The sequence below is a fragment of the Kitasatospora sp. NPDC096147 genome (genome assembly GCF_044763225.1).
GTDB lineage: Bacteria > Actinomycetota > Actinomycetes > Streptomycetales > Streptomycetaceae > Kitasatospora.
In genome coordinates this window covers 24616-80978 of sequence record NZ_JBIWFX010000015.1, presented here as the reverse complement: position 1 = coordinate 80978, position 56363 = coordinate 24616, and the positions used below count along the sequence as shown (strand labels likewise).

51 protein-coding genes and 1 pseudogene (1 of these 52 running past the window's edge) are annotated in these 56363 nt (G+C 75.2%); 33 read left to right on the top strand and 19 right to left on the bottom strand.

Annotated elements, in window-relative coordinates; all coding sequences use genetic code 11:
• Both ACIRBX_RS32380 and ACIRBX_RS32375 read left to right on the top strand, forming a co-directional pair.
• Positions 1–713, top strand: partial view of an ABC transporter ATP-binding protein gene (locus ACIRBX_RS32380; protein WP_402302596.1) — the 3' portion only. Its footprint begins 496 nt before the window's first position; the window shows 713 of its 1209 coding nt (coding positions 497–1209); its start codon lies beyond the left edge, outside the window; its stop codon occupies positions 711–713.
• Between the two features lie 4 nt (positions 714–717).
• Positions 718–1917 carry a glycosyltransferase family 4 protein gene (locus ACIRBX_RS32375; RefSeq protein WP_402302593.1) on the top strand — a complete coding sequence of 400 codons (1200 nt, stop codon included), beginning with the start codon at positions 718–720 and terminating at the stop codon, positions 1915–1917.
• A 66-nt stretch (positions 1918–1983) separates the two neighbouring features.
• Here ACIRBX_RS32375 and ACIRBX_RS32370 read toward each other — a convergent pair whose 3' ends face one another.
• The 4 genes from ACIRBX_RS32370 to ACIRBX_RS32355 all read right to left on the bottom strand — a co-directional run bounded on the left by ACIRBX_RS32370 (position 1984) and on the right by ACIRBX_RS32355 (position 5669).
• Complete coding sequence (locus ACIRBX_RS32370) at positions 1984–2727, bottom strand: SAM-dependent methyltransferase (protein ID WP_402302590.1); 744 nt, start codon at positions 2725–2727, stop codon at positions 1984–1986.
• A 4-nt stretch (positions 2728–2731) separates the two neighbouring features.
• On the bottom strand, positions 2732–3907 hold the full coding sequence (locus tag ACIRBX_RS32365) for a glycosyltransferase (protein WP_402302587.1): 1176 nt from the start codon (positions 3905–3907) through the stop codon (positions 2732–2734).
• A gap of 498 nt (positions 3908–4405) precedes the next feature.
• Complete coding sequence (locus tag ACIRBX_RS32360; protein WP_402302585.1) at positions 4406–4717, bottom strand: hypothetical protein; 312 nt, start codon at positions 4715–4717, stop codon at positions 4406–4408.
• A 94-nt stretch (positions 4718–4811) separates the two neighbouring features.
• On the bottom strand, positions 4812–5669 hold the full coding sequence (locus ACIRBX_RS32355; protein ID WP_402302583.1) for an alpha/beta fold hydrolase: 858 nt from the start codon (positions 5667–5669) through the stop codon (positions 4812–4814).
• 110 nt (positions 5670–5779) lie between these two features.
• Between ACIRBX_RS32355 and ACIRBX_RS32350 the strand changes: the two genes are divergently transcribed.
• A complete protein-coding gene (locus ACIRBX_RS32350) occupies positions 5780–6553 on the top strand; it encodes a glutamate racemase (RefSeq protein WP_402302581.1) in 774 nt (257 codons plus the stop codon).
• Between the two features lie 374 nt (positions 6554–6927).
• The gene (aspS, locus tag ACIRBX_RS32345) at positions 6928–8256 is read left to right on the top strand and encodes an aspartate--tRNA(Asn) ligase (RefSeq protein WP_402302578.1); all 1329 of its coding nucleotides are present in this window, start codon (positions 6928–6930) and stop codon (positions 8254–8256) included.
• An 81-nt stretch (positions 8257–8337) separates the two neighbouring features.
• On the opposite strand, the gene ACIRBX_RS32340 is transcribed toward aspS, so the two are convergent.
• Positions 8338–9126: a pentapeptide repeat-containing protein gene (locus tag ACIRBX_RS32340; RefSeq protein ID WP_402302774.1), complete on the bottom strand. Its 789-nt coding sequence runs from the start codon at positions 9124–9126 to the stop codon at positions 8338–8340.
• A gap of 394 nt (positions 9127–9520) precedes the next feature.
• Complete coding sequence (locus ACIRBX_RS32335) at positions 9521–10537, bottom strand: polysaccharide deacetylase family protein (RefSeq protein WP_402302576.1); 1017 nt, start codon at positions 10535–10537, stop codon at positions 9521–9523.
• 472 nt (positions 10538–11009) lie between these two features.
• On the opposite strand from ACIRBX_RS32335, the gene ACIRBX_RS32330 reads away from it, so the two are divergent.
• From ACIRBX_RS32330 to ACIRBX_RS32310, 5 genes are all read left to right on the top strand, one after another.
• Positions 11010–11267: a hypothetical protein gene (locus tag ACIRBX_RS32330; RefSeq protein WP_402302574.1), complete on the top strand. Its 258-nt coding sequence runs from the start codon at positions 11010–11012 to the stop codon at positions 11265–11267.
• Between the two features lie 408 nt (positions 11268–11675).
• A complete protein-coding gene (locus tag ACIRBX_RS32325) occupies positions 11676–12407 on the top strand; it encodes a polysaccharide deacetylase family protein (protein WP_402302572.1) in 732 nt (243 codons plus the stop codon).
• On the top strand, positions 12400–13572 hold the full coding sequence (locus tag ACIRBX_RS32320) for a glycosyltransferase family 4 protein (protein WP_402302570.1): 1173 nt from the start codon (positions 12400–12402) through the stop codon (positions 13570–13572). Before ACIRBX_RS32325 ends, ACIRBX_RS32320 begins: the two co-directional genes overlap by 8 nt.
• Before the next feature lie 37 nt (positions 13573–13609).
• Positions 13610–14293, top strand: a complete 684-nt coding sequence (locus ACIRBX_RS32315; RefSeq protein WP_402302569.1) for a sugar transferase — start codon at positions 13610–13612, stop codon at positions 14291–14293.
• A 110-nt stretch (positions 14294–14403) separates the two neighbouring features.
• On the top strand, positions 14404–15009 hold the full coding sequence (locus ACIRBX_RS32310) for a NeuD/PglB/VioB family sugar acetyltransferase (protein ID WP_402302567.1): 606 nt from the start codon (positions 14404–14406) through the stop codon (positions 15007–15009).
• Between the two features lie 201 nt (positions 15010–15210).
• Here ACIRBX_RS32310 and ACIRBX_RS32305 read toward each other — a convergent pair whose 3' ends face one another.
• Positions 15211–18111: an ATP-binding protein gene (locus ACIRBX_RS32305; protein ID WP_402302565.1), complete on the bottom strand. Its 2901-nt coding sequence runs from the start codon at positions 18109–18111 to the stop codon at positions 15211–15213.
• Positions 18112–18141: 30 nt separating this feature from the next.
• On the opposite strand from ACIRBX_RS32305, the gene ACIRBX_RS32300 reads away from it, so the two are divergent.
• On the top strand, positions 18142–18642 hold the full coding sequence (locus tag ACIRBX_RS32300; protein WP_402302563.1) for an NUDIX hydrolase: 501 nt from the start codon (positions 18142–18144) through the stop codon (positions 18640–18642).
• A gap of 36 nt (positions 18643–18678) precedes the next feature.
• Here ACIRBX_RS32300 and ACIRBX_RS32295 read toward each other — a convergent pair whose 3' ends face one another.
• Together ACIRBX_RS32295 and ACIRBX_RS32290 are read right to left on the bottom strand one after the other, a co-directional pair.
• Positions 18679–19608 (bottom strand): NAD-dependent epimerase/dehydratase family protein, encoded by a 930-nt coding sequence (locus ACIRBX_RS32295; RefSeq protein WP_402302561.1) that lies wholly within the window; start codon positions 19606–19608, stop codon positions 18679–18681.
• 148 nt (positions 19609–19756) lie between these two features.
• Positions 19757–20278, bottom strand: coding sequence for a PTS-dependent dihydroxyacetone kinase phosphotransferase subunit DhaM (locus ACIRBX_RS32290; RefSeq protein WP_402302558.1), 522 nt, complete (start codon positions 20276–20278; stop codon positions 19757–19759).
• A 258-nt stretch (positions 20279–20536) separates the two neighbouring features.
• Between ACIRBX_RS32290 and ACIRBX_RS32285 the strand changes: the two genes are divergently transcribed.
• From ACIRBX_RS32285 to ACIRBX_RS32275, 3 genes are all read left to right on the top strand, one after another.
• Positions 20537–20755: a DUF397 domain-containing protein gene (locus ACIRBX_RS32285; RefSeq protein ID WP_402302557.1), complete on the top strand. Its 219-nt coding sequence runs from the start codon at positions 20537–20539 to the stop codon at positions 20753–20755.
• 703 nt (positions 20756–21458) lie between these two features.
• Complete coding sequence (locus tag ACIRBX_RS32280; protein WP_402302554.1) at positions 21459–21953, top strand: hypothetical protein; 495 nt, start codon at positions 21459–21461, stop codon at positions 21951–21953.
• A gap of 304 nt (positions 21954–22257) precedes the next feature.
• A complete protein-coding gene (locus tag ACIRBX_RS32275; protein ID WP_402302552.1) occupies positions 22258–23406 on the top strand; it encodes an acyl-CoA dehydrogenase family protein in 1149 nt (382 codons plus the stop codon).
• A 313-nt stretch (positions 23407–23719) separates the two neighbouring features.
• On the opposite strand, the gene ACIRBX_RS32270 is transcribed toward ACIRBX_RS32275, so the two are convergent.
• On the bottom strand, positions 23720–24859 hold the full coding sequence (locus ACIRBX_RS32270; protein WP_402302551.1) for an aminoglycoside phosphotransferase family protein: 1140 nt from the start codon (positions 24857–24859) through the stop codon (positions 23720–23722).
• 441 nt (positions 24860–25300) lie between these two features.
• On the opposite strand from ACIRBX_RS32270, the gene ACIRBX_RS32265 reads away from it, so the two are divergent.
• The 3 genes from ACIRBX_RS32265 to ACIRBX_RS32255 all read left to right on the top strand — a co-directional run bounded on the left by ACIRBX_RS32265 (position 25301) and on the right by ACIRBX_RS32255 (position 29688).
• Positions 25301–26776: a hypothetical protein gene (locus tag ACIRBX_RS32265; protein ID WP_402302548.1), complete on the top strand. Its 1476-nt coding sequence runs from the start codon at positions 25301–25303 to the stop codon at positions 26774–26776.
• A gap of 358 nt (positions 26777–27134) precedes the next feature.
• Complete coding sequence (locus tag ACIRBX_RS32260) at positions 27135–28553, top strand: HEAT repeat domain-containing protein (RefSeq protein ID WP_402302547.1); 1419 nt, start codon at positions 27135–27137, stop codon at positions 28551–28553.
• Positions 28554–28941: 388 nt separating this feature from the next.
• The gene (locus ACIRBX_RS32255) at positions 28942–29688 is read left to right on the top strand and encodes a DUF1775 domain-containing protein (protein ID WP_402302545.1); all 747 of its coding nucleotides are present in this window, start codon (positions 28942–28944) and stop codon (positions 29686–29688) included.
• Between the two features lie 24 nt (positions 29689–29712).
• Here ACIRBX_RS32255 and ACIRBX_RS32250 read toward each other — a convergent pair whose 3' ends face one another.
• Both ACIRBX_RS32250 and ACIRBX_RS32245 read right to left on the bottom strand, forming a co-directional pair.
• On the bottom strand, positions 29713–30561 hold the full coding sequence (locus ACIRBX_RS32250) for an undecaprenyl-diphosphate phosphatase (RefSeq protein ID WP_402302773.1): 849 nt from the start codon (positions 30559–30561) through the stop codon (positions 29713–29715).
• 141 nt (positions 30562–30702) lie between these two features.
• Positions 30703–32340 carry a CocE/NonD family hydrolase gene (locus tag ACIRBX_RS32245; protein WP_402302542.1) on the bottom strand — a complete coding sequence of 546 codons (1638 nt, stop codon included), beginning with the start codon at positions 32338–32340 and terminating at the stop codon, positions 30703–30705.
• Between the two features lie 101 nt (positions 32341–32441).
• Between ACIRBX_RS32245 and ACIRBX_RS32240 the strand changes: the two genes are divergently transcribed.
• From ACIRBX_RS32240 to ACIRBX_RS32205, 8 genes are all read left to right on the top strand, one after another.
• Positions 32442–33140 carry a TetR/AcrR family transcriptional regulator gene (locus ACIRBX_RS32240; protein WP_402302541.1) on the top strand — a complete coding sequence of 233 codons (699 nt, stop codon included), beginning with the start codon at positions 32442–32444 and terminating at the stop codon, positions 33138–33140.
• A 138-nt stretch (positions 33141–33278) separates the two neighbouring features.
• Positions 33279–34163, top strand: coding sequence for an aldo/keto reductase (locus ACIRBX_RS32235; RefSeq protein ID WP_402302540.1), 885 nt, complete (start codon positions 33279–33281; stop codon positions 34161–34163).
• Positions 34160–34993, top strand: coding sequence for a DUF3626 domain-containing protein (locus ACIRBX_RS32230; protein ID WP_402302537.1), 834 nt, complete (start codon positions 34160–34162; stop codon positions 34991–34993). The genes ACIRBX_RS32235 and ACIRBX_RS32230 overlap by 4 nt, the downstream gene beginning before the upstream one ends.
• Before the next feature lie 111 nt (positions 34994–35104).
• Positions 35105–35698 carry a TetR/AcrR family transcriptional regulator gene (locus tag ACIRBX_RS32225; RefSeq protein ID WP_402302535.1) on the top strand — a complete coding sequence of 198 codons (594 nt, stop codon included), beginning with the start codon at positions 35105–35107 and terminating at the stop codon, positions 35696–35698.
• Positions 35695–37077: an alpha/beta fold hydrolase gene (locus ACIRBX_RS32220; protein ID WP_402302533.1), complete on the top strand. Its 1383-nt coding sequence runs from the start codon at positions 35695–35697 to the stop codon at positions 37075–37077. Before ACIRBX_RS32225 ends, ACIRBX_RS32220 begins: the two co-directional genes overlap by 4 nt.
• A 109-nt stretch (positions 37078–37186) precedes the next feature.
• Positions 37187–38137 carry a hypothetical protein gene (locus ACIRBX_RS32215; RefSeq protein ID WP_402302531.1) on the top strand — a complete coding sequence of 317 codons (951 nt, stop codon included), beginning with the start codon at positions 37187–37189 and terminating at the stop codon, positions 38135–38137.
• A gap of 99 nt (positions 38138–38236) precedes the next feature.
• On the top strand, positions 38237–38638 hold the full coding sequence (locus ACIRBX_RS32210) for a hypothetical protein (protein ID WP_402302530.1): 402 nt from the start codon (positions 38237–38239) through the stop codon (positions 38636–38638).
• Between the two features lie 56 nt (positions 38639–38694).
• Positions 38695–40002: an amidase gene (locus tag ACIRBX_RS32205; RefSeq protein ID WP_402302528.1), complete on the top strand. Its 1308-nt coding sequence runs from the start codon at positions 38695–38697 to the stop codon at positions 40000–40002.
• Here the strand turns inward: ACIRBX_RS32205 and ACIRBX_RS32200 are convergent.
• Positions 39947–40600 carry a GNAT family N-acetyltransferase gene (locus ACIRBX_RS32200; RefSeq protein WP_402302525.1) on the bottom strand — a complete coding sequence of 218 codons (654 nt, stop codon included), beginning with the start codon at positions 40598–40600 and terminating at the stop codon, positions 39947–39949. The genes ACIRBX_RS32205 and ACIRBX_RS32200 overlap by 56 nt on opposite strands.
• Positions 40601–40789: 189 nt before the next feature.
• Between ACIRBX_RS32200 and ACIRBX_RS32195 the strand changes: the two are divergent.
• Together ACIRBX_RS32195 and ACIRBX_RS32190 are read left to right on the top strand one after the other, a co-directional pair.
• A pseudogene (locus tag ACIRBX_RS32195) lies at positions 40790–41218 on the top strand (DUF5753 domain-containing protein); the annotation flags it as partial.
• Positions 41215–41430, top strand: coding sequence for a DUF397 domain-containing protein (locus ACIRBX_RS32190; protein WP_402302524.1), 216 nt, complete (start codon positions 41215–41217; stop codon positions 41428–41430). The pseudogene ACIRBX_RS32195 and the gene ACIRBX_RS32190, both read left to right, overlap by 4 nt.
• Before the next feature lie 80 nt (positions 41431–41510).
• Here ACIRBX_RS32190 and ACIRBX_RS32185 read toward each other — a convergent pair whose 3' ends face one another.
• Together ACIRBX_RS32185 and ACIRBX_RS32180 are read right to left on the bottom strand one after the other, a co-directional pair.
• Entirely contained in the window at positions 41511–42362 is an 852-nt protein-coding gene (locus ACIRBX_RS32185; protein ID WP_402302522.1) for a biotin-dependent carboxyltransferase family protein, read from the bottom strand.
• Positions 42363–42654: 292 nt separating this feature from the next.
• A complete protein-coding gene (locus ACIRBX_RS32180) occupies positions 42655–43242 on the bottom strand; it encodes a 2'-5' RNA ligase family protein (protein WP_402302521.1) in 588 nt (195 codons plus the stop codon).
• 155 nt (positions 43243–43397) lie between these two features.
• Here ACIRBX_RS32180 and ACIRBX_RS32175 point away from each other — a divergent pair, with 155 nt between their 5' ends.
• Complete coding sequence (locus ACIRBX_RS32175; RefSeq protein WP_402302519.1) at positions 43398–43883, top strand: hypothetical protein; 486 nt, start codon at positions 43398–43400, stop codon at positions 43881–43883.
• 74 nt (positions 43884–43957) lie between these two features.
• Here ACIRBX_RS32175 and pxpB read toward each other — a convergent pair whose 3' ends face one another.
• From pxpB to ACIRBX_RS32160, 3 genes are all read right to left on the bottom strand, one after another.
• Positions 43958–44602: a 5-oxoprolinase subunit PxpB gene (gene pxpB, locus ACIRBX_RS32170; RefSeq protein WP_402302517.1), complete on the bottom strand. Its 645-nt coding sequence runs from the start codon at positions 44600–44602 to the stop codon at positions 43958–43960.
• Positions 44602–45378 carry a LamB/YcsF family protein gene (locus tag ACIRBX_RS32165; RefSeq protein WP_402302516.1) on the bottom strand — a complete coding sequence of 259 codons (777 nt, stop codon included), beginning with the start codon at positions 45376–45378 and terminating at the stop codon, positions 44602–44604. The genes pxpB and ACIRBX_RS32165 overlap by 1 nt, the downstream gene beginning before the upstream one ends.
• Positions 45379–45550: 172 nt before the next feature.
• On the bottom strand, positions 45551–46105 hold the full coding sequence (locus ACIRBX_RS32160; RefSeq protein WP_402302513.1) for a hypothetical protein: 555 nt from the start codon (positions 46103–46105) through the stop codon (positions 45551–45553).
• Positions 46106–46275: 170 nt separating this feature from the next.
• Between ACIRBX_RS32160 and ACIRBX_RS32155 the strand changes: the two genes are divergently transcribed.
• The 5 genes from ACIRBX_RS32155 (at position 46276) to ACIRBX_RS32135 (ending at position 54672) form a co-directional block, all read left to right on the top strand.
• Positions 46276–47808 carry a hypothetical protein gene (locus ACIRBX_RS32155; protein WP_402302510.1) on the top strand — a complete coding sequence of 511 codons (1533 nt, stop codon included), beginning with the start codon at positions 46276–46278 and terminating at the stop codon, positions 47806–47808.
• A 379-nt stretch (positions 47809–48187) separates the two neighbouring features.
• On the top strand, positions 48188–49063 hold the full coding sequence (locus ACIRBX_RS32150; protein ID WP_402302507.1) for a hypothetical protein: 876 nt from the start codon (positions 48188–48190) through the stop codon (positions 49061–49063).
• A 66-nt stretch (positions 49064–49129) separates the two neighbouring features.
• The gene (locus ACIRBX_RS32145) at positions 49130–53674 is read left to right on the top strand and encodes a hypothetical protein (RefSeq protein WP_402302505.1); all 4545 of its coding nucleotides are present in this window, start codon (positions 49130–49132) and stop codon (positions 53672–53674) included.
• Positions 53675–53745: 71 nt separating this feature from the next.
• Entirely contained in the window at positions 53746–53925 is a 180-nt protein-coding gene (locus ACIRBX_RS32140) for a hypothetical protein (protein WP_402302502.1), read from the top strand.
• 60 nt (positions 53926–53985) lie between these two features.
• A complete protein-coding gene (locus ACIRBX_RS32135; protein ID WP_402302499.1) occupies positions 53986–54672 on the top strand; it encodes a DUF6215 domain-containing protein in 687 nt (228 codons plus the stop codon).
• Between the two features lie 7 nt (positions 54673–54679).
• On the opposite strand, the gene ACIRBX_RS32130 is transcribed toward ACIRBX_RS32135, so the two are convergent.
• Entirely contained in the window at positions 54680–55045 is a 366-nt protein-coding gene (locus ACIRBX_RS32130) for an ArsR/SmtB family transcription factor (RefSeq protein WP_402302496.1), read from the bottom strand.
• 92 nt (positions 55046–55137) lie between these two features.
• Between ACIRBX_RS32130 and ACIRBX_RS32125 the strand changes: the two genes are divergently transcribed.
• Positions 55138–56232 carry an NADH:flavin oxidoreductase/NADH oxidase gene (locus ACIRBX_RS32125; protein ID WP_402302494.1) on the top strand — a complete coding sequence of 365 codons (1095 nt, stop codon included), beginning with the start codon at positions 55138–55140 and terminating at the stop codon, positions 56230–56232.
• The last annotated feature ends 131 nt before the right edge of the window (positions 56233–56363 follow it).

Below are 56363 nucleotides of genomic sequence, written 5' to 3'. Positions count from 1 at the left end.
AGATGCGCCTGGGCTTCGCGGTCGCCGCGTACCTGGAGCCGCACGTGCTGCTGGTGGACGAGGTGCTGGCGGTCGGCGACGCGGTCTTCCAGCAGCGCTGCCTGGACCGGATGCGCGAGGTGGCCGAGCAGGGCACCACCATCGTCTTCGTCTCGCACGACCTGCCGGCCGTGGAGTCGATCTGCCGCCGGGGCATCTGGCTGGAGCAGGGCACCGTCCGGGTGGACGCCGGGATCAAGGACGCGCTGGCCGGGTACCGGGACTCCATCGAGGCCCAGTCCGACTCCACCGCCCGGGTCGGCGAGCCGCTCCAGCTGCTCAAGCACTCCATGGTCGGCGAGGGCCGGGAGAACCTCACCACCGACGAGCCGATGACCGTCGAGCTCACCCTCGGCGGCGACTACCGGGGCGACGCCACCCTGCACCTCGGGGTCAGCGAGGGCACCTCCTCGCCGATCTTCCAGATCAGCCACGAGATCCGGCTGACCGGGGAGGACCACCAGGTCGCCTGCGTGATCCCCAACCTGCCGCTCCCGCGCGGCCGTTACACCCTCTGGGCGGGCGTGTACAGCATCGGCAAGACCGACGGCGGGACGCTCATGAGCTGGCACTCGGTCGGCCAGTTCGACGTCTTCGGACCGATGCTCGACACCCCGCCGCGCGCCGTGGTGCTGGCCGCGCCGGTCTTCGTCCCGCACCGTTGGGAGGAGTGAGCCGGTGACCGGTCTCCGGGTCCTGGTCCACCTCAACAACCTGGCGCTGGGTGGCGCCCAGTTGAACGCCGTGGACATCGCCCGCACCATGCGCGACCGCGGGCACCACCCGGTGCTGTTCGCCCAGGGCATCGACGGCCCCGCCCCGCTGGTGGAGCTGGCCGCCTCGCACGGTCTGGACCTGGTCGTCGAGGGCGGCCCGGACACCCCGCACCGGGTGGTCCGCCAGCGCCTCACCCGGCTGGCCGAGGAGCACGGCAGCCAGCTCCTGCACGCCTGGGAGGTCCGGGCCGCCCGGAACTCCTTCTTCGGCCCCGGCCGGCTCGGCCGGCTCCCGGTGGTCACCACCTTCTACGGCATCCGGATGCTGCGCGGCCTGCCCCGGCACCAGCCCCTGGTGCTCGGCCTGGGCGCGATGATGGGGGAGGGCCGGGCCTTCGGCCACCGCGACGTCCGGCTGATCGAGCCGCCCGTCAACACCCTCACCGACGCCCCCGGGGTGGTGGACGGCGCGGACTTCCGCAAGGAACACGGCATCTCCGACGACGAGTTGCTGCTCGCGGTGGTCACCCGGCTGGTGCCCGACCTGGAGAAGGACGAGGGCTCCTTCCTGACCGCCCGCGCGGTCCGCGAGCTGGCCGACCCCCGGGTCCGGCTGATTGTGGTCGGGGCCGGCCCCAGCCTGGACCGGATGCGCGCGGTGGCCGCCGAGGTGAACGGCGACCTCGGCCGTCAGGCGGTGCTGGTGCCGGGGCAGTTGGCCGACCCCAGACCCGCGTACGAGGCCGCCGACGTGGTGCTCGGCATGGGCGGCTCGGCGCTGCGCGGTCTCGCCTTCGGCAAGCCGGTGGTGGTGCACGGCGCGGACGGCTACACCGCCCTGCACGAGCCCGGCCCGCTGGTCGAGCCGCACGCCTCCCGCTGCATGTACGGCTTCGGCGACGGCAGCCGCCGCCCCGAGGCCCTGGCCGCGCAGCTGAGGCCGCTGCTCGACGATCCCGGACTCCGGGCCTCGCTGGGCGGTTGGGGCCGGGAGTGGGTGGTCGGGCGCTTCTCGCTGGACAACATCACCACCGCCTTCGAGGAGCTCTACCGCGAGGTGCTGACCGTCCCCCCGGGGCCGTCCAGCTGGTTCCGCGACCTGGAGCAGATGACCCGCTTCGAGTACAGCAAGCCGACCGCGCTCAAGCTGATCGGCCGCTGACACCCCGGCATCCGGGCCCGGTACGGGGACTGACCACCGGTCAGCCTCCGTACCGGGCCCGCGTCATCACGCCCGGCGTAGCAGCAGGGTGACGAAGCCCAGGGTGCTCCGGTAGCCGTTCAGCCAGCCGTCGCGGTGCTCGGTGGCGGTGCGCAGCGCCTCGGCGGCGTCCGGGTGGCCGGGGTGGTCGAGGGCCCACTCCGTCAGCGAGCCGGTCCAGGACCACTCGTAGGCGTCCCACTCCGCGAGGGAGGAGACGTGGGCGTCGACCGGGGCCCAGCCGGCCGCCGCGATCCGGGCGAGCAGCCCGGGCAGGTCGGTATACGCCCCGGCCGGGACACCCAGTGCGGCCAGCGCGGCGGGCCCGGGCGCCCGCTCCCAGAAGCCGACGCCGAGCACCGCGACCCCGTCCGGACCCAGGTGCCCGCTGACCGCCTCCAGGGTGGGCAACACCCCGCCGAAGGCGTGCTCCGCGCCGACGCTCAGCACCACGTCGAAGGGCTGCTCCGCCACCTGCTTGCGCACGTCCCGGTGGTGCAGCCCGATCCGCCGGGCCACCCCGAGTGCCTCGGCCCGCTCCCGGACCCGGCCGAGCGCGGTGGCGTCCAGGTCGACCCCGACCGCCCGCAGACCCGGAGTGCCCGTCAGGGCCCGCAGCAGCCAGGCTCCCTCACCGCAGCCGAGGTCCAGCAGCCGCCCGGCCCGGCCGTCGAGGGCCCGGGCCAGCAGGCGCTCGACGCTCCCGTCGGAGAGCGGCGCGGCGATCGGATGGTGGGTGTGGGCGATCCGGAAGCGCAGGCGAGGGTCCATCGGATCAGTCTGTCCGCGCGGGCTCGTCCGCCGCCAGGGGGCTGCCGTAGGTACGGCCCTTCCAGGCGGCGCCCCGGCCGCGCCAGTGCTGGACCGCCGAGTCCACCGTCATCAGCAGGTAGAGCAGCGCGGTGAACGGCAGCAGCGCCGCCGCCCCGCCCGGCTGCCCGTAGTACCGCAGCATCGGCAGGTACGTCCCCGCCATCAGCGCCCAGGCCGCACCCCCGCAGGCGGCGAGCGCCCACTCCCCGGTCACCAGCCCGGCCACCAGGGCCACCGGCGGCACCAGGTAGACCAGCGCCAGCCCCGCCACCGTCCCGGCCAACAGCCAGACGGAGTGCCGCAGTTGGGCGTACGCACTGCGCGAGACCATCCGCCACAGCGGCCCCAGCCCCGGGTACGGGCGGACGCTGTCCACCTGCTCGGCCAGCCCCAGCCAGATCCGCCCGCCGGTCCGCTTCACCGCCCGGGCCAGCGAGACGTCGTCGATCACCGCCCCCCGGATCGCGGCGACGCCGCCGGCCCGCTCCAGCGCCTCCCGTCGCACCAGCGAGCAGCCGCCCGCCGCGGCGGCGGTCCGGGCACCCGGGCGGTTGCTCCACCGGAAGGGGTAGAGCTGGGCGAAGAAGTAGACGAAGGCGGGCACCACCAGCCGCTCCCACCCGCTCGCCACCCGCAGCCGGGCCATCTGCGAGACCAGGTCCAGCCGGTGGCCCTCGGCGGCGGCGACCAGCGCGGCCAGCGAATCCGGCCCGTGCGCGATGTCGGCGTCGGTGAGCAGCAGGTACTCGGCCCCGCCCGCCTGCTCCACCCCGTGCCGCAGCGCCCAGAGCTTCCCCGTCCAGCCGGGCGGCAGCGGGGGCGGGGTGGTCACGGTCAGCGGCAGGCCGCCCGCCGCGCCGAGGCGCTGCGCCAACGCCCCCGTCCCGTCCGTACTGTGATCGTCGATCAGCACCACCCGGGCGCTCCCCGGGTACCGCTGGGCCAGCACGCTCGGCAGCGACCGCGGCAGCACCTCGGCCTCGTCCCGGGCCGGCACCAGCACCACCACCGAGGGCCACCGCCCCGGCGCCACCCGCCGGGGCAGTCGCTGGTCGGTCCGCCAGAAGAACCCCTGACCGACCGTCAGCCACACCCAGGCGGCCAGGGACACCACCGACACCCACAGCAGCACCGTCACCCTCGGCAGTCTGCCACCGGACCGCACGGCCGGACCGGCACCGCACCGGGCGGCGGGGAGGGAGAGAACGCCTCGCGCCGGACGGAGGGGTGGCCGGTGAGCAGTCAGACGGTGGAGACCGCAGTGCGCTGGGGACGCGGTGCGGTGGGTGGACCGGTTCGTGCACCGGGACGAGGTGCGGCGGGACGCCGAGCTCGCCCGCACCGGCTGCGGCGCCCACCGGTGCGAGCACGTCGGGCCGGGGGAACCGCCGTCGTCCTCCTGGCGGGCGGCGTTGCCGGCCGCGAACGGGCCCTCCGTGCTGCGGGCGACCGGTCCGGTGCCCGGCCGGGCCGGGGCCACGATGGTGCTCCGCGAGGCCCGGGGCGTCTCGCCGGCCGAGGCCGGGGGCCTGGTCGACCGGCTCGGCGGAGACGGGCTGGTAGCCACCCTGGCGGAGCTGGAGCTCCTGCGGACCCGGCTGCTGGGGCAGGGGATACGGACCGGGCTGACGGGCCCTCAGGGCTGGGGCGCCGGACGGGCCCGGGCGGCCTGCGGTCGGCGCCGCTCCTCCCGGTGGAGCGCGGCCAGGGCCGCCAGCAGGCCGGCGATCACGGTGCCGATCATCGCCCGGGGGAGCCCGAAGGCTTCGGCGACGGTCCGGCACAGCGGGGTGCTGAGGGCCGGCAGCAGCGGCATGGCGATCAGCCTCACGTACCAGGGCAGTCGGCGGGTCAGCAGCACCGCGAGCCACCCGGCCACGACGGCCGGCGCCAGGAAGTACAGCGCCGGGAGCACCACGACGACCAGCACCCAGAAGACCGATCCCACCACGCCACCCCCGTGTCCGCGACGGTCCCCACCGCCGATACCGACAAGCCTGGCAGATGAATTGAACGCGTTCAAGTCTGCCGGGGTGTCGGGGTCAGGAGAGGAACCCGGCGACCAGCTCGGTGAACCGCTCCGGCTCCTCCACCCACGGCCGGTGGCCCGAACGGTCCATCAGCTCCAGCCGGGCGTCCGGGTAGAGGGCCGCCGCCAGCCGGGCCGGTGCCGTCCCGATCAGTCCGTCCGAGGCCCCGGCCAGGACCAGGACCGGCACGCCGACCGCCGCCAGGCGGGCCAGCCGCTGCTCCCGGTCGGCCGGGGCGGGGGCGCCGGCGTAGTAGGCGGCGCGCAGCCAGGGGTGCGGGGAGCCGTGCTCGGGCCGGTGCTCGACGTGGCGGTCGTCGTCCCAGTGGTGCCAGGAGAACGGGGTGACCAGCCGCCCCAGTGCGGCCAGTTCGGCTCCGGAGAGGTCGCCACCTCCGGCGAGCAGCCGGTGCGCCTCGGCCGCGTCCGGGTACCAGGGCTCGCCGGAGCGGGCCTCCCGCAGCCGGGTCAGCTCCGCCTCGTCCGGCTCCCGGGTGACCCGACCGACCGGGGTGACCAGCACCAGCCGCCGCACCCGGCCCGGGTGGGCGGCGGCGTACTCCTGGGCGGTCAGGCAGCCCGCCGAGTGGCCCAGCAGGTCGATCCGTTCCAGCCCGAGCAGCTCGCGCAGTGCCTCCACGTCCCGGGCCTGCTCGGTGAAGGAGACCGTCCCCCGGTCGGCCGGGACCGCCGAGCGGCCGGTGGCGCGCGGGTCCAGCACGACCAGCTGCCGACGGTCCGTCAGCCCGCCCAGGTCGCCCAGGTAGCGCAGGTCCATCCCCGGGCCGCCGGGGAGCACCACCAGCGGCGGCCCCTCGCCGAGGAGTTCGTACCAGAGCGAGGTCCCGTCGTACGTCTCGAAAGCAGGCATGGCAGGCACCCTCACACACCGTCCGCCCCCGCACCAATGCCTTTCCGACCGGTGGAACGGCGGCCGGCGCCGCCCGCCCGGGCGGGGGCGGTCCAGTAGAGTCATGTGCTGTGAAGATCGCACTGGTGGACTCCGGAATCGGCCTGCTCGCCGCGGCCGCGGCCCTGCGACGGCTGCGCCCCGACGCCGATCTGGTGCTCTCCTCCGACCCGGACGGGATGCCCTGGGGCCCCCGGACCCCGGACGACCTCAGCGAGCACGCGCTCGCCTGTGCCCGGGCCGCTGCCGCGCTGGCGCCGGACGCGCTGGTGATCGCCTGCAACACCGCCACCGTGCACGCGCTGGACGCCGTCCGGGCCGAGCTGGAGCCGGCGCTGCCGGTGATCGGCACCGTCCCGGCGATCAAGCCGGCCTCCGCCGGCGGAGGCCGGGTGGCGATCTGGGCCACCCCCGCCACCACCGGCAGCCCGTACCAGCGCGGCCTGATCCGGGAGTTCGGCGGCTCGGCCGAGATCACCGAGGTGGCCTGCCCCGGCCTGGCCGACGCGGTCGAGCGGGCGGACGCCACCGCGACCGCCGCCGCCGTCGCGGACGCCGCCGCCCGGACCCCGGCCGGCACCGAGGTGCTGGTGCTCGGCTGCACCCACTACGAGCTGGTGGTGGAGCAGATCCGCGCCGCCGTCTCCGAGCGGGGCTCCGCGCCGGTCTTCCTCGGCTCGGCCGACGCGGTCGCCGCCCAGGCGCTGCGCCGGATCGCGCCCGGCACCCCGGAGGGCTCCGGCACCCTGACGGTGCTGCACACCGGCCGCGCCGCCGCGCTGCCGGCGGCCGCGCTGAGCTACCCGGAGGGCCGCCTGCTGGCCGGGCTCGTCCGGGCCCGCTGAGCCGTCACGGGCCTCCTCGCCCCGGAGCACCAGCGGGAGGATCCCCGTCCCCGCGTCAGCACCGGAAAGGTCCTTGCACGTCCGGAGCCTGCTGCCTATCCTCGTCGCAACGCGTCGACGGAGACGAGTAGCCGAGGACCCACGCGAGCAGAGAGAGCCGCCGGAAGCTGTGAAGGCGGCCTCGCGTCCGAGGTGAAGACCCTCCCGAGTGCGGGGAGGAACGGTCCGCCAGGATCCGATGCCCCGCCGGCCCGCCCCCGTCACCGGGCGACTCGAGGCCACCTCCGCGTGAGGCGGCGAAAGTGCGGTGGTACCGCGAGCACCCTTCTCGCCCGCACTCCCAAGGGATCATGACGACAGCCACGGAGGCTGCGATGATCCACCCCACGAGCCCCACGACGGGCCGTGTCCTCTGTACCGACCTCCCGCTGCACCTCGAAGGCCCGGTCACGGTCTCCGGCTGGGTGCACGCGCTCCGGCTCCAGCGCGCCCTGCAGTTCCTGGTGCTGCGCGACCACACCGGCCAGGTCCAGGTCACCCACCGCCGCGACGGCGGCGAGCTGGAGGCCCTGCTGGACTCCCTCACCCCCGAGTCCGCCGTGCGGATCACCGGCCGGGTGGTGACGGCCCCGCAGGTGAAGCTGGGCGGCCTGGAGATCGTCCCCGAGCGGGTCGAGGTGCTCAACCGGGCCGAGACCCCGCTGCCGATCGACGACCGGACCGGCCCCGAGCAGCGGCTCGACCACCGCTTCCTGGACGTCCGCCGCCGGGCCGCCGCCCAGCTGCTGTTCGCCGTGCAGACCACCTTCGAGCAGGCCGTGCGGGAGTACGCGGTGGCCGAGGGCTGCACCGAGATGCACACCCCCAAGTTGATGGGCTCGGCCTCCGAGTCCGGTGCCGAGGTCTTCCGGGTCGGCTACTTCGACCGCTCCGCCTACCTGGCCCAGTCGCCGCAGTTCTACAAGCAGATGGCGGTGGCCGCCGGGATCGACCGGGTGCTGGAGATCGGACCGGTCTTCCGGGCCGAGCCCTCGTACACCTCCCGGCACGCCACCGAGTTCACCGGCCTGGACGTCGAGCTGGCCTGGACGGACGGCGTCGAGGACGTGATGGCCTTCGAGGAGGCGATGCTGGCCCACGCGGTCGGGAAGGTCGCCGAGGCGCACGGGGCGGCGGTCCGCGAGGTGTTCGGCGTGGAGGTGGTGGTGCCCGCGCTGCCGTTCCCCCGGATGACCATGGCCGAGGCCCAGGAGGTGCTGCGGGCCGACGGCTGGGACCCGGAGGGCCAGAAGCAGGACCTCGACCCGGACGGCGAACGGCGGATCGCGGCGTACGCGCGGGAGCGGTTCGGCCACGAGTTCCTGTTCGTCACCCACTACCCGGCTGCCATCCGGCCGTTCTACCACCGCCGACCGGAGGGCCGGCCGGACCTGACGCTCAGCTTCGACCTGCTCTGGAAGGGACTGGAGGTCACCACCGGGGCCCAGCGCGAGCACCGCTCCGAGGTGCTGCTGGCGCAGGCGGCGGAGAAGGGGATGGAGACTGGCCCGATGCGGGAGTACCTGGACGTCTTCCGCTTCGGCTGCCCGCCGCACGGCGGCTTCGGTGCCGGGCTGGCCCGGCTGCTGATGGTGATGCTCGGGCTGGAGTCGATCCGCGAGGCGGTCTTCCTGTTCCGGGGCCCGAACCGGCTGACGCCCTGACGTCCGGTCACCCGGGGCAGCCGGTGGGTCGGGCCTGACCGCCGGGGACACCCCTCGGCTCCCGTGCGGGGGCGAGGGGTGTCAGCTCCAGTGGGCCGGCCGCTCCAGGCCGACCGGCAGGCGGGTGGCGGCGTCGCCCCGGGCGGCGGTCAGCTGGGACGGGGTGAGGAACAGAGCACCCGTCAGGTCCGCCCCCGCGAGGTTCGCGTCCCGCAGGTCGGCGCCGATCAGGTCCGCCTCCCGCAGGTCCGCCTTCCGCAGGTCGGCCGCGATCAGGTACGCACCGCGCAGGTTGGCCGCCCGCAGCTTCGCCCCGGCGAGGCGGGCGCCGATCAGGTCGGCACCCCGGTGGCTGCGCTTCTTGCCGGGCACGGCGGCCCGGTACAGCTCGCTGGCGCACAGCAGCAGTTCGCTGACCCGCTGACGCACCGTCGGGAGGTCCACCGCGAGCAGCTCCGCCGGGCTGCCGAGGGTCAGCGCGCGGACATCGGCCAGTTCGGCCGTCAGCTCCGCGCGGACGGCGCCCACCTGGGGGAGGGCGGCGGCCTCGGTCAGGTACCGGAGCAGCTCGTGCAGCTGCCGCACCACCGGGAAGACCTCGAACATCTCGGCGGCGGAGGACGGCTCGGCGCGCCAGCTCCGGCCGCCGTAGGTGTGCTGGGACACCTTCTGGCCGGCGCCGAGGCAGTCGAAGACGGTGCAGCCGGTGAAGCCCGAGGTGCGCAGCTGGGTGTGGATGCCGCACCGGAAGTCGTCCTTGAGGTTCCGGCACGGCGTCCCGGCGGACTTGTTCACCGCGAAGTCGGCCGACTTGGCGAACGGCAGGGCGACGCAGCACAGCCCGAAACAGTTCGCACAGTCGGACACCAGCTCAAGGCTCTCGGCCACCACGGACGCACTCCAGCAGAGAAGAAGGACGGGGACGACCGTCCCATCCTCCCAGGTCGCCCGCCGAACTCCGCCGGTCACCGATCACGCGAGGCCCGCAAGGCAAGGCGCTCAGGCGGGCGGCGAACACGCGAGGTCCGCACGGCAGGCGCTCAGGGGCGCGAGACTGTGCTGCTGTGCGGCTCCGCCACGGGGCGCGAGTCGGAAGGCGGCCCGCCTGCCCCTGACCCGCCGTCAGCCGGTTGCCCGTACTGCCTTCCCGCCCCGCGCGCACGCGGCGGAGCCGCACACCAGCGGAGCCGCACACCAGCAGGGCCTTGCGCCTCCAGGTCGCTGCAAGGGGACCTCGCGCGCCCAGGACTCCGCCGGCCGTCGGTCAGTCGGCCAGGGCCGGTCTCCCGCGCAGGCGCTGCACGGCGGGCTCCAGGCCGGAGAGGATGGTGTCGAAGCGGCGGGCGCTGGTGGTGCAGTCGACCTGGAGGCGGCTGATCCGGAGCGGGTGCTCGGGGATGCGCGGGCCGAGCCGGTGGTCGGAGAGGAAGCCCAGCCGGTAGCCGAGCTGCCGGAGCAGGGTGTCCGCGCGCGGGTCGTAGCCGCCGTTGGGGTAGGCGAAGGCGGTCGGGGCCTCGCCGAGCCAGTCGGTGAGGGCCCGGTGGGCGCCGGTGATCTCGGCGTCGACGGTGGCGTCGTCGCACTTGCTCAGGCAGGGGTGCCCCAGCGTGTGGTTGCCGATCGCCACCTGACCGTCCCTCAGCTCCCGCAGGTCGGCGGGGGAGAGCTGCTGCTGCCCCGGCGGACGCCGGTGCGCGCTGACCCGCAGCTCGGCCAGGCTGCGGCGCCGGTCCGGGTCGGGCAGGGTCTTCAGCCGGGCGAGCAGCTGGTCGGGCCGGGCCAGGCTGCGCAGCGAGCGGGCCTGCCCGCCGTTGCGGGCCAGGAAGGCGGCCTCGTGCCACCAGAACGGCCGCTCGGTCCCGATCAGCTCGGCGATCACGAAGGCGGCGGCCGGGATGCCCCGGGCCGTCAGCTCGGGGAGGGCGTGGGTGAGGACGGTCCGGTCGGCGTCGTCGAAGGTGATCAGCACCGAGCGCGGCGGCAGCGGGCGGCCCTCGGCGATCGAGCGCTCGACGTCCTGGAGCGAGACCGGCGTGGCCAGGCGGCGCAGCCGGTCCAGCTGGGCGCCGAAGGAGCCGGGGTCGGTGACCCCGTGGTACGCCAGGACGGCCAGGCGCTGAGCGGCCCGGGCCCGGAACAGCGGCTGGGCGGGTGAGAAGCGCAGCCAGCCGCCCCGGTCCCGGTCGGTGGCCGGGCCCTCGGTGCCGTCGGGGCCGGTGGCGGTGGCCGGGACGGCGTGGGCGGTGACGGACGGTGAGGTGTCGCTGGGACGGCTGGTCATGGTGGTGACGGTGGTGTCTGACTGCGGCACTGGGCCCCCCTCGGTCGCCGGTGCGGCGTGGCGGTACCACCGGGACGCCCTGACCGTGCCCCGGCTGCCTCGGGACGGCGGCGCCGCCTTCGGCGGGCCGACCGTGGCTGGGGACTCCCAACCCGTGCCACGGACGGCCTGCACTGCTGAACCGGACGGGCCGGCAACCGGGGGGAACGTCTCGGACGCTGCTCCTGCGCGCGCCCCGCCGGTTGCCGGCCTGCCCGGCGTGCCCGCCGGAGCGGGCCTGGATCTGGATCGTTCAATGTAGTGGAGACCGCCGAAGGGTGCCGATGGTTGTACGGCCTTCGGCGAGTTTTCGCGGCGGCGTGCGGGGGCCGGGGAGTGGCGTGCGGGGGCGCGCGGGAGTGCGCCGGGAGCGCGGCGACCCGGGCCCTTCTTCACATCTCGTCAGCCCCGCTCCGGTTGTACCGTGGGTGGCATGAGCCAGACGGAACGTGATCATGGTGGCCCCCGGATCGGACCCTTCGGCGGGGCCGGTCTGCACCGGTACCAGCTGCCGCTGACCGCCGTCGGCGCGGCCTGCATCGCGATGGGCATCGTGACCGCGGTCCTGGTGCCCGAGAGCGACGGTCCGGCCTGGGTGATGGCGGTCGCCGGCTGCCTGGCCACCGGCGTCCTGCTGCTCGCCCGGGTCGCCTTCGCCCGTCTGCGCCCCGGCGGCGGCACCGCGCACTGAGCCCGCCCGGCCGGGCCCGGGGCACCCACCGGACCCGCTGCCGGGCCGGGCCGCGGCCCCGCTCCGGCGCCGTTCCGGCCCCGCTCCGTTCCCCTCGGGAGCCCGGCCTCCGGTGACTCGCCGTGACACTCCGGGGGTCGCAGCGTGCCCGGTTCCGATCGGACCGGCCGATTTTCGGCCTATCTGCGCTTTTCTTTCACAAGTTCCCGGCACCGGCCCCACGCATCCCCCTAGTCTGGGCTCGCCCGGCCGCCGACCGCTGCCGGGGGCAAGGCCACTTGCGCCGCCGGGGAGGGTGGCGCCGAGGGGGGAACGATCGTGGGCAGTGCTGCGTCCGGTGGCATCCGGGGCAGGGTCAAACAGCAGTTGGCGCGGGCTGCCGGGAGCGTCCCCGGCGAAGGCGCCACCGTGCTGATCTACCACCGGGTGGGTGGTGGCTCCAGCGACGAACTCGACGTCTCGACGGCCGACTTCACCGCCCAGATGGACCTGCTGGCAGAGCTGCCGCCCGGCCGGGTGAGCAGCCTCGACGAGGCGGCCGACCGCCTCGCGTCCGGCCGCCGCACCCCGAGCACGGTGATCACCTTCGACGACGGCTTCGCCGACGTCTACGAGAACGCCTGGCCGCTCCTGAAGGAGCGCGGCCTGCCCTTCACCATCTACCTGGCGAGCGGTCAGGTGGGCGGTGAGATGCGCTGGGAGGGCTCCACCGCGAAGGAGACCGGGGCGCCCGGGCTCAGCTGGGAGCAGCTGCGCGAGTTGGCCGGTTCCGGTCTGTGCACGGTGGCCAACCACACCCGCACCCACGTCCGGCCGGAGCTGCTCTCCACCGCCGAGCTGGACGGCTGCAACGACGACATCGAGGAGCGCCTCGGCGTCCGGCCGCAGCACTTCGCCTACACCTGGGGCGTGCCCGTCCCGCACCTGGACGCCGCGCTGCGGTCCCGCTTCCGGACCTCGGCCACCGGCCAGGTCGGGCGGAACCTGCCCGGCTTCGACCCGGCCCGGTTCTGCCGGGTGCCGGTCCGCCGCACCGACCCGATCGACTTCTACCGGGCCAAGCTCTACGGCCGCCTGATACCCGAACGGGCCTACGCCCGGATCGTGGCCACCGCGAAGGCGGTCGGCGCCCGTGCCTGACGCCCTGTCACCCCGCCTGCGCGGCCCGCACGGCCGCCCGCTCAGGGTCGCCCACCTCACCACCGTCGACATGAGCCTCCAGCTGCTGCTGGCCACCGAGCTCAAGGTCGACCTGGAGGCCGGCTTCGAGACCTACGGCATCAGCGCCCCGGGCCCCTACGTCGAGCAGCTCACCGCGATCGGCGTCCGGCACGAGCCGCTGCACGCGCTGACCCGGGCCTGGGAGCCGAAGGCCGACCTGGCCGCCGCCCGCGAACTGCTCGCGGTGCTGCGCCGGATCGAGCCCGACGTGCTGCACACCCACAACCCCAAGACCGGGGTGATGGGCCGCATCCTCGGCCGCCTCGCCGGGGTGCCGGTGGTGGTCAACACCTGCCACGGCCTCTGGGCGCAGGCCCACGACCCGATCGCCAAGCGGGCCTTCGTGCTCGGCGCCGAGGCCTTCGCGGCCCGCTTCTCGCACGCCGAGCTCTACCAGAACGGCGAGGACCGGACGACCCTGGCCCGCGCCGTGCCGGCCCGCCGCTCCCGGGTGGTGGGCAACGGCGTGGACCTCTCCCGGTTCGGCGACGACCCGGCCGCCCGGGCCCGCATCCGGGCCGAACTCGGCGTCGCCGACGACGAGTTGCTGGTCGGCGGGGTCGGCCGCCGGGTCGCCGAGAAGGGCATCGTCGAGTACGCCGAGGCGGCCCGCGCGCTGGCCGGGAAGGCCCGGTTCGTCTGGGTCGGCCCGCAGGACGCGGACAAGCCGGACGCGCTGGCCGAGGAGGAGAAGGGCGTCGAGTACCTCGGCAGCCGCTCCGACATGCCGCAGGTCTACGCCGCGCTCGACGTCTTCGTACTCCCCTCCTACCGGGAGGGGTTCTCCCGCTCCGCCATGGAGGCCGCCGCCAGCGGTCTGCCGATGGTGCTGAGCGACATCCGGGGCTGCCGGGAGATCGGCACCCACGGCGAGCACCTGCTGCTCACCCCGCCCGGCGACGCCCGGGCGCTCACCACCGCGCTGGACCGGCTCCTCACCGAGCCGGCCCTGCGTGAGCAGCTGGGCACGGCAGCCCGTCGCCGCGCCCTGGCCACGTTCGACCAACGCGCCGTGGCGGCGGTCTCGCTGGAGACCTACGCCGCGGTGGCCAGAGCCAAGCGGTTGGCCTGGCCGGTCGGCTGAGGCCACCTCACCACCACACCCGCTGGGGGAGAAGAAGATGAAACGAGGGGGGGACCTCGTGGTCACCGTGCTGGCGGGGAGCATCGCGCTTCCGCTGGGGCTGGTGATCGCGATCCTGATCCGCTGCACCATGGGCGGCCCGGTGATCTTCCGTCAGACCCGGACCGGCCGGGGCGGCCGGGAGTTCAGCATCCTGAAGTTCCGCACCATGCGCGACATGCGCCACCCCGACGAGCCGGACGCGCCCCGGATCACCCGGCTCGGGGCCCTGCTCCGCAAGACCAGCCTCGACGAGCTGCCGCAGCTGTGGAACGTGGTGCGCGGCGAGATGGGCGTGATCGGGCCCCGGCCCACCCTGCCCGAGCAGGTCGTGCACTACTCCGAGCGGCAGCGCGGCCGTCTCGCCGTCCGGCCCGGCCTGACCGGCTGGGCCCAGGTCAAGGGCCGGAACTCGATCACCTGGCCCGAGCGGATCGAGCTGGACCTGGAGTACATCGCCAGGCGCTCGCTCGGTCTGGACCTGCAGATCCTGTTCCTGACCGCCCGGATGCTCCTGCGCCCCACCGGCATCACCGCGGCCGGCGGCGTCAACCCGGGCTTCCCGGCCCCCGTGTCCGTCCCCGCCGTGGCCGTGGCCACCGTCCCGGCGACCACCACCACCCGGATCGTCCTGCCCCGGCAGGCCACCGGCCCGCGCATCCCGGTCGAGGAAGCCTCCTGACCGAGCGTCAGCCGTGCCCCGGTGCTCTCAGCGCACCGGGGCACGGCCGTTCCCGGCACCGGGGACGGTAGCTTTCCGCCCAGTGCCCCACCCCCGAGAGGACCCACCGCATGACCCTGTGGATCGCCGGAGCCGGCGGCGTCGGCCGCGAGGCGCTGGACACCGCCCTGGCCGCCGGGGTCCCGGTGGCCGGCTTCCTGGACGACCGGGCCCGGGGCGGCACCGTCCGCGGACTTCCGGTGCTGGCCCCCGCCGAACTCCCCGCGGGGGCGCCCTACCTGATCGGGATCGCCGACCCCTCGGTGCGGGAGCGGCTGTCCGCCCTGCTGGACGGCCTCGGCGGGCGGGCCACCACCCTGGTGCACCCCGGGGCGATCGTCGCACCGGAGACCACCCTCGGGCCCGGCTGCCTGGTGATGGGCGGGGCGTACGTCTCCAGCAGCGTCCGGATCGGGGCGCACAGCCAGGTGCACTACAACGCGACGGTGGGCCACGACACCGTGTTGGCCGAGCTGGTGACGGTCTATCCGGGCGGCAACGTCTCCGGCTCCGTGCACGCCGGGGCCGGCGCCACGGTCGGCAGCGCCGCCGTGGTGCTCCAGGGCCGCAAGCTCGGTCGGCTGGCCTTCGTCGGTGCCGCCGCCGTGGTCACCCGGGACGTGCCGGAGGGCACCACGGTGATCGGATCGCCGGCCCGGCCGATGCAGCGCGGCTGACGCCGGCCTGCTCGGGGCTGCCCGGAGGTGCTCGGGGCTGCCCGGAGGGCAGCCAGGGGCGCGGGGAACTGCGCGAAGGGGAACGCAACGACCCGTGTGCCGGGTACGGCGCTTCACATGCAAGTGAGTGTCCGTACCCGGCACACGGGTCCCGTTCCTCCGCCTCGCGCAGTCCCTGACCGCCCTCCGGGCAGCAGTCCGTCAGGTGGGCTCCTGCTGCGCGGCCAAGGCGGCTGCGTGGGTGCGGAGTTCGGGGATCAGTGCCTGGAGGTCGGGGTGGTCGTCCCGGGGCTCCAGGCCGTCGGCGACCTGGAGCAGGAGGGAGTGAGCCCCCGTCAGGTCCCCGGTGGCGAGCAGGGCGTCGACCGCCGCGAGCCAGCTGGCCACGGCGAGCGGCAGGTCGCCGAAGCGCTGCCAGGTTTGGCCTATGCGGACCAGCAGCTGCCCGTCGCCGGTGCTGCGGGCCAGGGCCGCCGCGTGCCGGAGCAGTGCGTCCGGCCGGTCGGGGGTGCCGAGGGCGTGGTGCGCCCGGGCCAGGTCGTGCCAGGCGCGGGCGGTGAGCCAGTGGTCCTGGTTCATCGCGGCGGCCAGCTCGACCGGCAGCAGCACCTCGACGGCTTCGGCCGGCTCGCCCGCCGCGATCAGGGCCCGGCCGAGCTCGTGCCGGGTGACGGCGGCGGGGAAGACCTGCTCGGCCGCGACGTGGTGGTCGAGTGCGGACCGCAACCGGGCCACCGCCTCGGCCGGTCGGTCGAGCGCCAGCAGGATCTTGGCCACGGCCCGGTCGACCTCCGCCCGTGCCTCGGAGCCGGCCTCCGTCCGGACCGCTTCCAGCTCGGCCAGTGCCTCCTCCGGGCGCCCGGCGGTGCGCAGCGTCCGGCTCAGCAGCAGCCGGGCCGTGAGGAGTTGGGCCGGCCGGTCCTGTCCGGCGAGCAGGGTGACGGCCTGCCGCTGGAACTCGAGCGCCTCCTCCGTCCGGCCCAGGCCGGCCAGTGCCCGCCCCAGGTGGGCGAGCGACCGCGCCTCGTCGAAGGCGTCCCCGTCGGCCCGGGCCCGTTGGACGGCGTCCTCGAAGGCGGCTGCGGCGGCGGCCGGCTGCCGGACGTCGATGAGTGCCGCACCGAGCGAGTTCAGCGCGTCCCGGACCATCCGGGGCAGCTCGGCCGTGAGGTCCGCCGGGCTGTCGGGGAGGGGCAGTTCGAGTGTCAGCGCCAGGGCCGCGTACGCCACGGTCAGCGCGGTGCCGGGCAGATGACGGCGATCCAGGTAGCGCTCCAGGTGGTAGCAGAGCACCACCCGCAGGTCGGCCGGCGCGTCGGTGCCGAGCAGCGCCAGTGCCTCGGGGAGCACCGTGTCCAGCCAGCCCAGGCCCTGGGCCCGGCGGACCGCCACCGAGCGGCCGTCGCGCGGGGTGGTGGCGTGCAGGTCGGCGACGGCCTCCCTGGCCCGGCCCTGGTAGACCAGCAGTAGCCGGATCAGCGCGTCCTCGCGCTCCCCGGCCGGGGCCTCCGGGCCGAGGCCGTCCAGGAACAGCCGGATCAGGCCGGGCAGTTCCCACCGCCCGTCGCGGCCGCCGCCACCGGTCACCAGGTGGGCCCGGGCCAGGCCGCGCAGCCGCCGCACGGTGGTCCGCTCGGCCGCGTCGTCCAGCGCCGAGGCCACGTCGGTGGCCACCGGGAACGGGGCGAGTGCCAGCAGCCGGAGCAGCCGGGCCTGGTCGGGCGGCAGGTGACGGTACGACAGGTCGATGACCGCCCGCAGGGTCTGCTCCTCGTCGGCGATCCCGTCCAGGGCGGTGCGCCGGTCGCCGAGCTCCTCGGCCAGCTCGCCCAACGGGAGCCGCCGGTCGGCGGCCAGCAGGGCACCCACCATCCGCAGGGCCAGCGGCAGTCCCTCGCAGAGCCCGGTCAGCGCCGCGGCGGCCTCCGGCTCCCGCTCGAAGCGGCGCTCGCTCCGGCCGGCGGCCCGGGCGTGCAGCCGCAGTGCCGCGAGTGCGGCCGGCCCGGCCAGGCCGGACAGCTCGACCACCTCGGCGCCGGGCAGGGTGAGCCGGTGGCGGGAGGTGACCAGCACCCGGGCGTCCGGGTGGCCCGGCAGGAGGGGGAGCACCTGCGGCAGCGAGGCGGCGTCGTCCAGCACCACCAGTACCGCGCCGTCCCGGGCGGCCAGCAGCGAGCGGTACAGCTGCTCGCGCTCGGGCTGCCCGGCGGGCTGCTCGGCGGCCGGGACGCCGAGCGCCTCCAGCAGCACCCCGAGCGCCCGGACCGGCTCCACCCGGCGGTCCGGCCGGTAGCCGGCCAGGCCGACGAAGAGCGCGCCGCCGGGGAAGGCGCCCTGCGTACGACTCAGCCGGGCGGCCTGGAGGGCGAGTTCGGTCTTGCCGGCGCCGCCCGGCCCGGTGATCAGCACCACCGAGGCCGGGCCGGACTCCGGCGGGGCGGCGTCGTCCGGACGGCCTCCCGCCGGGGGAGCCTGGTCGGCCGGGTCCTCCAGCAGGGCGTAGGGGAGCGGCAGCAACTGCCCGGAGGGGCTGGGTCGGGCGAGCATCCGCAGGTTGTCCGGCACCGGGCCCCAACTGCCGTCCGGCCGGGACATCCGCCAGATCGGTCCGGGCTCGCCCGGAGCCGGTGCGGGCGGGGTCCAGGGCTCCAGCCCGTGCCGGGCGGCGAGGCGCTCGAACGCCCCGGGGGCCTCCGGAGCGGGCGCGGCTCCGGAGGGGGACGCCCCGGCCTCCGGTCCTGGCCCGGTCGCCGTCTCGGCCTCCGGTCCTGGCGTGGCCGCCGCCCCGCCTTCCGGTCCTGGCCCGGTCGCCGTCTCGGCCTCCGGTTCTGGTCCGGTCGCCGCCCCGCCTTCCGGTTCTGGCGCGGCCCGGGAGGCCGTGGCCGGGCCCTCCGGACCGAGCAGCTCCGCCAGCCGGCCGAGCTCCGGCTCCCGTCCGACGAACACCCGCCCGGGCGCCGGCAGCCCGTCCAGCGCGGTGTGCGCCTCGGGCCGGGCCTCGATGACCAGGTGCTCGATCCGGCCGGCCTGGATCACGTCCCGGGCCGAGACGTGACCCTCGATCAGGTTCCGCACGCCCTCCACCGACGGGTGGGAGTCCATGCACACCCCCGGACGGCATAGTCTCGGGCCATGGCTATTCCTTCCTTCCTGGCGGAGCTGCGCTCCGTGGTCGGCACCCGCCCGCTCTGGCTGACCGGTGTGGGTGCCGTGGTCCGCGACGGCGAGGGCCGGGTCCTGCTCAACCGCCGTAGCGACTCCGGCCGTTGGGGGATCGTCGGCGGCATCCTCGACCCGGGGGAGCAGCCCGCCGACGGGCTGGTCCGCGAGGTGTTCGAGGAGACCGGCGTGCTGGCCGAGCCCGAGCTGCTCAGCGCCGTCACGATCTCGCCGATGATGACCTACCCGAACGGTGACCAGGCCCAGTACCTGGACCTGACCTTCCGCTGCCGGGCCGTCTCGGGCGAGGCCAGGGTGAACGACGACGAATCCCTGGAGGTCCGTTGGTTCACCCTGGCCGAGCTGGCCGAACTGGAGCTGGACGAGTACGTCCGCTACCGGCTCGAACTCGCCCTGACCGCCAAGGCCGAGGCGGCCTTCACCTTCACCCCGGGCACCGGCGACCCGGCCTGACGGTCCGTCGGGCCGGGACACCGCCGGACGGTGGGGTCAGAGCGTGCGGAACCACTCCGCGGTGCGCTCCAGGCCCTCCCGCAGCGGCACCGGCACCACGTCCGGGAACAGCTCGCGCAGGCGGGAGTTGTCCGCCTGGGAGTCCCGGACGTCGCCGGCCCGGGGGTCGGTGTGCTCGACCGCCGGGGTCTCGCCCAGCACCTCGCCGAGCAGGCCGATCAGCTCCAGCAGCGAGGTGCGGGTGCCGAAGGCCAGGTTCACCGGGTCGGCGTGCACCACCTTGCGCACCACCGCCTCGCTGATCACCTGGGTGACGGTGCCGACGTAGGTGAAGTCCCGGCTCTGGCCGCCGTCTCCGTGCACGCTCAGCGGGCGCCCGGCCAGCGCGGCGTCCAGGAAGGCCGGGACCACGGCGGCGTAGGCGTGCCCGGCGGGCTGGAGCGGGCCGAAGACGTTGAAGAAGCGCAGCGGCAGCACGCCCAGCCCGTAGCAGTGGTGGTAGGCCGCCAGGTACGCCTCGGTGGCCAGCTTGCTCACCGCGTACGGGCTCATCGGCGCGGTCCGCATGGTCTCCCGCTTGGGCAGCTCCCGGTTCGCCCCGTAGACCGAGGAGGAGGAGGCGGCGGTGACGTGGCCGACCCCGGCCCGGCGGGCGGCCTCCAGCACCTCCAGGGTGCCGGTGGCGTTGGCGTGGTGGCTGGCCAGCGGGTCGGCCACCGAGCGCGGCACCGAGGGCAGCGCGGCCAGGTGGACCACGGCGGAGGCCCCGGCGAACGCCTCGTCCAGCAGGGCCGGGTCCAGGATGGTTCCCTCGTACAGTGTCACGTCGACCCCGTCGAGGTTGGCCTTGCGGCCGGTGCTCAGGTTGTCCACCACCGCGACCTCGGCCACCTCGGGCCGGTCCAGCAGCGCGCGCACCAGATTGGCCCCGATGAAACCGGCTCCGCCGGTAACGACCACCCGCATCTGTCCTGCTCCCCACCTTCGTCGGCCCGGGTTCTCCCGCCCCGGACGCACTGCGCCGCATCGTAGCGACGCACTCCGGCCGACGTGCCGCAAACGGGGCAGCGGGCGCCGACGGGGGAGCTGGCGCCGACGGGGGATCAGGGCCCGCTCAGAGCTTGCGCTGGCGGTACATCTCCTCGGCCGCGTCCAGCACGGCGGCCAGGTCCCCGCCGGCCGAGGCGGTGGCCACGGCGGCCACCGCGCCCTCCACGAACGGCGCGTCGGCCAGCCGGACCGGGAACGGCAGGCCGTGCTCGTCCGCCTGGGCCAGCAGTGCCCGGACGGTGGAGACCGCGCTGCCCAGGTCGGCCAGCACCGCCACCCCGTGGCCCTGGTCCACCCGCCGGGCCGCCGCCGCGACCAGTACCGCGCTGGTGCCCAGACCGTCCGCCAGGCTCCCGCCGGTGGCCGCCACCGGAGCCGGGTCCGTGCCCCGGGCCAGTCCGGTGGCCAGCGCGGCCACCGCTTCGGCCAGCCGCTGGCTGTGGGAGACCAGCACCACGCCGACCCGCCCGACCCGACCGGGCCCACCGGGGCGCGGAGGCGGAGCGTCCGGCTCCGGCTGCGCGGTGGCGGAGGGCGCCTGTGAGATGGGGATCACATCGGCCCGGGGGTCCTCCCGGCGGTCCATGGCTGCTCCTCGGGGCCTGCGCGACCCGTGGTCTGACGACTCGTAGGGCCCACCCTCTCGCAGCCGCCCGCCCGGCGCAGCCCGGTGCCGCCCGCCGGGTCACCGGCCCGCCGAGGAGCGGTCCTCTAGCACAGGGCAGTCGGCCGTCGCACCCCGAACGGCCCATCTGCCCCTGCCCGGGCGCCGGTTGACGACGTGGCGGGTCCCGCCGGGGCGGGCTGGCTACGCTGGGCCTTCGTCGGAGCGGGAGAAGGGGACATGCCAGTGATCCAGGGGAAGAAGCCGAGTCTGGACCTGACCGGGGCCGAGTGGCTCTCCAGCAGCCAGGGGCCGGGGGACGTGCAGATCGCCTTCGTGGACGGCTACATCGCGATGCGGGACGGCCGGGAGCCGGAGGGGCCGGTGCTGGTCTTCACGCCGGCGGAGTGGAAGGCCTTCGTCCTCGGCGCGCGGGACGGCGAGTTCGACCCGGTGTGAGCCGGTACTCCGTCAGGTGGCGCCGTGAGCTGGTTCTCCGTCAGATCGGGAGGGCGGCCACGGGCCCGGGAGCACCGGAAAGAAATCTGATGGTCGGATACTCGTTGACTGCCGGACAAGTGACGGCTCACGATGAGAGCAGACAGACGCCGTGCCCAACGCCCCCACGCGTCCAGGCACGGCGCCTGCTGTGCGGTCCGGCACGAGTGCCGGGCCTCCTCCCGATGTGAACCCCTGACGTACCTCGGTACGCCGTCGCCGGGAGGGATGGCCCCGGGGTCGAGAGCGACTCGGCCTCCGGTGCCGGTGCCCGGTATCCGCACGCCCCCACGCGGCGGTCTACCGGGCAGGTTCGCGAGCTGCGACGGGCGGGGCCCCGCGAACCTGGCTTGTGGTGTGACTAGTGGTGCAGTCTGTGGGTGTTCCTGCTCTGCATTGACGCTACTCGACGGTCGGCGGACAGCGGAAAACGCTCGGGCAGATGGTTCGGTGTGTCGCACGACTATGTGCAGTGAGGGAACGCGCACGCGGGCGCGCTGCGACAAGCCGCCCCCCGGTGGACCGAGCCCACAGCGGCTGTCGTGCTGAACCGAACGTAGCCCGGACGGTTGCTCAGAGTCAACATTGGTCTCTGAGCGTGGATCTCGGCCCGAGCACCCACCCGCCCCGTGAGCAGGGCGTGACCGCACCGTACGATGGCGTCATGTCATTTCTCCGCCGCCGCTCCGGTACGCCCGCGGGCCCGGACTTCGACGTGCTCGCGATGGATCCGGGCGACTGGCCCGGCGACTTCGGCGCCATGATCATGAGCGGCCCGGACGGCGCCTGTCAGGGGATCTTCCTCCGGTACGACCTGTTCGGCGGCCGCGGCCCCGCGATGTTCATCGGCAACCTCCCCGAGGGCTCGCCGGCCCGCGACGCGGCCGACGGAGTCCCGTTCGAGATCCGTCAGCTGCTCACCGCGCTGGAGAACGAGGAGCCGGTCGACTTCGTCTCGGCCGAGGACTTCCCGGTCATGCTCGGGGACGACCTGCTGATCGTCCGGAAGGTGAAGGTCAGTGAGGAGCGGGTGTTCTGCGCCCAGTTCGGCCGCAGTGACGGCGTCCAGGTGACCATCGCCTCCTGGGACCGGCCGATCGCGGACGACCTGTACCAGCTGCTCAAGCCGCTCCCGGCGGAGATGTTCCAGCAGGGCTGACCGGCCGCGGGTCCACCCCGTGGCCCTTGCTTGACGCTCGTGATCAATGCTTCGTACAGTCACCGGCATGCCGCCCCGCCCGCTGCTGACCAGGCGCAGCTACCTCGACCTGCGGCGCACCGCGAGCGCGGTCTGTCCGGCCGGCTGAGGAGGAGTCATTCCTCCGGCGGTGTGCTCCGGGGCCGATGAGCGGCCACCTCCGGACCGCCGCGCCCCGGCACCGAACGCGCCCCCCGACCCCCGGTGGCGGCGCGTCGTCCGCAGTCCGCAGCGCACCACGCAGCCGCCCCGGAGGCACCCCGCCATGACCGTCACCGACGGCACCCCGTCCATCCCGGACGCCCTCGCCCGCCTGCCCCGGGTGGTGGACCTGCTGGCCGCCCGGGCCGAGGAGCACGACCGGGACGCCACCTTCCCCTACCAGGGCATCGAGGCCGTGCACGAAGCCGGCCTGCTCACCCTGACCGTCGGCCGCCGCTACGGCGGCCCCGGCGCCGGACTGGCCGAAACCGTGCACCTGCTGGCCCAACTCGGCCGGGGTGACGCCTCGGTGGCGGTGCTGGCCGCCGACACGCTGCTGGTCCACGCCGAGCAGGCCCGCACCGGCGGCTGGCCGGCCGCGCTCTACCGCCGGCTGCTGACCGAATCCAGACGGGGCCCGGCCCTGCTCAACACCCTCCCCGGCGAGCCCGGCGAGCACCCCGGCACGCTCGCCCGCCGCGATGGCACCGGCTGGCGGCTGCACGGCCGCGAGGGCTGGTGCGCCGGCGCCGAGGCGCTGGCCTGGATGGCGGTCCGGGCCCGCACCGACGAGGACCAGCCCCGGACCGGCTGGTTCCTGGTGCGCGGCGACAGCCCCGGCATCGAACTGGACCCGGTCTGGGACCAGTTGGGCCTGCGGGCGGCCGGCGGCCAGGAAGTGCTGCTGGACGACGTGGCGGTGGCCGCCGACGCGGTGGTCGGGCTGACGCCGCCCGGCCGCAAGGGCGAGCCCGCCGCCGAGGCCGACCGTCAGGTCACGACGGCTTGGCGCGAACTCGCCCTCTCCGCCGTGCACCTGGGCGTCGCCCGGGCCGCTCAGGAGTGGCTGGTCTCCTTCCTCGGGCGCCGCACTCCGGCCAATCTGACCGAGCCGCTCGCCACCCTGCCGCGGTACCGGGCGGCGGTGGCCGAGATCGAGGTCTCGCTGATCGGCGCGGAGGAACTCCTGCACGGCCTGGCCGCCCGGATCGACCGGGGCGAACGGAGTGCCGCCCTCCGGACCGGGGCCGCCCAGCTCCTGATCAACCGCAGCGCCACCGCGGTCGTCCAACAGGCCGTCACCCTCACCGGCAACCCCGGCCTGAGCCGTCGTCACCCCCTGGAGCGCTACCTCCGCGACCTCCTCACCGGCCGCACCCACCTCCCCTCGGAGGACACCACCCTCGACGCCCTCTCGACCGCCCTCCTCTGACCCCGGGCAGACTGCGGGGGCCGCGCGGACTGCGAGGGCCGGGGACAAAAGGTCACACCGGGGGCGCGAGGAACTGCGCGAGGCGGAAGAACGAGACCCGTGTGCCGGGTACGGACGCTCACTTGCAAGTGAATCTCCGTACCCGGCACACGGGTCGTTGCGTCCCCCTTCGCGCAGTTCCTCGCGCCCCTGACCGCCCTCCGGGCGGTCCGAGGGCGGTCCGAGGGTGGCCCGAAAGGCGGTCCGAGCGGCGCCCCGAAGGGCGGTCAGGGACGCGCCCCGACGGGCGGTCAGGCGCGGTCAGGGGCGGGGTCTAGCGGGTGCCGACCGCCGTGCGGACGGCGCGGCGGGCGAGGGCGGCGTCGTCGTAGAGGCGGCGGATCATGATGCGCTGCTCCTCGCCCGCTCCCGGGACGTCGTGCAGGCGGATCTCCCGCATCAGCACCAGCACCAGGTTCACCAGGAACGCGTCCCGCGCCACCGTCCCGCCGGACTGGGCGAGTTGGCTGATCTGGCGGCGGGCGGCGGTGTCCCCGGAGAGGACGCTCCAGAGCACCGCCAGGTCGTACCCGGGCAGGTACCAGCCGGCCTGCTCCCAGTCGACCAGGACCGGCCCGGAGGGCGCCAGCAGCAGGTTCCCGAGCAGGGCGTCCCCGTGGCAGAGCTGGAGCGGCGCCGAGGCGAGCCCGTGCAGCAGCGCCCGCAGGTCGCCCGCGTCCCGGTCGGTGAGCTGCCCGACCGAGTGGTAGCGGGAGATCTCCAGCTGGTAGTCGAGCGGCTTGCCGAAGACGTCCGTCGGCGGGCGCCAGAGGTTGAGCGAGCGGATCGAGCCGAGCACGGCCCGCAGCTCGCCCGGGGTGGGCGCGTTCACCGGGTGGCGCTCGCGGGCCGCCTGACGGCCCGGCACCCGCTCCATGACCAGCACGCAGCGGTCGTGGTCGGCGGCCACCAGCCGGGGGAGGCGGACCGGCGGACGGTGCCGGACGAAGGCCCGGTAGACCGCGATCTCGTGGTGGAAGCGCTCGATCAGCTGCTCGGCGTGCTCGCTCCGCAGGGCTTGCGGCGCCAGGCACTTGGCGACCACGGGGGCGCGGCCGATGGTGCCGGCGATGATGATGTGTCGGCTGCCTTCGCGCAGGACCTGGCGCGGAAGGAAGCCAGGGCATATCCGCGCGACGTTGGCGAGGACGGCCCGCACCGCCGGGGTCTGCAGGGCGGCGGGGTCCAGGCGGTCGGCGGTGGTCTCCAGCGGCCGGCCGCGCAGCATCCGGTCGCTGCCGGGGCGGTTGCCGTACTGGTCGGCCTGGCGCGGCAGCAGGGGAGTGCGGCCGGCCAGGGCACGCGGGTCGCGGAGGGGGACCGGGCCCGGCCCGGGGCGACCGCCGGCCGCGGTGGGGGGGCGCAGCGCGGTGCGGGGCTGGGTGGGGGTGCCGGTGGTCGCGGTGGAGTACATGGGCTGGTGAGGGTCCCTTCCTGGCCGGCGGCTGGCCTCTGCCGGTGTCTGCTGCGGACTCCCCGGGGCGGCGATGGGTTCGCCGCCGGGGCGGTGGGGTGGAGCGCAGGCGCCGGGCACGGAACGGTGGGTCGGCCTGCGGTCCGCACCCTGGGGAGTGCGGTCCGTTCGCTGACCCTGGCCATGCCCGGCGCCTCCGCGCCACCCGGCCGCGCCACCCCCTCGGATGAGGCCCCGGAACGGCCGTTGACGGTGCCTCAGGCCAGTGCCTGAGCCGTTCTCCGGTGTTCCGACCCGTAGCCGGGGTGGCGCATCTCTACCTGACACCCGGCCGCCACTGGTGCACCATCTGGCGGACCCTGGCGAACCGTGGCGAATGGTCGCGCGGCATGTGCCAGCGCCACTACTGTCGGGCCAGCCGAGGATTCCTGGGGGCTTCACGTGAGCAAGGGGCCGAACGCCAGATTCGCCGACCTCTTCGCCCTGACCGGCTGGTCCAAGGGTGAGTTGGCGAGGCTGGTGAACCGGCGGGGTGCGGCGATGGGCCAGCAGCAGCTGTCCACCGACACCTCGCGGGTGCGGCGCTGGATCGAGCAGGGGGAGGTCCCCCGCGATCCGGTGCCCAGGGTACTGGCCGCCGTGTTCACCGAGCGGCTCGGCCGTGTCGTCACCACTGAGGACCTCGGCCTCGAACGACACCGGCCCACCAGGACCGGCAACGGCAGTGGCAAGGAACGACCCTGGGAGCCGGATCGCACGGCCGAGGTCCTCACCGAGTTCACGGGAATGGACCTCATGCTCAACCGACGCGGACTGGTGGGCGCGGGCACCGCGCTCACGGCGGGCGCCGTCATCGGCGACAACCTCTACGACTGGCTGCGCGGCGCGGACGTCGCGTACGCGGCCGAACGGCCGGGCCCCCGGACGATGGTGACCAGCGCCGACGGAAGACCGGTGCTGGACGTGTACGAGCCGGGCCCGGTGGGCGACGACGAGGTCGCCGCGCTGGAGCGCTCGGTGGAGGTCTTCCGGGCCTGGGACGCGTCCCGGGGCGGCGGCCTCCAGCGCAAGGCGGTGGTCGGCCAACTCAACGAGGTGGGCGGCCTGTTGACGCACGACATCCGTCCGCAGGCCAAGCGCCGGCTCTGGCTGGTCGCGGCCAACCTGGCGGTGCTGGCGGGCTGGATGTCGCACGACGTCGGCCTGGAGCCCACCGCCCAGCGGTACTTCGTGATCGCCGCCCAGGCGGCCCGGGAGGCGGACGACCGGCCCCGGGCCGGCGAGGCGGTCTCCCGGGCCGCCCGGCAGATGCTGCACCTGGGCCGGGCCGACGACGCGCTGGAGCTGATGCGGCTGGCCCGGTCCGGCGGCGGGCGGATGCTCCCGCAGACCGAGGCGATGCTGCACACCGTGGAGGCGTGGGCGCAGGCCGCCCTCGGTCGGGCCGAGGCGACCAGGCGGCTGCTGGGCGAGGCCGAGGAGCTGTTCGTCCGCCCGGCCGACCAGCCGGTCCCCAGCTGGATGGCCACCTTCGACGTGGCCGAGCTGCACGGCATGCAGGCCCTGGTCTACCGGACGCTGGCCGAGCACGATCCGGGCTGGGCCCGCCGGGCCGAGCACCACGTCCGGCAGGCGATGGAGCACCGGCACAAGACCGGCCGGGAGCGCTCCAGCCTGCTGGACGAGATCACCCTGGCCTCGGTGCACTGGCTCTCCGGCGAGCCCGAGGGCGCGCTCACCCACGCCAAGCTGGCGCTCAACTCGATCGGCCAGACCTCCTCCACCCGCACCTGGGACCGGCTGCGGGCGATGTACCGGCTCACCGGGCGTTACCGTTCGGTCCCCGCCGTGGCCGAGCTGCGGACCGAGATCGAGACCGCGATGCCGGCTCCGCGCCGGGAGCCCGGGCTGGCCTGACCAGCCACGGCAGGGCCGTCGGGAGCACGTCCCGACGGCCCTCCGGGCCCGGTCGAACTGACGGAGTGACAGCGGACGGGCCGTCAGCACCCGGACCGCCCGGCCCGGTCGGCCGGCTCCGCCCACCCGGAGGTCCTGCGGGGACGAACGGATTGTGCGGATCCCTTGGAGGTTTCGGTCAGCCCGGGGCCGGCGGCCCGGCTCCCCGGGCTGGCTTGATCGGTCCTGTGTGCGTAAGGGGCGCCCAGGCGGTAACCTTCGGTGATTCCGGCGCCCGGGCGCCCTCTGTTCGACCCTCCAGACCCCCGGCGGCGGAAATCCCGTTGCCGTCCAGACCGCCGCAACGGATGCTGACGTCATGTTCGAGCCAGTGATAGCGCCCAGTGCCAGCCTCCTCGGCCTCCTCCAGCGAGGCCGTGGTGACGGGCAACTGCATGCTCTCGCGGCCGACCGTCACGAGGCGGTCGCCGCCTTGGAGACCTGCGTCACCACCGATCCCCGGTCCGACTGGCAGGTCGAGAACCGTTCCCTCTACTACGCCCGGCTCTTCATGGAGCTGGAGGCCCCGCTCACCGGCCTGGAGCTGCACCTGCACTCCGTCGAGGACACCCTCGACCCGGACGAGGGCCGGACCGGCCTGACCCTGGCCGTCCTGGGCCACCTGGCCGGATACGGCCGCCGGGACGCCCTCACCCTGCTCCGCAGCTACGTCGCCACCGGCAGCAACTGGGCCTGGGCCCTGGACGAGCTGGCCCTGCGCGACGACGACGAGCGCTCGCTGCTGGCGCTGGCCCCCTCGGTACTCGGCCGCTTCCCGGCCGGGCCGGAGGGCGACGCCGCCCTCAGAGCGGCCGTCCGGGCCGCCTACGAGCCCCGTCCGTGGAGGCTCTGGGCCGCCCACCACCCCCGGATCGCCGCCGCGAGCGAGCAGTCACCCTTCGACCTGTGGCAACGCCAGCTGAACCGCAGGGGCGTCACCCCCGGCTGGTCCACCGCCGACGTGCTCGCCTGGGCCGACCAGCCCGAGCCGGGCGGCGCCCCCGAGCGCCGGTCGGCTGCCGCCGCCCGCTGTCTGGCCGCCGTGGTGCGGCCCGAGGACCGGCAGGCCGTCCTGGAGGCCGCCCGGACCGGCGCGGCCGGCTCCCGGACCGCGGCCCTCCGCTACCTGGTCGACCAGCAGGATCCCGAGGCGGCCGATCTGATCGAGCTGGCCGCCGCCGACATCGACCGGCAGGTCGTCGACTCCGCCCTGTCCGAGCTGCGCCGGATGCGCGGCCCGGTCGCCCTGGAGCACGCCCGTCGCTGGTCCGACCCGGCCACCGGCGGCGCCGACAGCGCCCTCGGCGAGGCCGCCGTCCAACTCCTCGCCGACGCCGGCGAGCCCGCCGACGGCCCCCTGGTGGTGGCCGGGCTGCGCCGCTGGATCTCCGCACGAGGGGTCGAGGGCAGCGGACTGGGCACCCTGGTCGACGGTGTGGGGCGGCTGGCCGCCGCCGGAGCCGTCCCCGCCCTCCGCCACGTCTACGGCGAGGCCGCCTCCTCCGAGCTGCGCGGCCGGGCCGCGAAGGCGCTCTCCCTCACCGACGAGTACTTCGCCCGGGGCATCGCCGTCGAGTGCCTCTGGGACTGCGAGGAGGCCACCCGCGAGCTGGCCGCCCGCCACGTCACCACCACCGGTGACGTCCGCGTGCTGGAGCGCCTGCGGCGCCTCGCCGCCGACCCGGCCGAGGAGGCCGAGGTCCACACCGTCATCCGCAGCCGCCTCACCGGCCACTGACCGCACCCCGGACCGCTCGCCGCTCCGCCCTCGGCCGGCCTGTCTGACCGCGCTCGGCCCGCCCCTCGGACCGCGCCCGGACTGCCCGGAGGGCAGTCAGGGGCGCGGGGAACTGCGCGAAGGGGAACGCAACGACCCGTGTGCCGGGTACGGACGCTCACTTGCACGTGAATCTCCGTACCCGGCACACGGGTCTCGTTCTTCCGCCTCGCGCAGTTCCCCGCGCCCCCGGTGTGACCACTTCCCCGGCTCGCGCGGTTCCCCGCGCCCCGGTGTGACCACTTCCCCGGCTCGCGCGGTTCCCCGCGCCCCTGAACCCCCGTGCGGTGCGCTCTCCGGCTGGCATCATGGACGGGCCGTACCCGCCCCCGACTGGAGCCGCACCCTGATGAACCGTCACCTGCTCCGCGCCGCCGCCCCGATATCCGCCCTGCTCGGGGTGGTGCTCGCCGCCGGCCCGGCGCTGGCCCACACCGGGGTGAGCTCGCAGCAGGCGCAGGCCCTCGCGGTGGACGCCGTGCTGGCGTTCAAGGCGGCGGGGGAGTCCGACACCGCCGGCATCGACGAGGTGCAGGTGGTGCTGCCGCAGGGCATCGGCCCGGCCGACGTGAGTCTGGTGAAGGCGCCGCAGGGATGGGCGCTGAAGCCGGGGGCCGAGGGCTTCACGGTGAGCGGGCCGGCCCTCGCCCCGGGGAAGGCGGCCGACTACCAGGTGAAGGTCCGTCAGCTGCCGGACGCGCCGCAGCTCGCCTTCAAGACGCTGGTGATGTACACCGACACGCAGGTCGACCGGTGGATCGAGATCCCGCAGAACGGCTCCGAGCCGAAGAACCCGGCGCCCGTCCTCAAGCTGGCGAAGGCCGCCCCGGGCGCCACCCCGCTCGCCGCACCGACCCCGACCGCCGCACCGTCCGCGAGCCCCAGCCCCAGCCCCACGCCGACCCCGACCCCGACCCCGACCCCGACTGCCCCGGCCGTGCCGTCCGCAGCAGCCACCACCACCCTGGTCCTGAACGAGACCACCGAGGACGGCGCGAGCTCCAACGGCCCGGTGATCATCGGCGCCGTCGTCCTGCTGCTGGTGATCACCGGTGGGGTGGTCTGGTGGCGCCGCCGCTCCTCCTCCGAGGGCTGACCGGCAGCGCCACCCGACGCCGCGTCAGTGCGCGGCGGCCTCGCCCGCGTGCGGGCTGAGCACGCCCGCGCTGACCAGCACGATGATCAGGATGCCGAGCCCGATCCGGTAGACCACGAACGGCATGAAGCTGTGGTTCGAGATGTACTTCAGGAACCACGCCACGGCCGCGTAGCCCACCACGAAGGCGATGGCGGTGGCCAGCAGGGTCGGTCCCCAGGCGGGGGCCGGCCCTTCGCCGATCTTGAACAGCTCCAGCACGCCCGAGGCCAGCACGGCCGGGATGGCCAGCAGGAAGGAGTACCGGGCCGCCGCCTCGCGGCTGTAGCCGAGGAAGAGGCCGGCCGAGATGGTGCCGCCCGAGCGGGAGACGCCGGGGATCAGCGCCAGTGCCTGGGCGAAGCCGTAGCCGAGGGCGTGCGGCAGGGTCAGCTCGGAGATCGGCTTGGCGCTGCGGACCGCCCGGGTCCGGTCGGCCACCGCGAGGATCACGCCGAACAGGATCAGCGTGGTGCCGATGATCCGCAGGTCGCGCAGGCTGCTCTCGATGGTGTCCTGGAACAGCACACCGAAGATCCCGATCGGCAGTGTGCCGAGGATCACGAACCAGCCGAGCCGGGCGTTCGGGTCGCCGCGCCGCTCCTTCTTGAACAGGGCGGCGGTCCAGGCGGTGACGATCGCCCAGATGTCCTTGCGGAAGTAGATCAGCACGGCCGACTCGGTGCCGAGCTGGGTCACCGCGGTGAAGGCGGCGCCCGGGTCCTCCCAGCCGAACAGGGCGGAGAACACCCGGAGATGGGCGCTCGAGGAGACCGGCAGGAACTCGGTGAGTCCCTGGATCAGGCCGAGGACGGTGGCTTCGAACCAGCTGATCACCGGGCACCCGCCCGAGTCGTCTGGAAGGGCGTGGGCATCTGCTGGCGATCCTGTTCTGCTGACGGGTGTTCCGGGCGCGATGCTAGCGGTTCCAGGTGGACGGCGGGCGGCCGGGGCGCCCCTCGGGCTGACGGTGTCTCAGGGCTCGACGGTGAGCCGCAGCACCGCGCCCGGATGCAGGGTGGCGCGGGCCGGGGCGAGCCGGGCGGCGGCGGTGTCGGACTCGCCGGTGCCGGGATTGCGGGCGTAGCGCGGGTGCGGCGCCGGGCTCAGCTGGAGCCGCAGACGGTGCCCGGGGGCCAGCAGGTGGGTGGTCGGATCGAGGGTCAGGGTGACGGCGGCGGGCCGGTCGTCGCCGGGGACGAGCCGCAGCACCCCGTCGGTGAGGTGGGTCGCGCGCCCGCGCGGGTCGACGTCGCAGAGCCGGGCGTACAGGTCGAAGTGGCCCGCGCTCACCGTCAGCTCCAGTGCCACCGGCCCGAGCAGCCGGACCGGCGCGGTGGCGGGTTCGCCGTCCAGGCTCAGCACGTCGGCCCGCTTCCCGAGCGCGTCCACCCGGCGCGGCCCGGCCTGCGCGGAGAGCAGGGCTCCGCCGACGGACGGCACCGGACGGCCGGGGTCAGCCCGCAGGCGCAGCGGCTCCGCCCCGGGCGCGGGCCGGTCGGTCAGCCGGGTGCCGTCGAGGTGCAGCAGGAGCTCCTTGCCGGCCGGCGGCCATGCGGCGGCCTCCCGCCAGCCGGTCCCGGTGTGCAGCCGCACCGGGTGCTCGCGCAGCCCTGACGGGTCGTCGGCCAGGTGGGCCCGCAGCCAGGCCAGCATCTCCCGGAAGGTCTCGGGCCGGCCCGGCCCCAGCGTCGAGGTGTGCGTCCACGGTCCGATCAGCAGGGCGCGGGGCGTCCCGGCCGTGCCGAGCCGCTCCCACTGCCGCAGGGTCTGCCCGAGTTGGACGTCCCACCAGCCGGTGACCAGCGCGGTGGGCACCGAGGTCCGTCCGGCCACCGCCCCGAGGTCGGCGCCGTGCCAGTACGGATCGCTCGGCTCCGGGTGGTCCATCGCCTCGGCCAGGACCGGCACCGCTCCGCCCGTCCCGGTGGTGTAGGCCTGACGGAGCGGCAGGCCCCGGGTGGCGGCGCGCAGTCCGCGCTGTAGGCGCATGGCAGCGCGCAGCAGGGCACCGAAGCCGTGCTGGAAGTGCTCCAGGCCGACGGAGGCGACCAGCGCGTTCTCCAGGTCGAACACGCCGGGCGTGCCGGGGGAGCCGCCGGAGCGGAAGAAGCCGTAGGGGTCGTGGATGCCGTTCTGCACCACCATGGCGCGCAGCTCCGGCGGGGGGTCCGCGGCCAGGGCCCACTGGACGTAGCCGAGGTAGCTGGGGCCGACGGTGCCGAGCCGCCCGTCGAACCACGGCTGCCCGCGCAGCCACTCCACGGTGGCCAGCCCGTCGGCGCGCTCGTCCCGCCACGGGCGGAAGACCCCGCCGGAGCCGCCGGTGCCCCGGCAGCTCTGGATCAGCACCTCGAAGCCCTGCTCGGCCAGCGCCAGCCCGTACAGCGGTGCCCACGGGAAGCCCCGGCCGTAGGGGGAGCGGAGCAGCACGGTCGGGAACGGGCCGGGGCCGACCGGGTGGTGGCGGTCCGTCAGCAGCACGGTGCCGTCGGCGGCGGGTACCCGGAGGGCCGGCTGGTGGCGGGTCTCGAAGCGCTTCGGTGGCAGGCCGCGCAGGGTGCGGCGGGCCAACCGGGCGGTGCGCGGCGGACGGTGGGAGGTCTCGGACATGGCGGTCCCTTCCTGCTCTCCTGCTTCTTCACGACTTCGCGTACTTAGTACGAGAATAGCGAGTGCTTGGATGGGAGTCACCCCTGGGAGAGGAGCGGACCATGGCGGAGGGGATCGACCCCGAGCGGCTCTGGCTGACGGCGGATCAGCCCCGGCTCGGCCGACGGCCCCGGTACAGCCGGGAGCAGATCACGGCGGCGGCCGTCGGGTTGGCCGACGAGGAGGGCATGGCCGCCGTCACCATGCGGGCGGTGGCGGCCCGGCTCGGGGTGGCCGTGATGTCGCTCTACAGTTACGTGCCCGACAAGGACACCCTGCTGGAGCTGATGATCGACGCCGTCTCCGGTGAGCTGGAGGCCGCACCCCCGACCGAGGACTGGCACGCCGACGTCCGCGCCCTGGCCGGCGCCCAGCGCGCCCTGATGCACCGTCACCCCTGGCTGGTCGCCGCCCTCCCGCAGCGCCGCACCGTCGGCCCCGGCACCCTGGCCGCCCTCGAACACGCCCTCGCCGTGCTCGCACCCTCCGGCCTCCCGGGCGCGGCCCGCACTGAGGTCTTCGCCCTGATCAGCGGCTTCGTGGCCAGCCACGTCGGCCACGAGCTCGCCCAGCGCCGGGTCCTGGAGAGCGCCGACCCGGCCGCCTTCGCCGCCGCCCAGGTCCGCTACCTCACCACCATGGCCGCCACCGGCGCCTACCCCCAGCTGGCCGCCACCCTCGCCGAACCCCCGGCCCCCGCCGACCCGGACGCCACCTTCACCCGGCTGCTGGACCGCCTGCTGGCAGGGCTGACCCCGTAGGGCGCGGGGACGGTACGGAGCGGAAGGGCCCGGCCGTCCGGCGGCTGCATCGTCCCCGCGGCGCACCGGCCCCGTCGGCGGCGGCGGTCTGCGAACAATCCCGTGTACCCGGGCGGAGCGCCGTGGCATCATCCCCCGGTGATCACAGCAGCCACCTCCGGTACCTGGACCCTCGGCGACATCCCCGTGCACCGCCTCGGCTTCGGCGCGATGCGCCTGACCGGCAGCGCGGCCTTCGACCTCGGCGCCCCGAGCGACCGCTCCCGCTCCCTCGCCGTCCTCCGTCGGGCGCGCGAGCTGGGTGTCAATCACATCGACACCGCCGCCATCTACTTCTCCGCCCTCCGCTCGGCCAACGAGCTGATCAACAGCGCCCTCGCGCCCTACCCCGACGACCTGCTGATCTCCACCAAGGTCGGCCCGGTCCGCGACGTGACGGGGGAGTGGCTGGAGTGGGCCCGCCCGGATCAGCTGCGCGGGCACGTCGAGGAGAACCTCCGCCAGCTCGGCCGCGACCACCTCGACCTGGTCAACTACCGCACCGACGGCCGCCGGTCGGTCGCCGAGCACTTCGGCGCGCTGGCCGAGCTCCGCGCGGCCGGCCTGATCCGGCACCTCGGCCTCTCCAACGCGGACCCGGACCAGCTCGCCGAGGCCCAGCGGATCGCCCCCGTGGTCTGCGTGCAGAACCGCTTCGGCCTCGGTGCCACCCCGGCCCAGCGCGCCGTGCTGGACGTCTGCGGCGCGAGCGGCGTGGCCTTCGTCCCGTTCTTCGCCATCGCGGGGAAGGGCGCCGAGGCCGGCGCCGAGCACGCCGACGGCCCGGCCCTGCTCGCGGTCGCCGAGGCGCACGGCGCCACCCCGGCCCAGGTCCGGCTGGCCTGGTCGCTCGCCCAGGGCCCGCACGTGCTGGCCATCCCCGGCACCGGCAACCCCGTCCACCTGGAGCAGAACGTCGCGGCCGGCGCGATCCGGCTCACCGCCGCCGAGCTCGCCGCCCTGGACGCCGAGGCAGCGGGATGACGGCGGCCCCCGCCGACCTGGCGATCCGTCACGTCGCCTCGCTCTCCTCCGGGGCCCCGCTCGCCACCCACCTCCGGATCACCCTCAACTTCCACCCCGACCGCAGCACCGACGGCCGCCCGATCCTGCGCGCGCTCGCCGAGGACGGCAGGTACCACTCGCAGTTCGTCACGGGGACCGGCAACGGCGGCCTCACCGCCCACCCCGGCGGCGACCGCTGGCTCTGGGAGAGCCGGATCTTCGGCGGCGCCTACGACGCGGCCCCGGCCGCCGAGCGCCCGGTCTACGGGGCGCTGGACTTCCGGGGCCGTCCCTACGGCGCCGCCCCCCGGTTCGGCTCGGCCTTCTTCCGACTCGCGCCCACCGTGCTGGGGCGCAGCACCTTCTGCTACCCGGACAGCTTCCTGGAGCCCACGCACTTCGGCACCGCCGAGCGGATGGCCCTGATCGAGCTGGCCGAGGCGGACCGGCAGGACGCCCTGGACGACTACGTCGAGGCCCATGTGCACGGCGGCGTCCGCCTCGCCCACGAGGTCGAGGCGCTGGTCCTGGACCCGTGCTACCGGGACACCGAGGTGGCGGCGGAAGCCGCCGCGCTGCCCTGTCCGGTCGAGTACCACCCGGGCCTGCGGCTGAGCACCGGGCTGCTGCGCCGTCACCCCGACTACCGGGGGCCGGAGTCCGTCGCCCTCGGCCTCGCGCTGGCCCGGGACGGCCACCTCGATCCGCTGATCCTCGGCGAGGCGGCCCGCTCCGGCGAGCACGACCCGCAGGCACTGAAGCGGGTCTGGCACTGCCTGGCCCGGTTCGGCGGACCCCGCACCCCCTGACGTGCCGTCAGGAGACCCCCTCGGCCCGCCCGGAGAAAAATCCGGGCGGGCCGAGCCCTTTCCTGATTACCCTAGCCCCGTACCTAGGGACCCTAGGAAAGGAGCTCCGCCGTGCCCCGAGCCGGCATCACCGCCGCCCGGCTGACCGAGGCCGCCGCCGAGCTGGCCGACGAGGTCGGCCTGGAGCGGCTCACCGTCGCCGCGCTCGCCAAGCGGTTCGGCGTCAAGGACGCCAGCCTCTACTCGCACGTCCGCAGCCTGCGCGAACTCCGGCTCCGGGTGGCCCTGTTCGCCGCCGAGGAGATGACCGGCCGGATCGCCCTCGCGGTGGCCGGCCGCTCCGGCAAGGAGGCACTGACCGCCTTCGCCGACGCCTACCGGGCCTACGCGCTGGAGCACCCCGGCCGGTACGCCGCCACCCAGCAGCAGTTCGACCCGGCCGAGGTGGCCGACTCCGTCGGCATGCGCCGCAGCATCGAGCTCACCTACGGCATGCTGCGCGGCTACGGCCTGGCCGAGCCCGACCTCACCGACGCCGGCCGCCTGCTGCGCGCCACCTTCCACGGCTACGTCCACCTCGAACTGGCCGGCGGCTTCGGCCACAGCCGCCCGGTGGACGACTCCTGGGCCCGCTCGCTCGACGCCCTCCACCATGCGCTGGCCCACTGGCCGGCCCCCACCACGCCCGACCGGAGCACCCCGTGACCACCCACCCCGACACCCTGCCGGTCCCCGGCGCCACCCTCCACCACGAGCGGCGGGGCGCCGGCCCCGTGCTGCTGCTGATCCCCGGCGGAGCCGGCGACGCCGCCCTCTTCGCGGGCGTCGCCGACCTGCTCGCCGCGCACTGCACCGTGGTCTCCTACGACCAGCGCGGCCTCTCCCGCAGCCCGCTGACCGGCCCGGCCGCCGACCAGCAGGTGGAGGTCTGGGCCGAGGACGCCCGCCGCCTGCTCGACCTGCACTCCCCGGACCGGCCCGGGTACGTGCTCGGCACCAGCTCCGGCGCGATCACCGCCCTGATGCTGGCGGCCCGTCACCCCGACCGGGTCCGGCGGGTGGTGGCCCACGAGCCACCGCTGACCGCCCTGCTCGCCAACCCCGGGGCCGCCGACGCCCTGTACGCCGAGGTCCGCGAGCTGCACCGGACGGCCGGGGTCGCCCCCGCGATGGCCCGCTTCGCCGAGGGCCTGGCCCCCGTCCGTCACGCCCCGGCCCCTGCCCCTGCCCCTGCCCCTGCCCCGGCTTCGGCCCCGGACCCGGCTTCGGCTTCGGCCGAGCCGGTGTCCGTCGCCTCGGAGCCCACCGAACTCGCCCCCGCCGTCCGTGAGATGGCCACCCGGATGCACGCCAACCTCCCCTACTTCCTGGAGCACGTCCTCGTCCCCTTCACCTCCAGTACCCCGGACCTGGCCGGACTGCGCCGGGCCGCCGACCGGCTGGTCCTCGCCGTCGGCCGCGACTCCGCCGATCAGCCCGCCCTGGCCGAGCCGGCCCGCCGCCTGGCCGAGCTGCTCCCGGCCCCCCTCGCCGACTTCCCGGGCGGCCACCTCGGAGTCACCACCCACCCGGCGGAGTTCGCCGCCCGGCTGCTCGGACTCCTCGACCTCCCGGGCCCGGTCGGCCTCCCCGACGGGACGCCGGCCCACCCCTCCGGTGCGGAGATTGACGCCCTTCCGGTCTTCGAGTTCGCCTTCCCCGGCCCGCTGCGCGACCGCTTGGTCGGCGCCGTCCTGTCCGGCGCCAAGACCACCACCACCGCTCTGGCGATCGACTACGCCACGGCCGGTGAGGACCTGCCCCGCCCCGGCCACCGCGCCGCCGTGCTCGACTCCGACGGCCGCCGCGTCGCGGTCATCGAGCTCACCGAGGTCCGCGTCCTGCGCCTGGCCGAGGTCGATCTCCGGCACGCGGTGGACGAGGGCGAGGGCGACGAGACGGTGGCTCAGTGGAGGGCCAACCACGAGGCGTTCTGGCACGGCCCGGAGGTCCGGGCCGAGCTCGGTGCCGACTTCACGGTGGACGACGACACCGAGGTCGTCGCCCAACGCTTCCGCCTGCTCCCGCCGCCGGCCGGAGCCTGACCGTCACCGGGCGGGCCTGAGCCCGGTCCGCTCCCGTCCGCCCGTGTCGGCCGGGGCCGGGGCCCGTAAATCGGGTACCCGCCCCCGGCCGTTTCGCTAGCCTGCCCGGGTGATGCCACTGACCTACTTCTCCTTCGGGCACCTACCGCTCGTCTCCCACGACGCGGCGCTCGGTGACCAGGTGCTCCGGGCGGCGGGGGAGGCCCTGACGAAGCAGGACGACCGGTGGCCCGCTCGCCGGGTGCTGGACGCCTCCGAGGGCGACTGGGCACTGAGGGACCATCAGATCCGTTACCTGGCAGGCCGCCGGGGGGCAGGCGCGGCGTTCGAGGCGTGGGCGGAAGCGGAGCCGGAGGACGCCGACGTCCTCACCGGGCTGGCCTTCACCGAGGTGACGGCGGCCTGGAGGGCCCGTGGCGCCGGTCTCTCCCCCACCGTGCGGGAGTCCGCCTGGCCGGTCTTCCTCGACCGCCTCGGCCGGGCCGACCGCCTGCTCGGCCGGGCCGCCGGGCTGGCCCCGGACAACCCCGGGCCGCGGGCCCTGGCCCTGGTGACGGCCCGTGGACTCCAGGTCTCCCGCCGCGAGTTCGACACCCGCTGGGCCTCCCTGACCGCCGTCGACCCGGACCACCGCTACGGGCACCACCAGGCACTGCAGTACCTGGCGGCCAAGTGGTACGGCTCGCACGAGGAGATGTTCGCCTTCGCGCGGGCCGCCGCCGAACGGGTCCCGGACGGCCACCCGCTGGTGCTGCTCCCGCTGCTCGGCCAGCGCGAACTGCTGCTCGGGGACCCGGAGTGGTGCCTGGGCCGGCAGTTCGGCCAGGAGCTGACCGACTGCCGGAGGCGCTGGTTCGACGCCACACCGTTGCAGCACCCCCGGATCGCCGAGGACCACTCCCTGCTGGCCGCCCTGCTGAGCGAGGCCGGTCGCCACGCCGAGGCCGCCGCCCACTTCCGCGCGATGGGTCGGCACGCCTCCACCTACGGCTGGCAGTACTGGTCCGCGCCGCGCACGGTCTTCCGCCGCAACCGCGGCTTCGCCGCCCGGGTCGGCTGACGGCGGCGTGGAACGGCAGTACCGGCCGCTGTGCCGTTCCGGACCGTACCGTTCCGAACTGCCCCGCAGCGACCGGGCCGTACCTGCCACACTGTCCCGGTGCCGGAAGACGATCTCGAAACCACCCAGCGCGAGCTCGCCGGAGCCCGTGCGGAACGTGACGCCCTGCGGCGGCAGTTCGACGACCTCACGGCCCGGCTGCGGTTCGAGCTCGGTGTCGCCACCGACGCCGACATCGTCGGTGAGGTCCGGCGGATCCGGGCCGAGCTGGCGGAGTTCAGGGCCACCGAGGAGGCCGACGAACGGCGTTGGGCCGGGATCGACAGCCTGATCGTCGGTAACCGCAAGATCCATGCCATCCAGGCGATCCGGGCCGAGTTCGGCGCCGGTCTCCAGCTCGCCCTGGAGCTGCTCGACGAGCGCCACGCCAGGCTGCGCCGCCGGACCCCCGACCGCTTCGGCACCGTTGCGGACACCGACCGGTACGCATGGGAATCCTGACGCCCGGTCAGGCCGCACTCGCTGACACCCGGTGGGCCGCACCTCCGAGGAGCACCATGGACAGCACGACCGCCGACGCACTCTGCGACCGCATCGAGGCGAGTGAGCACGGCCCGGTCCCGCTGCACGCCTTCGTGGCGGAGTCGGAGACCGCCGCCGCCCGGCGGAGCCGGCTCCGCGCCGAGGAGCGAGCCGTCCGCTCGCACGCGCACCCCGGCTCGCCGCTGCGCTGCGTCCCGGTCGCGGTCAAGGACGTCGTCCGGGTCGACGGACTGCCCACGACGGCCGGTTCGCTGCTGCCCGCCGAGGTGTTCGCCGGTCCGCAGGCCACCGCCGTCGACCGGCTGCGGGCTGCGGGAGCCCTGATCGCCGGGAAGACCGTCACCGCCGAGTTCGCGATGAGCGCGCCCGGTCCCACCCGGAACCCACGCCACCGGGACCACACCCCGGGCGGGTCGAGCAGCGGCTCGGCCGCCGCCGTCGCGGCCGGGATCGTGCCGCTCGCCCTCGGCACCCAGACCGTAGGCTCGGTGATCCGCCCCGCCGCCTACTGCGGGGTGGTCGGCTTCCGGCCCACCCACGGCCGGATCCCCTGCGACGGCGTGGTGCCCAACGCGCCCTCCCTGGACACCCTCGGCGTCCTCGCCGACTCCCTGCAGGCGGTGGAGGCGGCGGCCGCCGTCCTCTGTGACGGCTGGTCAGCACCCGACACCGTCCTCGCGCCGCCGGTCCTGGGCGTCCCCGACGGCCGCTACCTGCGGCAGGCCGACCCGGACGGGCTGGCGGCCTTCGAGGCACAGGTCCGGGCGCTGGTCGCGGCCGGCTTCACCGTCCGCCGGGTGCCGATGTTCGAGGACCTCGACGAGCTCGCGCGCCGCCTCCGGGCGGTCAACCGCCACGAAGCCGCCCGCAGCCACGCCGAGTGGTACCCCCGGTACGGGCACCTCTACCGTCCGCAGTCCGGCGCCACCGTCCGCGAGGGCCACACCGTCACCGAGGACGAGTACGCCCGGGGCCTGCGGTGGCAGCAGTCCCTCCGGTCCCGGCTCGCCGACACCACCCACGCGGCCGGCGTCGACCTCTGGATCACCCCGGCCGCTCCCGGCGCCGCCCCGTCCGGCCTGGACAGCACCGGCTCACCCGTGATGTGCGCCCCCTGGAGCTACACAGGCTGGCCCGCCCTCTCCCTGCCGGCCGGCCGGGACCCGCGCGGCCTCCCGTTCGGCCTCCAGTGCGTCGCCCCCGCCCACGCCGACGAACGCCTGCTGGCCTGGGCCGCCCCGATCGCCACCGCGCTCGCGGAGCACGTCACCCCTGGCCCGCCCCGAACAGCGGCAGGCAGGGCGCCAAGCCCTCGACCCTGACCGGTACTCGGCGCTCCCGCTCGTCCCAGCGCGCCCGCGTCAGCCGCAGCCGCCTGGTCACCACGGCCTGCCCCCGGACCACGTGCCGGTCGATGCCGTCGGGCTGGTAGCCGTGCTTGCGGGACACCTCCCAGGAGGCCTCGTTGCCTTCCAGCGCACCGGACTTGGCCTCCCGGGCCGCCAGCCCGGCGAACGCGAGGTGCAGCACGGCGGCCCGCATCTCGGTCCCGATGCCCCGCCCCTGATGCGCCGTCCCCAGCCAGGAGCTGGTGCGGACCTCGCGCAGCGTCGCGAACTCCCTCGCGTAGAGCGCCTGTTGGCCCACGACCCGGCCGTCCTCCAGGACCGCCAGGGTGAGCGACCAGTCCTCGGGTGTCCAGTCGCCCCGGCGGAGCCAGTGGTACTGCACCACCGACCGCGCCCGTTCGGCCGGGGGCAGGTCGGTCCACGGCACGAGGAAGGGCATCCGGTCCGGTTCGTGCACCCCGGCCGCCGCCACGTCGGCCAGCGCCGCCAGTTGGTCGTCGGAGGGGAGCCGGAGTTCGAGGCGGGGCGTTCGCAGGCGAAGGCCGCTCAGCGGCCAGTGGTCGATCAGCATGCCCCATTCTCCGGGCCGTTCTTCGGAGGGGCATCCGAATTGTCCGGGCCACCACCACCGTTGGTGGCCGAACTCACCACGGGCAGCGCTTCTCCTCCCCGGCGACGATTTCCAGGAGGTAGCACCGCCCGCCCATGGCGAAGGTGAGCGCGACCGCCCCGTCGGCGGCCAACTGGTCACCGACCGACCGTTCCGACTAGGGAGAGGGTGAACGGTCGGCTGGAGCGCCAGCAGATCCTGGCCAAGCCAACAAGGCCGTTGTTGTGGTTGATCGTTGACGAGTCCGCGTTGCGGAACCCGATCGGTGGTCACGAGGTGATGAAGGCGCAACTGGAGCACCTGGCTGATCTCTGCCGATCGCGTATCGCTCAGATTCATATCATCCCGGCCGCAAGTGGAGCGCATGCCGCTCTCGAAGGCGCGATGACGCTCATGACATGCCGGGACGGATCATCGGTGGGCTACGTTGAAAGCCCCCACGCGGGCCAAGTGGTGGAGCAGACTGAGCGCGTAGCCCGGATGCACGAGACATACGATCTGGTCAGATCGTCGGCGATGCCGCCCGAGGCTTCGAACCGCCTGCTCCGTCGCATCACAGAGGAGCACAGGCAGCCATGACCGACCGTCACCCCTTCGACTTCCGCAAGTCCTCGTACTCCGGCGGCAGCGGCGGCAACTGCATCGAGCCGGCCGTCAACCTCGCCCGGTCCTCCGGCGTCGTCGGTGTCCGTGACAGCAAGGACCCCGAGGGCCCCGCCCTGGTCTTCCCGGCCGCCGCCTGGGCGGCCTTCGCCTCGGCGGTCGCCGAGGGCGAGTTCGGCACCGTCTGAACACGAGGTCCGGCCTCCGACGGCCCCGCGCCGAATCCCGAGCGCGGGGCCGTCTCCGACCTGTGGGCTCCTGGGCGGTGTCAGAGGACGAAGCGGAGCGCGGTGCCCGGACGGGCCTGGGCGGCGGCGGCGAGGTCGGCGGCCGGGACGACGCCGATCACGGGGTAGCCGCCGGTGGTGGGGTGGTCCGCCAGGAAGACCACCGGGCGGCCGTCGGGCGGCACCTGGACGCCGCCCAGCACCATGCCTTCGCTGGGGAGTTCGCCCGTCCGTAGGCGGGGGAGCGCGGGGCCCTCGGTGCGCAGGGCGATCCGGTTGGAGGCGGCCGCCACCTCGTACCGGGCCCGGGCGAGCAGTGTGAGCGCCTCCGGTGCGAACCAGTCGGCGCGCGGCCCCGGTTGGAGTCGCAACACCAACTCCGCCGGGGGAGCGGGCAGGACGGCCAGCCCCTCGGCCGGCGGCACGCCGGGTGCCGCGCCCACCGGCAGCGCCTGACCGGCCGTCAGCGGCGCCGGCCCCAGCCCGGAGAGCAGGTCGGCCGAACGGCTGCCGAGCACCGGGTCCACCGCCACCCCGCCCGCCACCGCCAGGTAGCTCCGCACGCCGTACGTGGCCGGGCCCACCTCGACCACCGCCCCGTCCGGCACCACCACCGCCGCACCCCAGGCCGCCGCCCGTTCGTCCACCCGCACCGCTGCCGGAGCCCCGGTCACCGCGACCACCACCCGCCCGACGGCCCGCAGCGCGACCCCGCCGAGGGTGGTCTCCAGCCCGGCCGCCCCCTCCGGATTGCCCACCAACCGGTTCCCGGCCCGCAACGCCGGCTCGTCCAGCGCCCCGCCCCGGGGCACCCCGAGGTGCGCCACCCCGCGCCGCCCCAGGTCCTGAACGGTCGTCAGCGGCCCGGGCCGCACCACTACCAGCTCCGTCACGCCGCCACCCCCACGAGAGTCATGAGCCCGGGGACGCGAGGAGCCGCGCACGGTGGTCCGGCCGCACCGGCCCCCACCGCACGGAGCCCCACCCGCAGGCGGTCGGCCGACCGCCGCACACCACGCGCCGCGCTCCCGCCCGGGTCCGTAGAAGACACACCGAGCAGCCTAGGCGACGGTCCGCCCCCGCCACCGGCCGATCCGCAGGAGAGGCCCGCCGACCCCGGACGCGCACCACGGGCATCAGCTCGACGGCACCGCCATTCAGATGGCACCAGCGGACCGGCCCGCCTCACAGCGCGTTTCGTCCTCCGAGTACGAACGATGCCCGTTGCTGCCACTTCGTGCCGTCGTGGACCACGAGGTCGACCGACCGGACGTGAGACGTGAACGGCAGCTTGTCGGCGAGATCGGCCTCGATCTCCTCCAGCACGGCGTCTTCCTGCCCCTGAGCGATGGTCAGGTGCGGCACGACCTCGGTGAACCGGCCACCGTAGGGCGGGGCCTCGGGCCAGAGGGCAGCGATCGCCTCGGTGAGCTGCCGCACCTGCGTGTCGGGCTCGGGAACGAGATGCAGCACGTCTCCGAGCCGTCCGCAGCGTTCGAACCGCAGGTCGAAGGCCTGGTGATCGCCCAGCAGGTCCGCGAGGGCGTAGTGGACCGGCGCATCCATCCGGCTCTCGTCGAGGAACGGGAAGAGCACGGTGACGTGGGCCGGAACCCCGGCCCGGGCCGAGGGGTCGAGCCGCGCACGCCATGCGCGGACGGCCGGCTCCGCCTCCGGGATTCGGATGATGAGGCCCGTCCGGCCTTCCTGGAACGCACTGGAGCTGTCAGCCGTCGTGGCACCGCATGGTGTCACCTCTGCCACATCCGGCACGGCTCGTTTCTCGCCGCACGGCGTCGGCGGCCACCGCAGGACCGCCGGCTGCCGTCTGACCCGAACCGGGAGATACCGCTAACGGGGGGGCGTGCGTGTGCGTCCCATGGTAGGTATTTGATCTTCGCTCACATGATCCACAAGGGGAGGACCCGTTGCGCATCGCAACGCGCATCATCGGAACCGCCGCGCTGGCCGCTCTCGCCCTGACCGGGTGCGGTTCGACCGGCACGACGACCACCAGCCCGAAGACGACCGCCGCCGCGCCGGCCGAGGGGAGCGTGAAGACCGAGGCGCCGAAGGCCGAAGCCGCGAAGTCCGAGGCGCCGAAGTCCGAGGCTCCGGCCGCCCCGGCGACCAGCGCGGCCCCGAAGCCCGCGAGCGGCATCCCGTCGCCCGACGCCGCCCAGACGGCCGCGTTGGTGGCTGCCCTCAACGCAGTGCACCCGGCGCTAGCGGTGAAGGCCGACAAGGCCGTCGGGCGGGCGCGGAACGTCTGCACGGACATCCAGCGTGCCGAGTCCGACGCCCTGGTCCTCAAGAACGCGAAGGCTCGCTTCGAGGGCGGCGACGTGCCGCCCCTGACGGACGCTCAGGGTCTGGCGATCGTCGCGGCGGTCAAGGCTTCGTTCTGCAAGTAGTCCCACCGGGCCCTGCCCGGCCGCTCGCCGGGCGGGGCGTCGGTCCGGCGCCAGGCCGTCCCCGGGGTTCGGCCTCAGGCCTCCGCCGCCGGAACGAACCGCACCCGCGTCCCCGGCGCCAGCAGCGCCGCCGGCTCCCGTCCGGTGTCCCATAGCACCGCCGTGGTCCGCCCGATCAACTGCCAGCCGCCCGGCGAGGACCTCGGGTACACCCCCGTGTACGGGCCCGCCAGGGCCACCGACCCGGCCGGGACGGAGCTGCGCGGGGTGGCCCGCCGGGGCACGTGGTACCGCTCCGGAAGTCCCGTCAGGTACCCGAACCCCGGGGCGAAGCCGCAGAACGCGACCCGGTACTCGACCGAGGAGTGCAGTGCCACCGCCTCCGCCACCGAGACGCCCCAGCGCCCGGCCACCTCCGCCAGGTCGGCCCCGTCGTACACCACGGGGAGCGAGACCAGCGGCCCGTCCGACCCGGCCCGGTGCTCCGCCGGCCGCCACCCCGCCAACTCCCGCCGCAGGGCCGCCACGTCCGCGACCCCGTCCAGCAGGACGGTCCGCGCCGCCGGCACGATCTCGGTCACCGCCGGGAGCTCGCCGCGCCGGGCCAGCAGCTCGGCGTACAGCGCCTCGACCACCGCCCCGTCCTCGGCCTCCACCAGCAGCGCCGCCGCCCCGACCTGTCGGAACGTCAGCTCCACGGCCCCCTCGGAGTGCCCCATCAGACGAACGCCTCCACCCGCACGCCAGCCGTGGCCAGCGCGCCCCGCACCCGCCAGGCCAGCTGCGCCGCGCCCGGGGTGTCCCCGTGCACGCACAGCGAACGCGCCTCGACCGCCACCGGCTCGCCGCCGACGGCGGTGACCAGCCCGTCCCGGGCGATGCCGACGGCCCGGGCGATCACCGCCTCGGGGTCGTGCAGCACCGCCTCCGGGTCCTTCCGTGGTACCAGGGTGCCGGCCCAGGTGTAGGCCCGGTCGGCGAACGCCTCGGTGACCACCGGGAGTCCGACGCCCTCCGCCACCGCCAGCAGCCGGGAGTTGGGCAGGCCCAGCACCGGCAGCGGGCCGTCGCAGACCGCTCCGGCCCGGAGCACGCCGGCCACCACCGCCTCGGCCTGCTCGGAATCGCCTACCACCCGGTTGTAGAGGGCGCCGTGCGGTTTGACGTAGCTGACCCGGGAGCCGGCCGCGCGGGCGAAGACCTGGAGGGCGCCGATCTGGTAGGCGATCTCGTCGGCCAGTTCCTCGGGGGGCACGTCCATCGCCCGGCGGCCGAAGCCGGCCAGGTCGCGGTAGGAGACCTGGGCCCCGATCCGGACGCCGCGTTCGGCGGCCAGCGCGCAGACCCGGCGCATGGTGGAGGGGTCACCGGCGTGGAAGCCGCAGGCCACGTTGGCGCTGGTGACCACGGAGAGCAGGGCCTCGTCGTCGGTCAGGGTCCAGCGTCCGAACCCCTCACCGAGGTCCGCATTGAGGTCGATCACCGCTTCGGTCACGCCAACACCCGTCTCCCGCCCGGTTCCTGGGGGTGATCGTAGGGCCTGCGCGGGCGCGCGCACGCACCTGACCCGTAGCCGGAGCGCGCACCCGTCGGGTGCGCGCTCCCTCGGATGGAGGAACGTTTCCTCTCCATCCTCCCCGCTCGTCGGCCGGACGGGTGAGACTCCGTCAGACCGCCGCCGGCCGGGGGAGCGGTTCGGGCCGCCGCCGCATAGCCTCGGCCCGCTCCAGCCGCCTGATCGCCCGCAGGATCAGCAGCAGCGGCAGGGCGCCGACCACTCCGAACGACATGTCGACGAATCGCCATCCCAGCGGGATCCCCCGGAGCGGCCCGCAGATCAGCGCCAGCGGGATCACCGCCGCGCAGGCCAGCAGCGCCCAGCGGACCACCCAGACGTTGCGCACCGGGTCCTTCAGCGGCCCCCAGAAGGCGGTGGCGATCACCAGGTGGGCGAAGGCCAGCCAGTCGGTGCCGTAGGCCAGGAAGGGGTACCGGACGTTGGCGTCGGCCACCCCGTCACGGACCCGCACGGCCCACTCCAGCACTCCCGGGACCCGGTCCGGCAGCGGGGCCCGCTCTATCAGCCAGACCAGCCAGCGGGTCTCGGTCTCCAGCGGAAAGGCCGTCAGGCCGCTCACCGCGAGACAGACGATGAAGATCCACATCCACCGCCGGACGTACCGCAGCGTGGCCGCTTCGGTGGTGCGTTCGTCGTCGGTCATGGTGTCGCCCCCAGATGGGTGATGCGGATCGGGATCCCGTCCCGACCTGCGCAGCAGTGACTCTAGACCGAAGAACTGAACATGTTCAACTCGCTTCCCGGGGTCGCTCGGACGGCCCCCGAGGGGGACGTTTCGGACCTTGTCGGCATCAGCCTCTAACCTTGTCCACCGTGACCACCGCAGTTCAGCCCACCGAGCCCCAGCTCCGGCCGCCCGCCCCCGGCGCCGCCCGCCCCGCCCCGGGCCCGGCCGCCGACGAGGGGCTGGCCCGCCGGCTCAAGGCGCTGGCCTGCACCGCCCCGCTGCACGACCTGGACAGCCGGAAGGTCAACCTGGCGGGCGAGTACACCTCCTACGCGATGGCCGAGGTCGGCCTCTCCGCGATCGACCTCGTCACGCTCAACATGGACTTCGACACCGGGGCCGACCGCGACATAGTGCTGGCCCGCATGCTGCCCCGGGTCGCCGTGCAGAACCCGGGCCGCGCCGCCGCCGAGCACGAGCGGGTGGCCCGCTGGGTGCTGGAGTCGCTGATCAACGTCGGCAGCGTCGACCGGGGCTTCCGTGCCGTCTACGGCACCTTCGGCGCCGACGGCAGCTACGTCCGCCGCGACTACGACTTCAAGCTGATCGAGGAGGTCCCCGGCCCCGACGGCGGGGTCTACCTGCGCACCACCGACGAGGCGGTCAACGTCCTGGTCGGCGCCCTCGACACCGACGTGACGTCCGCTCAGATCGCCGCCGAGGTCAAGCTGGAGGTGCTGATCAACCGGGGCCGGCTCGCCGACGCCCAGCTCGCCGCCGAGCAGGCCCGCTACCGCACCGTCCAGTACGCCGAGACGCTGCGCCGCGCCCTCGACGCGACCCGGCGCAACGTCCGGGCGGTCGACTGGATGCAGGCCGTCCCCGACCTGATCGACGAGGCACTCGGCCACATCGCCGACCGCTACCGCCACGAGAACGCGATCCTCACCAACATCCGCAAGGCCCGCGACGAGGCCGAGGAGCCCGAGCACAAGCGGCGGGCCGCCGAGCTGGTCGACATCGTCAAGGACTGCATCCGCCGCCACACCCAGCTCCAGACCCGCCTGCTGGAGGCCGGCCCGCTGTTCCGGGCCGAGCAGGACCGGCAGGCGTTCGCCGCCCCGTCGGCCCGGGCCGGCATCGACCTGTACGGGCAGCTGCTCGCACCGCTGCTGGAGCTGCCGGTCAGTCAGGCCACCGGCCCCACCGACGCGTTCTTCGCCCGGGGCACCGGGCTGCGCACCCCCGTCTCGGTCCGGATGACCGACCTGGTCGACCTGCTGCTCACCCCACCGGTCGAGCGCGAGCACCTCGGCGCGGAGCTGCCCGACCCGGACCTGGTGGCCACCCCCGACGACAGCCGTTTCTCCGACGAGCAGCTGGAGGCGGCCCAGGAGCTGCTGGACCTCCCGCCCGACGCCCCGCGCCGCCTCTCCGGCCTGCTCGCCGAAGCCCGCCGCAAGGACCCCGAGCTGCCCTACCTGGTCGCCCTGCTCGCCATCCACTCGGCCAGCCCGGCGGTCGGCACGGCGTACCGGCAGGGCGAGGAGCGGCTGCTCTTCGCGGTGGACGACGGCACCCGCCTCGACGACCCCGAGTTCGGCGGCGCGGACCTGATCGTGGGCAGCGCCCTGCTCGATGCCGCCGGGATGGCGGCGGACCGCAAGGACGGCGCATGAGGCACGTGCGGCACACGGGAAGCACAACGGGGGCGCGAGGAACTGCGCGCGGCGGCGGGCAGCAGACCTTCACCGTCGGACGCGCAGTCAGTTGCCGCCTCTGCCGTGACCCGTATCCGCGTGCCGAACGGCGGCGTCCCCTCGTCGGCGGTGTTCGGGCCCGTGCCGTTCCCCTGCGCGCAGTTCCTCGCGCCCCTGGGGTGGCCGCGTGGCCGCTCGCTGATCGGCAGTGCTCAGCCGTCGGCGGTGTTGGGGTCCCTGTCCTGCCGCTGCGCGCGGTTCCTCGCGCCCCTGGGGTGGCTGCGTTGTCGCTCGCTGATCGGCAGTGCCCAGCACCCCGCGCCCCCGGCCTCACCTTCTGCAAGGAGTACCGCCCGTGATGACCGACCAGAGCTGGGAGACCGAGGACGAGCCCCAGGCCCCGGTGCCTGCGGCGAGCCTGACCCCGGCGGACGTCGCGGACGCCGCCCGGCTGGTCTCGTTCGGCCTCCAGGCCAAGCTGCTGCCGGCCCGCGACGCGGAGTACGCCGAGCTGATCCGGCGTCACCGAGAGGACCCGGGCTTCGCCCGCCTCGCGGACGCGGTCGCGACCGGCCTCGGCCTCGTCGTGCTGGAGGTCTCGCCCCGGGCCGGGATGGCGGTGGCCGCCGCCGAGGACTCCCTCTTCGCGGTCCGGATGGGGGACTACTCCCGCCGGGCGGCCGGTGAGGCGACCGACCGCTTCCTGCACGGGCTGGCCCACCTGGCGACCGCCGCGATGGCCTTCCCCCGCCCCGAGGACCTGGCGGACGACGCCTACCTGGGCCGGATCACCGTCAACGGCGTGGACGCCTTCGTCCGTCAGGCGTGCCGCCGCCTGGAGGAGCGGGCCGAGGCGGCCGGGGACAACACCGACCCGACCTCCGACGCCCCCGGGCTGGAGGCGGCCTGGCGGGTCTGGGCCCGCCGGTCGGCGACCGGGGCGACCAAGGACGCCCGCCGCCTCTCCGGCTCCACCATCGGGATCGTCTCCAAGGCGGTGCTCTTCCTGGTGGACTCCGGCTTCCTGCAGAAGACCTCGGACGACTCCGGCGGCACCTACCGCACCACCGCCCGCTACCAGCTCCAGGTCCGCGACCTGGCGAGCAGCGCCGCGATGGCCGAGCTGATCGACCTCGGCGTGGTGGCGGTCACCGACGGCACCGCGACCCTGCTCCCGGCCGACCACAGCGAGGAGTTGGTGGCCGACGCGGGCCTGCCGTTCCACAGCCTCTGACCCCGGGGCCAGCGCCACCCGATCCACCGTTCCACTGATCCACCGTCAACTGGAGAACCGCCGCACATGTACGAGCTCAACCGGGTCCGCCTCTACTCGATCGGACCGGCCGGCGCGCGCTACGCCGACACGGTGCTCGACCTGCGCGGCGTGGGTGAGCCGGTGGCCGAGCCGAGGCCGCAGCAGATCGGCCTGTTCGGCGAGGAGCCGGAGGGCCCGCAGCGCCGCCCGGCCCCGGCCGGCGTGCTGTTCCTGGAGAACGGCGGCGGCAAGTCCGTCCTGCTCAAGCTGATCTTCTCCGTCATGCTCCCGGGCCACCGGAACACCCTGGGCGGCGCCAGCTCCGGCGTGCTGCGCAAGTTCCTGCTGGCCGACGACTGCGGCCACGTGGCGCTGGAGTGGCAGCACACCGTCACCGGCGAGCTGATCGTGGTCGGCAAGGTCAGCGAGTGGAGGGGGCGTCAGGTCTCCTCCGACCCGCGCAAGTTCGCCGAGTCCTGGTACTCCTTCCGGCCCGGGCTCGGCATGACGCTGGACGCGCTGCCGGTGGCCGAGCGGCCCAGTCTGGCGGGCGACCAGCGGACCCGGGGCCGGCGCCGCACCATGAAGGGCTTCCGGGACGCGATGACCGAGGCGGGCAAGGCCGCCCCGCACCTGGACCTGGTCTTCGAGGACATCCACGACCGGTGGAACGAGCACCTCGGCGAGCTCGGCCTCGACCCCGAACTCTTCCGCTACCAGCGCGAGATGAACGCGGACGAGGGCGAGGCGGCCGGCCTCTTCGCGGTCAAGCACGACTCCGACTTCACCGACCTGCTGCTGCGCGCCGTCACCGACACCCGGGACACCGACGGCCTGGCCGATCTGGTGCACGGCTTCGCCGCCAAGCTCGGCCGTCGCTCCGAGCTGACCGCCGAGCGCGACTTCACGGCCGGCTCGCTCGACCTGCTCCAGCGGATCGTCGACTCCACCGCCGCCCGCGAGTCGGTCCGCGAGCTGCACCGCACGGCCGAGCGCCGCTCCCGCCGGCTGGCCCAGGCGCTCTCCGTCCGGGCCGCCGCCGAGCGGGACCGGGCCCAGGACCTGGCGGTCGAGGTGGCCGCCGCCGCGAGCGCGGTGACCTCCGCCGAGAGCGACCGCACCCGGCACTCGCTGATCACCGCCGAGCTGACGTACCGCCACGCCACCCTCGGCCTCGCCGCCGCCACCACCGAGGCCGCCGCGCTGCGCCGCGAGCTGACCGAGGCCCGCACCCTGCACTCCGCCTGGCAGGCCGCCGAGGCGGTGCTGCGCCACCGCGCCGCCGCCGACCGGGTGGCCCGGGTGGCCGCCGCGATCCGGGAGGCCGAGCTGGACGCGGCCCCGGCGCTGGCCGCCCGGGCCAAGGCCGCCGGGGCGCTGGCCCGGGCACTGGAGAGCGCCGCCGGGGCCGCCGAGCTGAGGGCGGATCAGGAGGAGGCCCGGGCCGAGGAGTTGCAGGCCGACGGTGGCCGCTCGCAGGCCGAGGCCACCGCCGCCGCCACCGCCGCGCAGAAGGCCCGGTCCGAGGCGGGCCACCTGGAGCAGCGGCTGGCCGAGGTGGAGCAGGAGACCCAGGCCGCCGTGGAGGCCGGCTGGATCGACGCCGGGACGGAGGAGCCCGACCCGGCCCGGGCCGCGCTGCACGCCGCCGACGCCGAGAAGGAGGCCACCGCCGCCCTCGACCAGGCCCGCGCCGCCGCCGAGCAGTCGGCCGCCCGGGCCCGGGAGACCGGCGCGCTGGAGGCCAAGGCCGAGCTGGCCGCGGCCCGGGCCAGCGACGCCTACCAGAGCGCGCACCGCGCGCTCTCCGCCGAGCAGCGCACCGCCGCCCTGCTGGCCGCCGAACCCCGGCTGGCCGAGCTGCTGGCGCTCGACCCGTACCAGGGCGAGGAGGCCGAGGGGCATCTGACGCCGGCTCTGCTGGACGCCAACGCCGAGGAGTTGCAGGAGCGGCTGGACACGGCGGTGGCCACCGCCGAGCGCACCCTCTTCGACCTGCGCACCGCCGCCGCCGACGACTCCCGGATCCTGGCCGCGCTCGGTGACGGCGGCCTGCTGCCGCCCGGCCCGGACGTGCTGGCCACCGTGGAGTTCCTCGGTGAGCAGGGCATCCCGGCGCTGCCGGGCTGGCGCTACCTGGCGCAGTCCGTCGACCCGGCCGACCACGAGGCGATCCTGGCCGCCCGCCCCGAGCTGGTGGACGGCGTGGTGGTGACCGACCCCCAGTCGCTGGACCGGGCCCGGGAGGCGCTGGGCTCCGCCGCGCTGCTGCCCCGCTCCACGGTGGCGGTCGGCACCGCCGCCGCGCTGATCGCCCCGCTCGGCGCCGAGCCGCCGTTCTTCCTGGTGCCGCCGAACCCGGCGATGCACAACGAGGGAGCGGCCGACGAGGAGCGCCGTGAGCTGCGCACCCGGGCCACCGCCCGCGAGGAGCACATCCGCGAGCTGGCCGCCCGGCTCGGCGGGGACCGCGCGCTGGCCGCCCGGCTGGACTCCTGGCTCCGGCAGTGCCCGCCCGGCACGCTGGCCGAGCTGACCGAGGCCACCCTGGACGCCGCCGCCAAGGCCGAGACCGCCGCCGCCGAGCTGGCCACCCTGCGCGCCGAGCACGGCGAGGCCGAGGCCGACCAGTACGCGGCCGCCGCCGCCTACGAGGAGCGCCGGGAGGCCGCCCAGCGCACCCGCCGCCGGGCCGACGCGCTGGCCGGTCTGGCCTTCCGGCTGCGCGAGCGGGCGAACTGGGCCCGCCGCCGCCGCGAGCTGGCCGAGGACGCCGCCGAGTGCGACCGCCGCCAGGCGGTCTGCGCCGAGCGGGCCCGCACCTGCGACGAGGACCGCCGGGCCGCCCAGCGGGCCGCCGACGACGCCCGCCGCACCGTCCGCACCCTGCGGGCCGAGCGGGCCGAGCTCTCGGTGGTGGAGGAGACCGAGCGGATCACCGAGGTGGCCGCCTCGCTGCCCGCGCTGCGCGAGGCGTACCGGGCCGCCGCCCAGCTGTACGAGAAGGTCGGCGTCGGCGCCGACCTGCGGGCCGAGCAGGCCCGGGCGGAGGGCGACGAGACCGCCTCGGCCGCCGAGCTGGACCGGCTGACCAACAAGGTCCGGACCCGGGCCGAGGAGCTGCTGGCCAGCCCGGACGGCGCCGACGGCCCGGCCCGGCAGGCCGCCGTCACCCGGGCCGAGGGCCTGGTCGCCACCATCGAGGCCCGCTCCGCCACCGCCTCCGAGCAGCTCGGGCGGCTGCGCGGCGAGGCCGAGCGCTCGGCCCCCGCCAGCGGCGAGGCGCACACCGAGCTGCCCGAGGACCTCGTCCCGGCCGACCCCGAGCATGCCCAGGCGCTGCTGCGCACCGCCACCTCGCGGCTGGCCGAGCGGCGCGAGACGGTGGACACCGCCCGCACCGCGCTGGCCGACCTGCAGCGCACGCTGGACGCCGCGCAGTCGGCCGCCGCCGACTTCGACGAGGCGTCGGGGCAGCTGCGGGACGGCCTGCGGGACCACCACGGCGAGGAGGAGGCCCCGGCCGCCGAGCCCTACCTCGGCGCGCTGGCCGAGGCCCGCGCCGCCGCCGCCGAGTCCCGCCGCGCGCTGCGCTCGGCCTCGGCCGAGCTGACGGCGGGTGAGCTCGCCGTCCGGGACGCCTCGGACGCCCTGGTCCGGCACGCCAACGCGGCCCGCTACGAGGCCGTCCGCACCCCGGCCCGCCAGCAGATCCGCGAGCTGCCCGCCGCCGCGCTGCCCGACCACGCCGCCGCCTGGGCCGCCGCCTTCGCCCCGCGCCTGCGGGTGCTCACCGACGAGCTGACCCAGCTGGAGCGGAACCGGGGCTCGATCGTGGACCGGCTGCGCGGCCTGGTGGAGTCCTCGCTCGCCACGCTGCGCGCGGCCCAGCGGCTGTCCCGGCTGCCCGAGGGCCTCGGCGAGTGGTCCGGTCAGGAGTTCCTCCGGATCCGCTTCGAGGACCCGGACCACGCCACCCTGGTGGAGCGGCTCGGCGAGGTGATCGACGAGGCCACCCGGGCCGCCGTGAAGAAGAACAGCGACCTGCGGCGTGACGGCATGTCACTGCTGCTCCGCGGGGTGGCGGCGGCGATCGGCCCGAAGGGCGTCTCGGTGGAGATCCTCAAGCCCGACGCGGTGCTGCGCGCCGAGCGGGTGAGCGTGGGTCAGATGTCCGACGTGTTCTCCGGGGGCCAGCTGCTCACCGCCGCCATCGCGCTCTACTGCACGATGGCCGCGCTGCGGGCCAACGACCGGGGCCAGTCCCAGCTGCGGCACGCCGGCACGCTGTTCCTGGACAACCCGATCGGCCGGGCCAACGCCACCTACCTGCTGGAGCTCCAGCGTGCGGTGGCCGACGCCCTCGGCGTCCAGCTGATCTACACCACCGGTCTCTTCGACACCACCGCGCTGGCCGAGTTCCCGCTGGTGATCCGGCTGCGGAACGACGCCGACCTGCGGGCCGGCCTGAAGTACATCTCGGTGGAGGAGCACCTGCGCCCCGGCCTGCCCGCTCCGCAGGCCCCGGACGCGCCGGTGATCCACGGCGAGATCACCGCCACCCGGATGTTCAAGCGCCCGGCCGGGTGAACCGGCGGCCGGCCCGGGCGGAGCGAGCGGCGGACACCCCCGCCCGGGCCCGGCGGTGTCATGCTGGTGGCGTGTTCGAGGACGAACTGCGTGAGCAGCTGACCCTGGCCCGCCTCGCCCTGACCCGGGCCCGCGAGGCCGGCGACGACGACGGCGTGGACGCCTACCGGGGCCGGATCCGGGGCCTGCTCCGGATCGCCGCCCACCACGGCGTCGACCTCCCGCACGAGCCGGAGGAAGAGAGCTACTGACGGGTCCGTCCGTGCGCCACGATCGCCCGTCTCGCAAGCGCGATCGTCGGGGGGCGGCGGATGACGGACGGTGTCGAGGTGCCCGGGACGGGCACCCGGAGCGTGGTCGGCCAGGTGGTGGCGGCGCTGGTGCTGGTGATCCCGCTGCCGCTCGGGCTCTGGCTGGCGCGGGGGCAGGAGGAGGCGGCGCCCGATCCGTCGGTCTGCCCGCACGCGCGGGCGGTGGACGGGCCGGAGGTGCCGGCGCTGTGCCGGGCGCTGAACCGGCCCGGGCTGGCCGCTCTGCTCGGTGCCCCGGGTGCGCGGGTCACGGTCGACGAGGTCGGCGCCGTGACGCTGCCGGGGGGCGTCACCCCGGACAACACCTCGGCCGAGGTCAGCGTGGGCGAGTACCGGGTCCGCCTGACCGACAACCGCGAGGTCTCCGCCGCGGACGCCGTGTACCTGTCCTCCCGGGCCACCGACGGCACCCTGCCGGGCCACCGCGCGGTCGCCTTCACCGAGGCCACCATGGGCATCAGCCTCGACCTGTTCGGCGGTGGCGGGGGCAAGGCCGTGGCGGGCGGCGAGGCGCAGCACCTCGCGGTGGCCAAGGGGCTCCTCCGGAGCGGCGGCAGCTACCAGCTCACGGTCTGGCGCAGCGACCTGAAGCCGGTCGACCCGGGCACCGTCCGGCGGATCGCCACCGAGGTGCTGCCCGCGCTCCCGGAGTGGATCCCGGACACCGCCGCCCCGCCGGTGGCCTGACACCGCGTCAGGCCATCGACCCGACCGCCGGTTCCGCCACCGGCCCGGCCGCCGTGCGCTCGGTGCGGTAGGCGCCCAGGACGCTCGTCAGCAGGCCGGGGAAGAGCCGCTCCAGCTCCTCGGTGCGCAGGCAGCTCATCCTGGCCGTGCCCCGTCGGTGCTGGCGGATCACCCCCGCCTCCCGGAGCACCTTGAAGTGGTGCGTGCTGGTCGACTTGGTCACCGGCAGGGCGAACGCCTGGCAGGCCATCTCGTGGGAGCGCTCGGCGAGTTCGGCGGCTATCCGGAGCCGGACCGGGTCGGCCAGGGCGTGCAGCACGGCGGCGAGCCTGATCTCCGTCAGGGCGGGTTCGGGCAGCGGGGTCTCGGTCACCCGTTCATAGTACGAGAGCCGTCGTAGTTTGACAGCTGCCGTACTACGAGGGATATCGTAATAGCGAGCACCAGCCCTCTGAAGGAGCCACCGTGAGCGCCCTGTTCGAGCCCCTCGTCCTGCGTGAGCTGACCGTCCCCAACCGGGTCTGGATGGCCGCGATGTGCATGTACTCGGCCGCCGCCGACGGCCCCGAGGTGGGCGCCGCCACCGACTTCCACCTGGCCCACTACGCCGCCCGCGCGGCCGGCGGCGCCGGTCTGGTGATCACCGAGGCGACCGCCGTCCTGCCCGAGGGCCGGATCTCGCCCTGGGACCTCGGGCTGTGGACCGACCGGCAGCAGGAGCAGGCCGCCCGGGTGGCCGCCCTGGTCAGCTCGCTCGGCGCGGTGCCCGCCGTCCAGCTGGCGCACGCCGGGCGCAAGGCCGGCACCGACAAGCCGTGGCTGGGCGGCAAGCCGCTGCCGGCCGGCTCGGTCGGCAGCCGGCCGGTCGGCCCCTCAGCGGTGGCCTTCGCGGACGAGTACGTGCAGCCGCACGAGCTGACGGTGGAGGAGATCCGCGAGGTGGTCGAGGCGTTCGCCGCCTCGGCCCGCCGGGCGCTGGCCGCCGGGTTCAGGACGGTGGAGATCCACGGCGCGCACGGCTACCTGATCCACTCCTTCCTCTCCCCGCACTCCAACCACCGCACCGACGGCTACGGCGGCGACTTCGCCGGCCGGGCCCGGCTCGCCCTGGAGGTGACCGAGGCGGTCCGCGCGGTCTGGCCGCAGGAGCTGCCGCTGCTGTTCCGGGTCTCCGCCACCGACTGGCTGGAGCAGCAGGCGCCGGGCTGGACCTCCGAGGAGACGGTGCTGCTGGCCAAGGAGCTGCAGGCGCGCGGGGTCGACTTCGTGGACGTCTCCACCGGGGGGAACGTGGCCAAGGTGGACATGCCGCTGGGCCCCGGTTACCAGGTGAGGTTCGCCACCGCCGTCCGCGAGGGCGCGGGGCTGCCGTCCGGTGCGGTCGGCCTGATCACCGAGCCCGCCCAGGCCGAGCGCATCGTCGCCGAGGGCGAGGCGGACGTGGTGCTGCTCGGCCGCGCGCTGCTCGCCGACCCGTACTGGCCGCAGCGCGCCGCCCGCGAGCTGGGCGCGGAGACCCGGTACCCGGAGCAGCACGCCTACACCATGCGCAAGCGCTGACCACCCGTCAGGAGAGCGGCGGGGGGCCCGCCCCCCCCCCGGCCCCCCCCGGGGGGGGCCCCCCCCGCGCCGGGGGGGGGGGGGGGGCCCGCCCCCGGGGGGGGGGGCGGGGCGGGGGGACACAGAGCGAA

Coding starts and splice junctions, on each gene's coding strand:
- ACIRBX_RS32290 (WP_402302558.1), bottom strand. CDS start 20,278: ATGGACCGCCGGGAGGACCCCCGGGCCGATGTGATCCCCATCTCACAG.
- pxpB (WP_402302517.1), bottom strand. CDS start 44,602: ATGGGGCACTCCGAGGGGGCCGTGGAGCTGACGTTCCGACAGGTCGGG.
- ACIRBX_RS32310 (WP_402302567.1), top strand. CDS start 14,404: ATGACCCTGTGGATCGCCGGAGCCGGCGGCGTCGGCCGCGAGGCGCTG.
- ACIRBX_RS32135 (WP_402302499.1), top strand. CDS start 53,986: ATGACGGACGGTGTCGAGGTGCCCGGGACGGGCACCCGGAGCGTGGTC.
- ACIRBX_RS32245 (WP_402302542.1), bottom strand. CDS start 32,340: ATGTCCGAGACCTCCCACCGTCCGCCGCGCACCGCCCGGTTGGCCCGC.
- ACIRBX_RS32160 (WP_402302513.1), bottom strand. CDS start 46,105: ATGACCGACGACGAACGCACCACCGAAGCGGCCACGCTGCGGTACGTC.
- ACIRBX_RS32145 (WP_402302505.1), top strand. CDS start 49,130: ATGTACGAGCTCAACCGGGTCCGCCTCTACTCGATCGGACCGGCCGGC.
- ACIRBX_RS32335 (WP_402302576.1), bottom strand. CDS start 10,537: ATGACCAGCCGTCCCAGCGACACCTCACCGTCCGTCACCGCCCACGCC.
- ACIRBX_RS32370 (WP_402302590.1), bottom strand. CDS start 2,727: ATGGACCCTCGCCTGCGCTTCCGGATCGCCCACACCCACCATCCGATC.
- ACIRBX_RS32200 (WP_402302525.1), bottom strand. CDS start 40,600: ATGCTGATCGACCACTGGCCGCTGAGCGGCCTTCGCCTGCGAACGCCC.
- ACIRBX_RS32190 (WP_402302524.1), top strand. CDS start 41,215: ATGACCGACCGTCACCCCTTCGACTTCCGCAAGTCCTCGTACTCCGGC.
- ACIRBX_RS32305 (WP_402302565.1), bottom strand. CDS start 18,111: ATGGACTCCCACCCGTCGGTGGAGGGCGTGCGGAACCTGATCGAGGGT.
- ACIRBX_RS32230 (WP_402302537.1), top strand. CDS start 34,160: ATGACGGCGGCCCCCGCCGACCTGGCGATCCGTCACGTCGCCTCGCTC.
- ACIRBX_RS32255 (WP_402302545.1), top strand. CDS start 28,942: ATGAACCGTCACCTGCTCCGCGCCGCCGCCCCGATATCCGCCCTGCTC.
- ACIRBX_RS32205 (WP_402302528.1), top strand. CDS start 38,695: ATGGACAGCACGACCGCCGACGCACTCTGCGACCGCATCGAGGCGAGT.
- ACIRBX_RS32280 (WP_402302554.1), top strand. CDS start 21,459: ATGTCATTTCTCCGCCGCCGCTCCGGTACGCCCGCGGGCCCGGACTTC.
- ACIRBX_RS32260 (WP_402302547.1), top strand. CDS start 27,135: ATGTTCGAGCCAGTGATAGCGCCCAGTGCCAGCCTCCTCGGCCTCCTC.
- ACIRBX_RS32285 (WP_402302557.1), top strand. CDS start 20,537: ATGCCAGTGATCCAGGGGAAGAAGCCGAGTCTGGACCTGACCGGGGCC.
- ACIRBX_RS32300 (WP_402302563.1), top strand. CDS start 18,142: ATGGCTATTCCTTCCTTCCTGGCGGAGCTGCGCTCCGTGGTCGGCACC.
- ACIRBX_RS32315 (WP_402302569.1), top strand. CDS start 13,610: ATGAAACGAGGGGGGGACCTCGTGGTCACCGTGCTGGCGGGGAGCATC.
- ACIRBX_RS32295 (WP_402302561.1), bottom strand. CDS start 19,608: ATGCGGGTGGTCGTTACCGGCGGAGCCGGTTTCATCGGGGCCAATCTG.
- aspS (WP_402302578.1), top strand. CDS start 6,928: ATGATCCACCCCACGAGCCCCACGACGGGCCGTGTCCTCTGTACCGAC.
- ACIRBX_RS32240 (WP_402302541.1), top strand. CDS start 32,442: ATGGCGGAGGGGATCGACCCCGAGCGGCTCTGGCTGACGGCGGATCAG.
- ACIRBX_RS32270 (WP_402302551.1), bottom strand. CDS start 24,859: ATGTACTCCACCGCGACCACCGGCACCCCCACCCAGCCCCGCACCGCG.
- ACIRBX_RS32150 (WP_402302507.1), top strand. CDS start 48,188: ATGACCGACCAGAGCTGGGAGACCGAGGACGAGCCCCAGGCCCCGGTG.
- ACIRBX_RS32330 (WP_402302574.1), top strand. CDS start 11,010: ATGAGCCAGACGGAACGTGATCATGGTGGCCCCCGGATCGGACCCTTC.
- ACIRBX_RS32355 (WP_402302583.1), bottom strand. CDS start 5,669: ATGCCTGCTTTCGAGACGTACGACGGGACCTCGCTCTGGTACGAACTC.
- ACIRBX_RS32275 (WP_402302552.1), top strand. CDS start 22,258: ATGACCGTCACCGACGGCACCCCGTCCATCCCGGACGCCCTCGCCCGC.